The sequence below is a fragment of the Rhodococcus sp. WS3 genome (genome assembly GCF_003797085.1).
GTDB classification, from domain to species: domain Bacteria; phylum Actinomycetota; class Actinomycetes; order Mycobacteriales; family Mycobacteriaceae; genus Rhodococcus_F; species Rhodococcus_F globerula.
The window spans coordinates 974,208-1,030,706 of the sequence record NZ_RKMA01000003.1 but is presented as its reverse complement, the minus strand read 5'-3'; the positions used below and the strand labels follow the sequence as shown (position 1 = coordinate 1,030,706).

55 protein-coding genes and 1 pseudogene (2 of these 56 running past the window's edge) are annotated in these 56,499 nt (G+C 61.3%); 23 read left to right on the top strand and 33 right to left on the bottom strand.

The features are described 5' to 3' along the window. The 5 genes in view from EEB13_RS26005 to EEB13_RS25985 are tightly spaced (at most 9 nt apart) and all read left to right on the top strand, a layout consistent with a single transcriptional unit that may run on beyond the window. Positions 1-59: the 3' end of an FAD-binding protein gene (locus EEB13_RS26005; RefSeq protein WP_051730364.1), read on the top strand. 1,573 nt of this gene lie to the left of the window's left edge; the window shows 59 of its 1,632 coding nt (coding positions 1,574-1,632); its start codon lies off the left edge, out of view; its stop codon occupies positions 57-59. A 2-nt stretch (positions 60-61) separates the two neighbouring features. After that, on the top strand, positions 62-964 hold the full coding sequence (locus EEB13_RS26000; RefSeq protein WP_045068448.1) for an acetaldehyde dehydrogenase (acetylating): 903 nt from the start codon (positions 62-64) through the stop codon (positions 962-964). After that, on the top strand, positions 961-2,004 hold the full coding sequence (gene dmpG, locus EEB13_RS25995; protein WP_033232497.1) for a 4-hydroxy-2-oxovalerate aldolase: 1,044 nt from the start codon (positions 961-963) through the stop codon (positions 2,002-2,004). The genes EEB13_RS26000 and dmpG overlap by 4 nt, the downstream gene beginning before the upstream one ends. Before the next feature lie 9 nt (positions 2,005-2,013). Then, entirely contained in the window at positions 2,014-2,766 is a 753-nt protein-coding gene (locus EEB13_RS25990; RefSeq protein ID WP_033232495.1) for an SDR family NAD(P)-dependent oxidoreductase, read from the top strand. Further along, entirely contained in the window at positions 2,763-3,251 is a 489-nt protein-coding gene (locus EEB13_RS25985; protein ID WP_045068453.1) for a VOC family protein, read from the top strand. Before EEB13_RS25990 ends, EEB13_RS25985 begins: the two co-directional genes overlap by 4 nt. On the opposite strand, the gene EEB13_RS25980 is transcribed toward EEB13_RS25985, so the two are convergent. The 4 genes from EEB13_RS25980 to EEB13_RS25965 all read right to left on the bottom strand — a co-directional run bounded on the left by EEB13_RS25980 (position 3,241) and on the right by EEB13_RS25965 (position 7,057). After that, complete coding sequence (locus tag EEB13_RS25980; protein WP_033232491.1) at positions 3,241-4,842, bottom strand: FAD-dependent monooxygenase; 1,602 nt, start codon at positions 4,840-4,842, stop codon at positions 3,241-3,243. The two genes, EEB13_RS25985 and EEB13_RS25980, sit on opposite strands and share 11 nt — an antisense overlap. 119 nt (positions 4,843-4,961) lie before the next feature. Beyond that, on the bottom strand, positions 4,962-5,756 hold the full coding sequence (locus EEB13_RS25975; protein ID WP_116104098.1) for an SDR family NAD(P)-dependent oxidoreductase: 795 nt from the start codon (positions 5,754-5,756) through the stop codon (positions 4,962-4,964). A gap of 27 nt (positions 5,757-5,783) precedes the next feature. Further along, positions 5,784-6,614, bottom strand: coding sequence for a mycofactocin-coupled SDR family oxidoreductase (locus tag EEB13_RS25970; RefSeq protein WP_045068460.1), 831 nt, complete (start codon positions 6,612-6,614; stop codon positions 5,784-5,786). An 11-nt stretch (positions 6,615-6,625) separates the two neighbouring features. Then, on the bottom strand, positions 6,626-7,057 hold the full coding sequence (locus tag EEB13_RS25965) for a nuclear transport factor 2 family protein (protein WP_033232488.1): 432 nt from the start codon (positions 7,055-7,057) through the stop codon (positions 6,626-6,628). A 352-nt stretch (positions 7,058-7,409) separates the two neighbouring features. On the opposite strand from EEB13_RS25965, the gene EEB13_RS25960 reads away from it, so the two are divergent. Genes EEB13_RS25960 through EEB13_RS25950 form a run of 3 tightly spaced genes read left to right on the top strand, consistent with a single transcriptional unit; the run spans position 7,410 to position 9,316 of the window. Further along, on the top strand, positions 7,410-8,177 hold the full coding sequence (locus tag EEB13_RS25960; RefSeq protein WP_033232487.1) for an SDR family NAD(P)-dependent oxidoreductase: 768 nt from the start codon (positions 7,410-7,412) through the stop codon (positions 8,175-8,177). Positions 8,178-8,189: 12 nt separating this feature from the next. Beyond that, positions 8,190-8,951, top strand: a complete 762-nt coding sequence (locus EEB13_RS25955; protein WP_141486555.1) for an SDR family oxidoreductase — start codon at positions 8,190-8,192, stop codon at positions 8,949-8,951. A gap of 41 nt (positions 8,952-8,992) precedes the next feature. Further along, positions 8,993-9,316 (top strand): hypothetical protein, encoded by a 324-nt coding sequence (locus EEB13_RS25950; RefSeq protein WP_045068465.1) that lies wholly within the window; start codon positions 8,993-8,995, stop codon positions 9,314-9,316. 71 nt (positions 9,317-9,387) lie between these two features. Here EEB13_RS25950 and EEB13_RS25945 read toward each other — a convergent pair whose 3' ends face one another. The 11 genes and pseudogenes from EEB13_RS25945 to EEB13_RS25895 all read right to left on the bottom strand — a co-directional run. Next, on the bottom strand, positions 9,388-10,170 hold the full coding sequence (locus tag EEB13_RS25945) for an enoyl-CoA hydratase/isomerase family protein (protein ID WP_045069635.1): 783 nt from the start codon (positions 10,168-10,170) through the stop codon (positions 9,388-9,390). Positions 10,171-10,273: 103 nt separating this feature from the next. Next, positions 10,274-11,248, bottom strand: a complete 975-nt coding sequence (locus EEB13_RS25940) for an NADPH:quinone oxidoreductase family protein (protein ID WP_141486554.1) — start codon at positions 11,246-11,248, stop codon at positions 10,274-10,276. Positions 11,249-11,254: 6 nt separating this feature from the next. Further along, on the bottom strand, positions 11,255-12,025 hold the full coding sequence (locus EEB13_RS25935; protein WP_141486553.1) for an enoyl-CoA hydratase-related protein: 771 nt from the start codon (positions 12,023-12,025) through the stop codon (positions 11,255-11,257). Then, positions 12,022-13,038: a phosphotransferase family protein gene (locus tag EEB13_RS25930; RefSeq protein ID WP_233364006.1), complete on the bottom strand. Its 1,017-nt coding sequence runs from the start codon at positions 13,036-13,038 to the stop codon at positions 12,022-12,024. Before EEB13_RS25930 ends, EEB13_RS25935 begins: the two co-directional genes overlap by 4 nt. Beyond that, positions 13,035-14,336 carry an acyl-CoA dehydrogenase family protein gene (locus tag EEB13_RS25925; protein WP_045068471.1) on the bottom strand — a complete coding sequence of 434 codons (1,302 nt, stop codon included), beginning with the start codon at positions 14,334-14,336 and terminating at the stop codon, positions 13,035-13,037. The genes EEB13_RS25930 and EEB13_RS25925 overlap by 4 nt, the downstream gene beginning before the upstream one ends. Positions 14,337-14,552: 216 nt before the next feature. Next, positions 14,553-15,824 carry an amidohydrolase family protein gene (locus EEB13_RS25920; RefSeq protein WP_033232474.1) on the bottom strand — a complete coding sequence of 424 codons (1,272 nt, stop codon included), beginning with the start codon at positions 15,822-15,824 and terminating at the stop codon, positions 14,553-14,555. Between the two features lie 125 nt (positions 15,825-15,949). After that, positions 15,950-16,711: an SDR family NAD(P)-dependent oxidoreductase gene (locus EEB13_RS25915; RefSeq protein WP_141486552.1), complete on the bottom strand. Its 762-nt coding sequence runs from the start codon at positions 16,709-16,711 to the stop codon at positions 15,950-15,952. 20 nt (positions 16,712-16,731) lie between these two features. Beyond that, complete coding sequence (locus EEB13_RS25910; RefSeq protein WP_116104093.1) at positions 16,732-18,288, bottom strand: acyl-CoA synthetase; 1,557 nt, start codon at positions 18,286-18,288, stop codon at positions 16,732-16,734. Positions 18,289-18,301: 13 nt separating this feature from the next. After that, a complete protein-coding gene (locus EEB13_RS25905; protein ID WP_045068474.1) occupies positions 18,302-20,005 on the bottom strand; it encodes a thiolase C-terminal domain-containing protein in 1,704 nt (567 codons plus the stop codon). Positions 20,006-20,019: 14 nt separating this feature from the next. Further along, the gene (locus EEB13_RS25900) at positions 20,020-21,366 is read right to left on the bottom strand and encodes a cytochrome P450 (RefSeq protein WP_033232470.1); all 1,347 of its coding nucleotides are present in this window, start codon (positions 21,364-21,366) and stop codon (positions 20,020-20,022) included. A gap of 59 nt (positions 21,367-21,425) precedes the next feature. Beyond that, positions 21,426-21,611, bottom strand: a pseudogene (locus EEB13_RS25895) (ferredoxin); the annotation flags it as partial. Between the two features lie 444 nt (positions 21,612-22,055). Between EEB13_RS25895 and EEB13_RS25890 the strand changes: the two are divergent. Together EEB13_RS25890 and EEB13_RS25885 are read left to right on the top strand one after the other, a co-directional pair. Then, the gene (locus EEB13_RS25890; RefSeq protein WP_141486551.1) at positions 22,056-23,546 is read left to right on the top strand and encodes an aldehyde dehydrogenase family protein; all 1,491 of its coding nucleotides are present in this window, start codon (positions 22,056-22,058) and stop codon (positions 23,544-23,546) included. Continuing rightward, complete coding sequence (locus EEB13_RS25885) at positions 23,543-24,748, top strand: CaiB/BaiF CoA transferase family protein (protein ID WP_045068482.1); 1,206 nt, start codon at positions 23,543-23,545, stop codon at positions 24,746-24,748. Before EEB13_RS25890 ends, EEB13_RS25885 begins: the two co-directional genes overlap by 4 nt. 83 nt (positions 24,749-24,831) lie before the next feature. Here the strand turns inward: EEB13_RS25885 and EEB13_RS25880 are convergent, their stop codons facing one another. Further along, a complete protein-coding gene (locus EEB13_RS25880; protein ID WP_033232465.1) occupies positions 24,832-25,191 on the bottom strand; it encodes a hypothetical protein in 360 nt (119 codons plus the stop codon). Between the two features lie 2 nt (positions 25,192-25,193). Further along, entirely contained in the window at positions 25,194-26,345 is a 1,152-nt protein-coding gene (locus EEB13_RS25875) for a Rieske 2Fe-2S domain-containing protein (RefSeq protein WP_033232463.1), read from the bottom strand. A gap of 195 nt (positions 26,346-26,540) precedes the next feature. Here EEB13_RS25875 and hsaA point away from each other — a divergent pair, with 195 nt between their 5' ends. From hsaA to hsaB, 4 genes are read left to right on the top strand one after another with little or no spacing between them, the layout of a single operon-like run. Further along, on the top strand, positions 26,541-27,716 hold the full coding sequence (gene hsaA, locus EEB13_RS25870; RefSeq protein WP_045069644.1) for a 3-hydroxy-9,10-secoandrosta-1,3,5(10)-triene-9,17-dione monooxygenase oxygenase subunit: 1,176 nt from the start codon (positions 26,541-26,543) through the stop codon (positions 27,714-27,716). A gap of 11 nt (positions 27,717-27,727) precedes the next feature. Then, positions 27,728-28,606 (top strand): 4,5:9,10-diseco-3-hydroxy-5,9,17-trioxoandrosta-1(10),2-diene-4-oate hydrolase, encoded by an 879-nt coding sequence (hsaD, locus tag EEB13_RS25865; RefSeq protein WP_033232461.1) that lies wholly within the window; start codon positions 27,728-27,730, stop codon positions 28,604-28,606. After that, positions 28,606-29,508, top strand: coding sequence for an iron-dependent extradiol dioxygenase HsaC (hsaC, locus tag EEB13_RS25860; protein ID WP_045068484.1), 903 nt, complete (start codon positions 28,606-28,608; stop codon positions 29,506-29,508). The genes hsaD and hsaC overlap by 1 nt, the downstream gene beginning before the upstream one ends. Further along, positions 29,505-30,065 carry a 3-hydroxy-9,10-secoandrosta-1,3,5(10)-triene-9,17-dione monooxygenase reductase subunit gene (hsaB, locus tag EEB13_RS25855; RefSeq protein WP_033232457.1) on the top strand — a complete coding sequence of 187 codons (561 nt, stop codon included), beginning with the start codon at positions 29,505-29,507 and terminating at the stop codon, positions 30,063-30,065. Before hsaC ends, hsaB begins: the two co-directional genes overlap by 4 nt. A 69-nt stretch (positions 30,066-30,134) precedes the next feature. Here the strand turns inward: hsaB and EEB13_RS32120 are convergent, their stop codons facing one another. Together EEB13_RS32120 and EEB13_RS25845 are read right to left on the bottom strand one after the other, a co-directional pair. Then, the gene (locus tag EEB13_RS32120; protein WP_045068486.1) at positions 30,135-30,941 is read right to left on the bottom strand and encodes an Abi-alpha family protein; all 807 of its coding nucleotides are present in this window, start codon (positions 30,939-30,941) and stop codon (positions 30,135-30,137) included. Positions 30,942-30,943: 2 nt separating this feature from the next. Further along, positions 30,944-32,218, bottom strand: coding sequence for a hypothetical protein (locus EEB13_RS25845; RefSeq protein WP_033232453.1), 1,275 nt, complete (start codon positions 32,216-32,218; stop codon positions 30,944-30,946). 331 nt (positions 32,219-32,549) lie between these two features. On the opposite strand from EEB13_RS25845, the gene thrS reads away from it, so the two are divergent. Further along, complete coding sequence (thrS, locus tag EEB13_RS25840) at positions 32,550-33,785, top strand: threonine--tRNA ligase (RefSeq protein WP_141486550.1); 1,236 nt, start codon at positions 32,550-32,552, stop codon at positions 33,783-33,785. Here thrS and EEB13_RS25835 read toward each other — a convergent pair. Continuing rightward, complete coding sequence (locus EEB13_RS25835; RefSeq protein ID WP_003945852.1) at positions 33,782-34,228, bottom strand: MarR family winged helix-turn-helix transcriptional regulator; 447 nt, start codon at positions 34,226-34,228, stop codon at positions 33,782-33,784. The genes thrS and EEB13_RS25835 overlap by 4 nt on opposite strands. Before the next feature lie 143 nt (positions 34,229-34,371). On the opposite strand from EEB13_RS25835, the gene EEB13_RS25830 reads away from it, so the two are divergent. Beyond that, positions 34,372-35,553, top strand: coding sequence for an MFS transporter (locus EEB13_RS25830; RefSeq protein WP_141486549.1), 1,182 nt, complete (start codon positions 34,372-34,374; stop codon positions 35,551-35,553). Positions 35,554-35,676: 123 nt separating this feature from the next. Here the strand turns inward: EEB13_RS25830 and EEB13_RS32345 are convergent, their stop codons facing one another. From EEB13_RS32345 to EEB13_RS25815, 3 genes are all read right to left on the bottom strand, one after another. Then, the gene (locus EEB13_RS32345) at positions 35,677-36,723 is read right to left on the bottom strand and encodes a transglycosylase family protein (RefSeq protein WP_072782585.1); all 1,047 of its coding nucleotides are present in this window, start codon (positions 36,721-36,723) and stop codon (positions 35,677-35,679) included. 1,017 nt (positions 36,724-37,740) lie between these two features. Then, entirely contained in the window at positions 37,741-38,469 is a 729-nt protein-coding gene (locus tag EEB13_RS25820) for an acetoacetate decarboxylase family protein (RefSeq protein WP_141486548.1), read from the bottom strand. Then, positions 38,466-39,305: an SDR family oxidoreductase gene (locus EEB13_RS25815; RefSeq protein WP_084702952.1), complete on the bottom strand. Its 840-nt coding sequence runs from the start codon at positions 39,303-39,305 to the stop codon at positions 38,466-38,468. Before EEB13_RS25815 ends, EEB13_RS25820 begins: the two co-directional genes overlap by 4 nt. A 135-nt stretch (positions 39,306-39,440) precedes the next feature. On the opposite strand from EEB13_RS25815, the gene EEB13_RS25810 reads away from it, so the two are divergent. Beyond that, on the top strand, positions 39,441-40,646 hold the full coding sequence (locus EEB13_RS25810; protein ID WP_033232444.1) for a cytochrome P450: 1,206 nt from the start codon (positions 39,441-39,443) through the stop codon (positions 40,644-40,646). Here EEB13_RS25810 and EEB13_RS25805 read toward each other — a convergent pair. Both EEB13_RS25805 and EEB13_RS25800 read right to left on the bottom strand, forming a co-directional pair. Further along, positions 40,635-41,015, bottom strand: a complete 381-nt coding sequence (locus EEB13_RS25805; protein ID WP_261984648.1) for a cupin — start codon at positions 41,013-41,015, stop codon at positions 40,635-40,637. The two genes, EEB13_RS25810 and EEB13_RS25805, sit on opposite strands and share 12 nt — an antisense overlap. 240 nt (positions 41,016-41,255) lie before the next feature. Beyond that, positions 41,256-41,780: a hypothetical protein gene (locus EEB13_RS25800; RefSeq protein ID WP_033232439.1), complete on the bottom strand. Its 525-nt coding sequence runs from the start codon at positions 41,778-41,780 to the stop codon at positions 41,256-41,258. A 273-nt stretch (positions 41,781-42,053) separates the two neighbouring features. On the opposite strand from EEB13_RS25800, the gene EEB13_RS25795 reads away from it, so the two are divergent. From EEB13_RS25795 to EEB13_RS25780, 3 genes are all read left to right on the top strand, one after another. Continuing rightward, complete coding sequence (locus tag EEB13_RS25795) at positions 42,054-42,680, top strand: hypothetical protein (RefSeq protein WP_051730361.1); 627 nt, start codon at positions 42,054-42,056, stop codon at positions 42,678-42,680. A gap of 129 nt (positions 42,681-42,809) precedes the next feature. Next, entirely contained in the window at positions 42,810-43,079 is a 270-nt protein-coding gene (locus EEB13_RS25785) for a DUF4235 domain-containing protein (protein ID WP_033232437.1), read from the top strand. 45 nt (positions 43,080-43,124) lie between these two features. Next, positions 43,125-43,628, top strand: a complete 504-nt coding sequence (locus EEB13_RS25780; RefSeq protein WP_080711651.1) for a TspO/MBR family protein — start codon at positions 43,125-43,127, stop codon at positions 43,626-43,628. Between the two features lie 334 nt (positions 43,629-43,962). Here the strand turns inward: EEB13_RS25780 and EEB13_RS25775 are convergent, their stop codons facing one another. The 4 genes from EEB13_RS25775 to EEB13_RS25760 form a co-directional block, all read right to left on the bottom strand. Further along, positions 43,963-45,063 (bottom strand): PQQ-dependent sugar dehydrogenase, encoded by a 1,101-nt coding sequence (locus tag EEB13_RS25775; protein ID WP_141486547.1) that lies wholly within the window; start codon positions 45,061-45,063, stop codon positions 43,963-43,965. Positions 45,064-45,268: 205 nt separating this feature from the next. Next, the gene (locus tag EEB13_RS25770; protein ID WP_095888204.1) at positions 45,269-45,781 is read right to left on the bottom strand and encodes a cyclophilin-like fold protein; all 513 of its coding nucleotides are present in this window, start codon (positions 45,779-45,781) and stop codon (positions 45,269-45,271) included. A 109-nt stretch (positions 45,782-45,890) separates the two neighbouring features. After that, positions 45,891-46,934 (bottom strand): NAD(P)-dependent alcohol dehydrogenase, encoded by a 1,044-nt coding sequence (locus tag EEB13_RS25765; RefSeq protein ID WP_033232433.1) that lies wholly within the window; start codon positions 46,932-46,934, stop codon positions 45,891-45,893. Positions 46,935-46,980: 46 nt separating this feature from the next. Further along, positions 46,981-48,165, bottom strand: coding sequence for an MFS transporter (locus EEB13_RS25760; protein ID WP_051730371.1), 1,185 nt, complete (start codon positions 48,163-48,165; stop codon positions 46,981-46,983). A 250-nt stretch (positions 48,166-48,415) separates the two neighbouring features. Here EEB13_RS25760 and EEB13_RS25755 point away from each other — a divergent pair, with 250 nt between their 5' ends. Both EEB13_RS25755 and EEB13_RS25750 read left to right on the top strand, forming a co-directional pair. Next, complete coding sequence (locus EEB13_RS25755) at positions 48,416-49,312, top strand: helix-turn-helix transcriptional regulator (RefSeq protein ID WP_033232431.1); 897 nt, start codon at positions 48,416-48,418, stop codon at positions 49,310-49,312. A 138-nt stretch (positions 49,313-49,450) separates the two neighbouring features. Beyond that, positions 49,451-49,807 (top strand): hypothetical protein, encoded by a 357-nt coding sequence (locus EEB13_RS25750; protein ID WP_141486546.1) that lies wholly within the window; start codon positions 49,451-49,453, stop codon positions 49,805-49,807. Between the two features lie 2 nt (positions 49,808-49,809). Here EEB13_RS25750 and EEB13_RS25745 read toward each other — a convergent pair whose 3' ends face one another. The 4 genes from EEB13_RS25745 to EEB13_RS25730 form a co-directional block, all read right to left on the bottom strand. Further along, complete coding sequence (locus EEB13_RS25745; RefSeq protein ID WP_033232660.1) at positions 49,810-50,892, bottom strand: ABC transporter substrate-binding protein; 1,083 nt, start codon at positions 50,890-50,892, stop codon at positions 49,810-49,812. Positions 50,893-50,970: 78 nt separating this feature from the next. Continuing rightward, on the bottom strand, positions 50,971-51,768 hold the full coding sequence (locus EEB13_RS25740) for an ABC transporter permease (RefSeq protein WP_033232428.1): 798 nt from the start codon (positions 51,766-51,768) through the stop codon (positions 50,971-50,973). Next, positions 51,765-52,595: an ABC transporter permease gene (locus tag EEB13_RS25735; protein ID WP_045068522.1), complete on the bottom strand. Its 831-nt coding sequence runs from the start codon at positions 52,593-52,595 to the stop codon at positions 51,765-51,767. Before EEB13_RS25735 ends, EEB13_RS25740 begins: the two co-directional genes overlap by 4 nt. Further along, a complete protein-coding gene (locus tag EEB13_RS25730) occupies positions 52,592-53,425 on the bottom strand; it encodes an ABC transporter ATP-binding protein (protein WP_080711649.1) in 834 nt (277 codons plus the stop codon). The genes EEB13_RS25735 and EEB13_RS25730 overlap by 4 nt, the downstream gene beginning before the upstream one ends. Before the next feature lie 122 nt (positions 53,426-53,547). Between EEB13_RS25730 and recC the strand changes: the two genes are divergently transcribed. Beyond that, a protein-coding gene (gene recC / locus EEB13_RS25725; protein ID WP_141486545.1) for an exodeoxyribonuclease V subunit gamma crosses the window boundary here: on the top strand, positions 53,548-56,499 show its 5' portion. The gene runs 327 nt beyond the window's last position; the window shows 2,952 of its 3,279 coding nt (coding positions 1-2,952); the start codon lies at positions 53,548-53,550; the stop codon falls past the right edge of the window.

The following is a 56,499-nucleotide window of genomic DNA, read 5'->3' as shown; positions in this document are numbered from 1 at the left end:
CGGTCACCGCGATGGCCCGTTTCAGTTCACCCCCCAGCTTCAGCTCATCTAGGGAGTAGTCATGACCAAGGCAAGTGTGGCGATTGTCGGGTCGGGAAACATCAGTACCGATCTGCTGTACAAACTGCAACGTTCGCAGTGGCTGGAGCCGCGGTGGATGATCGGAATCGACCCGGAGAGCGAAGGATTGGCGCGCGCCGCCGCGATGGGGCTCGAGACCTCCGCCGAGGGGGTCGACTGGCTGTTGAATCAGGCGGAGAAACCGGACCTGGTATTCGAGGCGACGTCGGCCTACGTTCACCGTGACGCGGCTCCGCGTTACGAGGCCGCGGGAATCCGCGCTGTCGACCTCACCCCGGCTGCTGTCGGCCCGGCGGTAGTTCCTCCGGCCAACCTCCGCGAGCACCTCGACGCGCCGAACGTCAACATGATCACCTGCGGCGGGCAGGCAACTATCCCGATCGTGTACGCGGTATCTCGTGTGGTGGAGGTGGCTTACGCCGAGATCGTCGCCTCCGTTGCATCACTGTCCGCCGGACCGGGAACCCGCGCGAACATCGACGAGTTCACCAAGACCACCAGTCGCGGTATCGAGACGATCGGCGGCGCCCAGCGAGGCAAGGCGATCATCATTCTCAATCCCGCCGACCCGCCGATGATCATGCGAGACACCATCTTCTGCGCCATCCCCGAAGATGCAGACCACGCCGCGATCACCGACTCCATTCATCGCGTCGTCAAGGACATCCAGCAGTACGTGCCGGGCTATCGGTTGCTCAACGAGCCGCAGTTCGACAAGCCGAGCGTCGTGTCCGGTGGATATGCAACGGTCACAACGTTTGTCGAGGTCGAAGGTGCAGGCGACTTCCTGCCGCCGTACGCCGGAAACCTCGACATCATGACGGCGGCAGCCACCAAAGTGGGCGAGGAGATCGCCCAGAAGCTTCTGAGCGTGAAGGCATGAGCGACATGATTCACTTCGATTCGAGCTGGGACATCCGCGTCACCGACACCTCGCTGCGCGACGGTTCCCATCACAAGCGTCATCAGTTCACCCTCGAGGAAGTCCGGGCGATCGTCGGTGCCCTCGACGGAGCCGGTGTGCCGGTCATCGAGGTCACCCACGGTGACGGTCTCGGCGGGTCCTCCTTCAACTACGGCTTCTCGAAAACGCCCGAGCAAGAACTCATCAAAGCTGCTGTGGAGACGGCAAAAAACGCAAAGATCGCCTTCCTGATGCTGCCGGGGCTGGGTATCAAGGACGACATCGTCATCGCTCAGGACAACGGCGCGTCCATCTGCCGTATCGCTACTCACTGCACCGAGGCGGACGTCTCCATTCAGCACTTCGGCCTTGCTCGTGAGCGTGGACTCGAGACCGTCGGATTTCTCATGATGGCTCATTCGATTCCGCCGGAGACGCTCGCCAAGCAGGCGCGCATCATGGCCGACGCCGGTTGCCAGTGTGTATACGTGGTCGATTCTGCGGGTGCTCTTGTTCTCGAGCAGGTGTCCGAACGGGTCGAGGCGCTGGTCCAGGAACTCGGCAGCGACGCTCAGGTCGGCTTCCACGGACACGAGAACCTCGGTTTGGGTGTCGCGAATTCGATTGCCGCCGTGCGCGCTGGGGCCAAGCAGATCGACGGCAGCACCCGCCGTTTCGGTGCCGGTGCTGGTAACGCGCCGGTGGAGGCGTTTGTCGGAGTCTGCGACAAGATCGGCGTCAAGACCGGTATCGACTTCTTCGCGATAGCCGACGCCGCCGAAGATGTTGTGCGACCGGCCATGCCGCAGGAATGTCTACTCGACCGCCAGGCGCTGATGATGGGCTACGCCGGCGTGTACTCCAGCTTCCTCAAGCATGCTGAACGTCAAGCTGAGCGGTACGGCGTGTCCTCTGCCGAGCTACTCGTGCGCGCGGGGAAGCGCAAGTTGGTTGGCGGACAGGAAGATCAGCTGATAGATATCGCGTTGGAGCTTCAGCGGGAGGCCGCCGCGTCGTAGACTCGGTGTGTGGCTGACGTACTGGACGGAAAAATTGCACTGGTGACCGGCGCGTCCTCGGGGTTGGGGCGCGCCGTCGCCGAGATCCTGAACGGCAGAGGCGCCAAGGTTTTCGGAGTTGCCCGGAGCAAGGACACATTGCACCAGGCAATGACCGAACTGACGGGAAGTGACGGTGCGGGCCGTTATTCGGCTTCCGACGTTTCCGACTCCGCTCAGTGCGACGCCGCCGTGCAGGCGTGCGTCGACGCCTTCGGCGGAATCGACATCCTCGTCAATGTGGCTGGTTCACATACCATCCGCCATACCGCAGACATTGCCGATGACGACTGGGCACATGACCTCGCGGTCAACCTGAACGGGCCGTTCTTCCTGTCACGAGCGGCGCTGCCCCATCTTCTCGCGCGGGGCGGCAACATCGTCAACGTTTCCTCGATCGCTGGACTCGAAGGGCAGGCATACTCAGCAGGGTACTGCGCTGCCAAGCACGGGCTGATCGGGCTCACCCGAGCGATGGCTATGGAGTTCACCGGGAAATCTCTGCGCGTCAACGCAATCTGCCCTGGCGGCATGATGACTCCGCAGGTCACGGGATTCACCTTCCCGGACGGCGTCGATTTCGATCTGATCATGAAGGTCGCGTCACCGCGCGGACTGATGGAACCGGAGGACGTGGCGAAGATGGTGGCCTTTCTTGCTTCCGATGATGCCTCTGCGATTCACGGCGCGGTGTATTCGGTGGACAACGGAAAAATGGCATGACCCCGCTGGTTTCGGGACCGATCTTTCAGATCTGTTGGGTAGTAGCCGACATCACCGCAGCGGAAGAGGAGTTCTCCGAGAATTGGGGCGTTCAGCGATGGCTACGGATGCCCGACCTTCACTTCGGTCCGGAGACCACGACTTATCGGGGCCAGCCCGCCGATTACACAGCCCACATTTCCCTTGGTTATGCGGGAACTCAGCAAATTGAACTGATCCAACCGGTTTCGGGGCGCAGTCTTTATTCGGAGTTCCTCGACACCCATGGTGTTGGCGTTCATCACGTGGCATTTGTTCCGGACGATTACGACGAAACCTTGGCGGAGGTAGAGCGTCGGGGAATGTCGGTGTTGCAGCAGGGGCGCATCGAAGACGTGGGAATGGAATTTGCCTACGTCGACGCAGGCCCGACGGGCGGCTACGTGGAACTCATGAAGCTCTCGCCCGAGATCCGCTTGATGTTCGATTCGCTCATCACGTATTGAACGCAAAGACTTTCGACAAGTAGCCGGAGATACCGGCGCAGTCACCTCGGTATCCGAGGTACCCGTCCGGTCGGATTACCAACGCACAGTTCTCTTCCACGCCGTAGGCGGCACACAGCTGGGAATCGGTGTCGCGAATGATCGGCAGTGTCGAATAGACGGAATCAGACGACGGTGGTGCGATCACGTACACGTCGAGCTGTCCGTGTGCCGCGTGAACAGCAGCGGCAGAATGCTTTTCGCAGTCACCGATGCTGTCTTCGGATCCGTCCGAGCAGAGAAGAAGCGTGTGGTTGACACCGGCCAGCAATTCGAACAACCGGATGGGGAACTGCACGCAGTCGCGGGTTAGCCCACGTGCGTCCGGTGCCCGTTCGCCGGGGTGAACGTTCGAGACGTTCCCGGTTTCTCCGCCGTTGAGCGGACTGTCGGGATAGGCAACCAGTAGTTGTGCCTGCCGACGCATCGCGGTCTCGATCGAGGACTCTCCAGCGCCGATCCCTTCTCGAGCGTTTCGGACGGTCATTCCGACAACTTCTTCACCAACCGGCCGTCTTTCGGCGTCGTAGGTGTCGAGAAGGCCAGGGGAAGCGAAGTTCTGGGTTGCCAGTGCCAGTTTCCACGCGAGGTTGTGCGCATCCTGGATTCCGGTGTTCATACCTTGTGCGCCGGTGGGCGGATGAATATGCGCGGCGTCACCGGCGATGAAAACCCTTCCGCGACTGTAGGCATCGACAATGCGGTGGCTGATCCGAAAGACCGACGACCACCGCATCGCCGACGCTGTCGTAGGTTCGGGCGACAATCGGTCGAGCACAGCCTGAATGTGGTGGAGTTCGGGCGCCTTTCCGGACGAAAAGCCGTGTGCAATTCCGTCAAGTCCGGCAGGATCCGGGAGAAGCTCGTCGGGAACCAGCATCGACATCCGATATCGTTTGTGACCGGGGAGCGGGATGCACACCAGGAGATCGTCGGTAGTTCCAGCGTCGTCGACATGACTGGCGCGAATCGCGTATCCGCTGGGCATCGACCAGTCAACTTCGACGTCGCCGAGCATGTAGCTTTCGGCAAAAGCTCCACCCTCGAAGGTCAATCCCAAGCCCTTACGGACAACACTGTGCGCACCGTCGCATCCCACCAGATACTTGGCCCGCACGGTACTTCCATCGTTGAGTATGCAACTGACTCCGTCGTCGCTGTCCTCGAAACTGTCGAGTGAGAGCCCGCGTTCGATCGAGGTTCCGAGTTCTCGCAGCCTGGCCGTCAGGATTCTTTCGGTCTCGTACTGGGGGAGTCCGCAAAAGGTGTACGGCACGTCGCCGGGGAGTGTGAGATCCATCCGCCCCACTTCGGAACCGTTGGTGTAGCTGATCTGCCCGCGCAAGATGGTGGCGGCATCGAGAACCTGTCGCAGTACGCCCATGTTCTCGAATACTTCGAGGGTGCGGGGTTGGATGCCAACTGCTTTGGCGTACTGCGGAGGTTCGCCGAGCGGGTCGACGATCCGAACGTTCACCCCGCGACGGCGCAGTTCGATGGCGGCGGTCAGCCCGATCGGGCCGGCGCCTGCGACGAGTACATCGATATCCATGTGCACCTACTGGGTAGGGGGAAGCATCCATTCCAGTATGGCGAGCGAAATTTTGAGGCGTGGGAAATCTCGCAAATCCGGCATCATGCCATTCGAGTGAAAACGCGTCGAGGCAGAACTCAGGGAATCGGGGTCGACGCGTCCACACTGGCTCGAATGCTCTCCATTCGCTTCTCGACGTAGTCGAGATAATGCGGGTGCGTGACGATGTACGGGAGATTCTGCGCTATCCCTCGAACAACGTATGCGCCTGCGGTCGCGGGCTCCATGCCGATGTTTCCCGTTCCTTTGATGTGGCTGACATCCTCGACCTGACCACCCAATTCGGTGGTGTTCCGATCGAGATTCGACATGACCAATCCCGGGCACAGCACGGAAACGCCGACACCGTGTGGCGCCATCTCGCTGCGCAGTGCTTCGGACAGAGCAATGACTGCGCTCTTTGCGGCACTGTATGCGCCCCGCCCGGGAGCGCCTGCGGTCAATCCCATGACGGAAGCGGTGTTGACGATATGCCCGTATCCACGTGCTCGCATATCCCCGCCGAAGGCGGACACGCCGTTGAACACTCCGGTCAGATCGATCGCGACAAGATTGTCGAAGGTCTCCGGATCCATGTCGACCACATCGCGCCCGTTGAAACCGATGCCCGCGTTGTTGACGAGGATATCCACCGGGCCGAAAGTATCTTCGGACGTTGCCTTGGCCGCTGCCCAGGCCTCGCGATCACGGACGTCGAGTGAGACGGCACTAAACCCGACACCTCGGGAAGCGATCACCGAATCCAGCGACTGCCGATTGATATCGGCGACCGTGACGGATAACCCGCGCTCTGCCAGCGCGTCGGCGATGCCGAGGCCGATACCGCTCGCGCCGCCGGTAATGAATGCGTGCCGCGCCGAGGACAACTCCATGCTTTTCCTCCAGTGAATACTGTTCGATCAGAACTCGGTGACACCCGCGTCGGGTGCTAATTCGTGTGCGGTGATGTACTTCGATTCGTCGGATGCCAAGAACAACACCGTGTCTGACACATCTTCGGGTGCGATGATGTCGACGGGCAGCATGTTGATCATCATCGCGCCGATACGACTGTTGCCGGCAATCGCCTTGTCGAGCTGCCCGCCGAGGCCACCGTCGTTGACCATGGGCGTGTTCACTCCGGTGGGATGGACGCTGTTCACCCGAATGCTGTGTTGAGCGAGTTCCGCGGCGAACGCTTTTGCCATTCCGCGTACTGCCCACTTGCTCGTGGTGTACGGCATGGTGAACGGCTGAGCCTTCAATCCCGCTGCGGAACTGATCAAGATGATCGATCCGCTACCGCGCTCGACGAGATGTGGGGCCGAGACCATGACGGTGTTCCAGACACCGGTCACGTTGGTACCTATTGTGTCCTCGAAGGATTCGGGGGTTACCTCATGCCAGGGAGCGGCAGAGCAGATCGCCGCGTTCGCGACGACGACATCCAGACGGCCGAGACGAATGACGGCATCGTCGACGATCCCACGAAGCTTCTCGAGGTCCCGCACGTCGACGATCGCTGAAATTGCCTGCTGTCCAGTCTTTTCCACCAGTCGAACGGTCTCCTGTAGATCCTCGGGGGTGGCCGGTGCATACGGGACACCTCGGATGGGTGCGCACAGATCGACGACAATGACGTCTGCGCCCTCTGCCGCCAAGCGAACGGCGTGCGCTCGTCCTTGTCCGCGGGCGGCACCGGTGATCAGGGCGACTTTGCCGGATACACGCCCGTTTACGCGCTCGGTCATAGGTTTACCTTTCAGGCCGGCGACTTGGCGGGGTGGTTCGAGAACCACAGGTTCTCCTCGGTCACCCGAGCGCTCTTCCAGCCGTCGGCGGTGCGAACGACCTCATGGTGGTAGTTGCCGCCGCAGTAGGTCATCTCCGCAGCGCCCGGGAGTTGCATCGGGTTGTAGAACATCGCCCGTACGTTGGCGGTGTCACCGTCGAGTTCGACCTCGACGTTGGTGACAAAATGCTGAGTCATCGGAACCTGGCCGAGTGCTTGTGTGAGCAGCGTCAGCACTTGGTCCCGGGATCCGGCCGGGTAGCCGACGGCGCTGTAGTCGAGATGCGCATCCTCGGTGAACACGGTAGTCAGCAATTCCCAATTCTTGGTGTCCACGGCGCGGGCGTATCGGTAGATCAGTTCGGCGATCTCGATCTTGTCCTGAACAGTCTGCAGATCCACGAAGTTCCTTTGCTGACGGTGGGTTCCTGGCCCTCGTTTGCTCGATGAACTCTCGGCGAGGCGTCACGTTCATGAGAACGCAATTCTCATAAAGTAGAACATGAAGTGTGAAAAATCCATCGCCGCCGGATCTGGTGACGGGTTGCGGCTTCTGTCGACCTATGTGACCTCGTGCGAATTGCGATTGGATGTACCGATTCGACTGTCGAACAGCGTTGTGTTCCAGTACTCTACGCTGCTCATTTCGACGTAGCCGCACTTGGTGAATGTGTTCGGTGTTGCAACCAGAAGGATATTCTTGAGATAGAGAATTGCCTTTTCAAACTGTGGTCGAATCAGGCATGATTCACCTATGAGTACCTTGGAACATCTCCACGACCTGACCGGCAAAGTTGCGATAGTCACGGGTGGATCCCGCGGGATCGGCCGAGCGATTGTCCAGATTCTTGCCGAAGCGGGAGCTGACGTTGTCATCGCGTCCCGCAAACTCGACTCGTGTGAACGCGCCGCCGACGAGGTCATGGCGTCGACCGGGCGAAAGGTTCTGCCGGTTGCGTGTCATGTCGGACGTTGGGACGATTGTGAGCAGTTGATCGACCGGACGCTCGAACACTTCGGCCGACTCGACGTGCTGGTGAACAACGCGGGTATGTCACCCCCGTACAAGAACCTCGACGATATTACCGAGGACCTGTACGACAAGACTCTCGGCGTTAATCTCAAGGGGCCCTTTCGTCTTGCCGTGCGCGCCGGAACGTACATGGCCGAGAACGACGGCGGTTCGATCATCAACGTCGGTACCGCGGGCTCCCTCGTCGCCAGCGTTCGAGAGTTGCCATACGCGTGCGCCAAGGCGGGCCTCAATGCCCTCACTGTCGGACTGGCTGAGGCCTTTGCGCCGACGGTGCGCGTCAACGCAATTCTTCCCGGGCCCTTCCTGACGGATATCTCCAAGTCCTGGGCTCCGGCCGAGGGCGAAGATGCGCCATTCGTGCCGCTCCGTCGGATGGGCCGTCCCGAGGAGATCGGCCCACTTGCACTCCATCTCGCAAGTGCGGCTTCCAGTTACACCACCGGGGCGATCATCCGCGTCGACGGTGGAGTTACCCGCAAGGTCTGACGAAAGGGAAACATGACCGACAACCTCCTACTCGAGGGCAAGGTGGCCATCGTTACCGGTGCCGGCGGCGGGATCGGCCGCACCTACTCTCAGGGACTCGCCGAGGCCGGCACCGCCGTGGTGCTCGCTGACGTCAACCTCGAGGCCGCCACTGCAGCAGCAGGCGAACTGACGGCGGCCGGTCACCGCGCCCTTGCGGTGCATGTCGATGTCCGGGACGAATCGAGTACGACCGAGATGGCGGCTACCGCGGCCCGGCACTTCGGGTCCGTCGACATTCTCGTGAACAACGCCGGATTGATGGCCGAAGTGGTGGGCGAGGGATCCCTGACCACTATGGATCTCGAACTCTGGAACCGCACGCTGGCAGTCAATCTCACCGGTCCGCTCTTGTGCGCCCGTGCGGTAGTGCCCTATATGAAGGAACGCGGATACGGCAAGATCGTGAATCAGTCGTCGAGCGGTGCATTCATGGCTGCGCAGGCGTACGGCATCACGAAACTCGGCCTGGTGAGCATGACTGTGTCGTTGGCGCGAGAGTTGGCGCCGTTCGGTATTCGTGTCAATGCGATCGCTCCGGGAATGGTCAACACCGAAGCGGGTTCGATCGCGTCACCGCCGGAACTCAAGGAAATGGTCAAGCACGCCATTCCGTTTCCGTTCGGCGAGCCGGAAGAGCTGATTCCCGGTCTGTTGTACCTCGTCTCGTCGGGTAGTGACTGGGTGACCGGCCACACGCTCAACATCGATGGCGGTTGGGTTGTTCGAGTCTGAATCTGCACTGCCACCAGTACTTCTCACAGTGAGGATCCACATTGAAGCATTATCTGGTTGTCGAATCGCATCCCTCTCATCCGGATCGGCTGGACGAGTTCAATCGGTGGTACGACGAGATCCACATACCTGAAGTAGTGGCTCTTGACGGATTTGTCGGCGGCACCAGACTGGCAGCTGCCGACGCAGATGGCGGTCCTTCCGTGACGCTCTACGAGCTCGAGGGTGATCCCCATGAGGCAAAGCGAAACGTTCATATCGCCGCTGCGGCAAAGAAGTTGAATATGTCGGACTCGCTGAGCTACGGCCCGATTCCGAAAATGCGGATCATGGCCGTGCAATCGGAGTATTCCAAGCCGCGTTGATCGTGGAAGGCACAGAAAAGGATCCGAGGCCGCCGTCGCACTGCGACGGCGGCCTCGGATGGTGCGGGCGGTCAGCTCGGCAGATTTGCCGGGATCCAGTTGGGGTCGCGCTTTTCCATGAAAGCGCGCATTCCCTCACGGGGCTCCGGTGACGTTTCGAGCGCGCCGAACATGGTTTCGTAGTCGAACAGTCCGTAACGCTCGTTGAGCATTCGCTTGACCTGGGCACGGGCCAGTGGCGCGCTCTGCAATACCTCGCGTGCGGCCTGGAGCGCGGCAGTTCGGAGATCCTCGTGCGGCACGACGCGGGAGATCACTCCGAGCCGAAGTGCCTCTGCGGCATCGAATTTACGTGCGGAGAGCATCAGATCGCGCGCAGCTGCAATGCCGACGTGAGCGGGCAGTACGGCGGCATAGGTCGCGTCAGGGATTCCTCGCAGAAGTTCGGGAACGCGGAATGTGGCCCGATCGCTGGCGACGGCGATGTCGGACATCATCGCAACAAGGAGGCCGCCGGCCTGACAGATTCCGTTGACCGCGGAAATCACAGGCGCGCGACTGTCACGGATGGTCATGAACGGGACGACGTCGTTGCCCGAAAGCCCCTCCGGCATATTGTCTCCCGGATCGGAGCGTCCACCGAGATCGCCGCCGGGCGCAAATACGTCGTCGACGCCGGTGATGATCAGTGCTCCCAGATCAGGATCTGAGTTCACGAGGCGAACTGCTCGTTTCAGTCCGTAATACATTGCGGGGGTGAATGCGTTTCTCGCCGTTGGTCGGTCGATGGTGCACCACCCGATCGCGCCTTCGCGCTCGAACCGTAAACCGTCTGCTCCCAAGTCGTCTCCCATACGAAGAGCATACGTCATTCTCTGATGTAAGAATCACAATCTCGTCAAAAAGTAGGGCCCAGGAACACTGCTGTTCCCGGACCCCACTGATGACTTCTGCCTGTCAGGACGTCAGGTCGATGAGGACCTTCCCGACCGCCTGGCCGTCGGCGACCATCCGAAGAGCATCAGATGCCTTGTCCAGCGGGAACTCGGCACCGATGTGGGGAACTGTGCGGCCGGCGACCAGTAGATCGGTGAGTTCGGCTTCATTCCGACGGTATTCTTCCGGCGGTATGTCCTTGAACTGGAATCCGTTGACCTGCACACCCTTTACCAAGATCAGATTGAGCGGAATCTTGGGGATGACACCGGACGCGTACCCGATGGTGACAAAGCGGCCGCCCGGACGCAAAGCACGAAGCGCAGGTTCGGAGAGGTCGCCGCCGACTGGATCGGCAACAACGTCTGCTCCATGCGGGAGAGCCTTTTTCAGTGCCGTGCGCAGGTCCTCGGTGCGATGGTTGACGAGGTGCCCGGCGCCGTACGACGCCGCGACGTCAAGCTTGTTCGTGCTCGACGCGACCGCAGTGACCGACGCCCCGAGCACAACACCGAGCTGAACGGCGGCAAGGCCGACACCGCCGCCGGCGCCGAGAACGATCAACTCGTCCCCGGGTTTGATATGAGCTACGGATCGGAGCGTGTGGTACGCCGTGCGGTGAGCCACACCGAAAGCGGCGGCAATGCGTGTCTCGACACCGTCCGGGATGCGGCCCAGCGTGAGTTTGTCGGAAGCTATGACAATTTCTTCCGCAAACGCACCGACAAAACCGGTTCCGGTGACGCGGTCACCCACGGAGACAGCTGTGACGCCTTCGGCAGTCTCGGACACGACTCCGGCGAACTCACTGCCGGGCGTGAATGGCGGTGGGACACTGACCTGATACTTGTTGGCAATCAACAACACATCGGAGAAGTTGACGGCTGCGGATTCGATACGGATCCGAATCTGCCCGGCCTCGAGCGGAGCCGAGGGGAGTGTTTCGACGGTGACGACCTCGGGAGGTCCGTACGCCCCGCACACAGCAGCGCGCATCGCAGGTTACCTACCCTGCCAGATCGGGGTGCGCTTCTCGATGAAAGCAGCAGCGCCCTCCTTGGCGTCACCACTGCTGAACACCGTTGACTGCCATTGCCCGAGTTTCTGTGCAGCGCTGGTTGAATCGGTTACCGCGAGGCGGACGAGTTCCTTGCATGCAGCCAAGCCGAGTGGAGCGTTTGCGGCGACGCGTTCGGCATATCCCACTGCGGCCTCCAGAACCTGGTCCGGATCTACGACGGCGTTGATCAGTCCGAGTTGGTAGCCCCGGTCAGCCGTGATGAGATCGCCGGTGAGGGTCAACTCCAGGGCGACGTGCATCGGGATTCGGGTTCCGATGTCGGTGCCGCCGCCGCCGGGGAACAATCCCCGTTTCACTTCGGGGAAGCCGAATTTCGCGGCCGACGACGCGATGATGATGTCGGAACCGAGGAGGAGTTCAAGCCCGCCGCCGATGGCGGTGCCGTTGGCGGCACCGATCACCGGGGTCGAGAGTTTGCCCGCTGCGAGTCGAGCGAAACCTTCGGAGGTGAAGGCTCCTTCGCCTTCCGTGGCAAACGCCTTCAGGTCCATGCCTGAGCAGAATGCGCGGTCACCGGTGGCGGTGATGACGATTGCGCGGATGTCCGGGTCGGTGTCAGCGGCCAGTACTGTATCGCCGAGTTCGCGATACAGGCTGCCGGTGAGCGCATTTCGTGCGTCCGGACGGTTGAGACGCAGGATCAGGATCTGTCCGCGTCGTTCCTGGATCAGTTCGGGGGTTGTGTCGGTCATGACTTGTACTCCGTTGTCTCGGCGAGTTCGGCAGCAGCGATCATCGATTGGGCGACAATGGGACCGAACGCGAGGAGCTTCTCGTTGTCACCGGCGCGCTGGAACCCCTGTTCGAGGATGATCGCGAGCTTCCACTTGGCGAGGATGCGGTAGTAGTCGAGGTCGTCGACCTGACGGCCCGAGATCTCGGAGTAGTGCCCGGCCAACTGTTCCATCGACGGCATGCCCTGCAGGTTGACGTAACTGCTGGTTGCTGCCTCTGGAGCGCTGGTGTCCTTGGGCCAGCCCTCTAGCATCCAGGCGAGGTCCAGTTTGGGGTCGCCGACCGTTCCCATCTCCCAATCGACGATGGCGGAAAGCCGGGCAGGTGCGCCGTTTTCGAACATCACGTTCGCGAACTGGTAGTCGCCGTGCATGATTCCGGGGATGAAGTCGAGCGGCTTGTGGTTCCGCAGCCACTCGGTGGCGACTTCGATTCCTTCGAGTTCGCGGCCCTTGATCTTCTCGAACAAGCTGGTCCAGCGATCGACCTGACGCTCGTGGAAACCGTCGGGTCGACCAAGATCCTGGAGGCCCTTGGCTTTCCAATCGACCTTCGACAGAAGTGCGATGCCTTCGGCCAGTTGGTAGCCCAGTCCGTTCCGTGCTTCGAGGTCGCTCTTGAAGGGCTCCGGCCAATTCCGGTCGTCCATGGGGGACCAACCGTCGACAAATCCCATGAGATAAAACGGTCGGCCGAGTACGGATGCGTCCTCGCACACGGCGATTGCCTCGGTGTGGGGCACATCGGTGCCGTCGAGTGCCGAGATGATCTGCCACTCGCGGAGGATTCCCTTGTCGCGGTTTGCGGGAGCCTCCGGCGGTGGTATCCGGATCACGCAGCGAAAGTCGTCACGGGTGAGTTCGTAGATTTCGTTCTGGGTACCGCCGGAGAGGTATCGGTGCTCGAGCGGCGCACCCTTGCCGAGGCCCTCGCCGTCCATCCAGTCCGAAAGCCGTTGAAAATCGATCACAGGTTCCCCACTTCCAGTTCGATGTAGTCGGCGTACTTTGCCTTAGCGGCTTCTTGCTTGCGTGGGATCCATTCCGTAGGCCAGAGGTCGTCACTGGGGCTGTAATCCCGCAGTACCTGCTTGGCGACGGTGGTCTTGTGTACCTCGGTCGGGCCGTCGGCGAGGCCCATCACTGCGGCACCGTGAATCATCTGGAAGAGCGGAAGCTCGTTGGTGACACCGAGCGCACCGTGTATTTGCATTGCTCGCCAAGCGATGTCGTGCAGCACAGTCGGCATGATGACCTTGGCGGCGGCGATGTCCTTGCGGACCTTCTTGTAGTCGTTGTACTTGTCGATCTTCCATGCCGTGTGCAATACGAAGAGCCTGAACTGAGCCAGTTGGGCGTAGGAGTCCGCGATGTAGCCCTGCACGAACTGCTTGTCGGCGAGCCGGCTGCCCGCGGTTTCGCGGCTCAGTGCGCGCTCGCACATCATGTCGATTGCCTTCTGTGCAAGGCCGATCGTCCTCATGGCGTGGTGGATTCGTCCGCCGCCGAGGCGCGTCTGTGCCACGGCAAATGCCTGACCTTCGCCGCCGAGGAGTGCATCCTCGTGTACCCGGACACCCTCGTAGTGGATGAGGGCGTGGGTGCCGTCGTTGAGGGGCTCACCGTACAGACCCACGTTGCGGACGATGTTGATTCCCGGTGTGTCCGACGGTACGAGGAACATCGACATGCCCTTGTACACACTGACATCGGAGTTCGTGACGGCCATGACGATCAGGAACGACGCGGTTCTCGCGTTGGAGGAGAAGTACTTCATTCCGTCGATGACCCAGTGGTCGCCATCCTTGACTGCGCGCGTGGTGAACTGCGCGGGGTCGGCACCGGCCTGTGGTTCGGTCATGGAGTAGGTCGAGAACATCTCGCCGTCGAGTAGTGGCTGCAGGTAACGCCGCTTCTGCTCTTCGGTGCCGTAGTGGGCAATGATCTCGGCATTGCCGGTATCCGGTGCCTGGCATCCGAATACGATTGGTGCCCAGGATGATCGACCTAGAATCTCGTTCAACAGAGCCAGCTTGAGTGCGCCGTATCCCTGGCCGCCCATGTCGGGTCCGAGATGCGTGGCCCACAGTCCTTGCTTCCGAACCTGCTCCTTGAGCGGGTCGATCGCTTTACGCCTGGCTCCGTCCAACGGCACGAACTGCTCGTGCGGCCAGACCAGGTCGAGCGGCTCGACCTCTTCACGTACGAACTTGTCCGCCCAGTCCAGTTTCGCTTGGTACTCGGGGTCGGTCTCGAAATCCCACGCCATGTGCGCCTCCTTGGTTACTTGGAGAATAGCGTTCTTATTGATAAAAATGCAATTCTTTTCGGGCAAAATTCTAATTCTTGATCGCCTCGACGGTCGGTGTGTGATCCAGTCGAACCTGTTGGGCTGGTGAGGTTCTCCAGCAGGCGCACCGCCCGCGTGTGGGTACGACAAATGCCGCCGACACGGGTGTCGGCGGCATTTGTCCAAGCATGGAGGCTACGAGTTGGCGAGCTCGTAGCGTCGACGGTATTCGGCCTTGGATGTCTCGCTGATGTCGACATCGGTTGCCCGTGCACGCAGGGCGCCCACGGTGGCGTCCTCGCGCTTGATGTGCTTGAAGGGATCCCAGTCGAAGAACCGGGCAACGTTTCCGAAGGTGATCTTGTCGATCTCCTCGTCGGTGAGCTTGGCGTCGACGAGTTCTTCCATCAGCATCTCCGGCGAAATAGGCCAAGTGGAGTCGGAATGGGGGTAGTCGCATTCCCAGGCGATGGTGTCGATGCCGAGGCGGTCACGGTTGTTCAGTCCGCTCGGCTCGGTGATGTAGCACGCCAGGAAGTTCTTGCGCCACACGTCGGTTGCCGTCATTCCCTTGGGTAGGAAGCTGGTTCCGGTCCAGGACTGGTTGACGACGTGGCGTTCGACGCGGTCGAGCCACGGTGCAACCCAGCCGACGCCACCCTCGCTCATGGCGACCTTGAGATCCGGGAACTTCTGGAAGGCTCCGCTGAGCATCATGTCGTTTGCCGCGATAGTCGAAATGAGCGGTGTCAGAACCATCATGTCGTCGATGTTGAAGCCCTCGGGGCGCTTGACCAAGCTGAAGCCGCCACCGATGTGCAGGCTCAGGACGATGTTGGTCTCGACGCATGCCTTGAAGATCGGATCCCAGTAGCCGGACTTGAAGTCGGGGTAGCCCTCACCCACGCCGTACGGAGTCTCAGGGATGCTGATGGATCGGCAACCCATCGCGGCGAGACGGTGGATCTCCTTGACGGATTCCTCCACGTCGAAGAACGGGATGATGCCGAGGGGGATGAAGCGCCCGGGGTGAGCATTCGGTACCTCACCGACGACCCAGTCATTGAAGGCCCGAGATGCCGCTAGGGACAACTTCTTGTCCGGCAGGCTCGCAAGGTGGGTTCCGGCGAATCCGGGGAAGGTAGCAAAAAGTGTTGCGGCCAAGGTGCCGTTGGCATCCATGTCGCGTACACGCAGGTCCATGTCGTAGACGCCGGGACGCATCTCGGCGTAGCCCGTGGGATCCATGCCCCATTCTTCCTTGGGCCAGGAGACGACGGCGTTCAGGCCGGAACTGCCGACCACCGTGTCCTGGAAAAGCCAGGCCTGCACGTTGGGGTTGCGGGGGTGGGCCGTCAGCTTGGGGGCCTGGTCCATGAGGCTTTTCGGGAAGTGCTTTTCGAAGATGTCAGCCGGTTCGACCACGTGGTCGTCGATGCTGACCATCACCATGTCGTCAATGTTCATTGAGAATCCTCTCCTGCGCTGCGCAGAGATGCCCGGCAGCGGCGCCTACTGCAATGAGAATATTGTTTTCGCTATTGAGAATCAATAGCTGGACGAGCGGAGAATCACATATTCGCTGTGTCCGGTCACCGCAACACCGTGCCGCCGTCGACGTTGACGACCTGCCCGTTGATCCACTCGCCGTCATCCGACATCAGGTAGGCGACCATGCTCGAGATGTCGCTGGGTCTGCCTCCCCGTGTACTGCGAGAACGCGCGATCAACGACTGCAGCAGTTCGGGCGACGCGCCCTCCTCGATCTCTTTGGTGAGGATCAGGCCGGGAGTGATGGCGTTGGCGCGGATGCCGTCGCGGCCCCAGCGCGACGCGACGTGCCGGGCCAGGGAGTTGATAGCGGCTTTGGTTGCCGAATAGGCAGGACGCTGCGGATCACCCGTGAACGAAGCGATCGACGATGTATAGACGATCGTGCCGCCACCGCGTGCGAGGAGTTCGGGAATGGCGTGCCGGGTCACGAGCATGTGGCCGCGGAGGTTGACGGCGATGGTGCGGTCCCAGACCTCGAGGTCGATGTCGACGATATCGGTGTCCTTGGACACCGAACCCATATCTCCGGCATTGATATGGACGGCGTCAAGGCCGCCGTAGGTCCGGACGCTGAATGCCACCAATTTCTCGACTGACGTGTCGTCGGAAATGTCGAATTGTGCTGCAACGGAACGCCCACCGGCTTCGTTTATTGCCGCAGCGGTCTTTTCGGCACCTTCGAGGTTGAGATCACCGATCACGATCTGTGCGCCCTCGTTTGCCAGTCGCTGCGCGGAGGCGGCGCCGAGGCCGGTGGCGCCGCCGGCAATCAGAATGACCTTGTCTGTCAAACCCTGCACGAGGGTCTCCTGTTCTGTCGTCAAGCGATAGGGGTGACGTTGCTCGCCCGATAACGGTCACGCAACAGGCGCTTGTACAACTTGCCGTTGGGATCTCGGGGGAGGGCGTCGACAAAATCGATACTTCGGGGGCATTTGTACGACGCGAGCGCTTTGTGGCAGTACTCGATGAGTTCGGCGGCGAGGGTAGCGTGGGCTGCCGCTGGATCGACCAGTTGCACAACAGCCTTCACCGACTCGCCCATCTCGTCGTCGGGTACGCCGATGACTGCGACATCGGCGACGGCAGGATGCCCGGCGAGTTCGTTCTCCGCTTCTTGCGGATAGATGTTCACTCCGCCCGAGATGATCGTGTGCGCCTCGCGGTCGGTCAGATAGAGGTATCCGTCCTCGTCCAGACGTCCGATGTCGCCGAGTGTGCGCCACCCGCGGTCGTTGGTGACGGACGCGGTTTTCTCAGGATCGTTGTGATATTCGAACGGACGGCCGCCGGAGAAGTACACCGAGCCGACCTGTCCGACGGGGAGTTCCGCCCCGTCCTCGCCGACGATGTGGCATTGCTGCATCGGTCGCCCGACGGATCCGGGGTGCGTCAGCCACTCCTCGGGTGTGATGGTCGAAGCGCCGACATCCTCGGTGCCCGAATAGTATTCGTGGATTATCGGCCCCCACCAGTCGAGCATCTGCTGCTTCACGAGGATCGGGCACGGCGCCGCTCCGTGTATTGCGTTGCGCAGGCTCGACAGGTCGTATCGCGCTCGCTCCTGCGGTGACAACCGAAGCATGCGCACGAACATGGTCGGCACGAACTGCGCGCTTGTCACTCGGTGACGCTCGATCAGTTCAAGGCATTGGAGTGGGTCGAAGTTCTCCATCACCACGACCGTGGCGCCGAGACGGTGCCATGACATCGAAAAGACCAGGGGCGAAGCGTGATACAGCGGTGCGGGCGACAGGTACACCGCATCGGTGACGGTGTTGCCGGCCATCAGGCCCCTGGCGATCAAGACGGGTGCGGCACTCGGATCTCCGAACGCCGTTCCTGGCAACGGTTTACGCACACCTTTGGGACGTCCGGTGGTCCCGGACGAATACAGCATTTCGCGGCCCTCGCACTCGTCGTCGAGTGGTGTGGCCGTCTCGCCGGCCAGCACGTCGTCGTACCGATCGAATCCGGAGATGTCACCGAGCGCCGATATCCGGATGGAAATACGCGAGACGTCGAGGCCGGCCACGACGTCGGCAAGTGCTTCGCTCGAGATCAACGCGCGGGCACCACAATCGTCGAGAACGTACTGCACCTCGAGCGGGCGTAAGTGGCGGTTGATCACGGTGTAGTGAATGCCGGATCGCTGCGCTGCCCAGGCAATTTCGAGAAAGGGGCGGTTGTTCTCCATCAGGATCGCGATGTGGTCGCCGACGCCCAACCCGCGTGCCCGCAATGCCCGCGCAAATCGCGTCGAGCGTTCGTCGAGTTGGGCGTATGTCGTGACCTCACCGCTCGAAGCCATCACGATGGCCGGGGTGTCCGGGCTCCGGCGAGCGTGGTAGCTGGGTGTCATCGTCGCGGTCGTCATTGACGCGCCTCCACTATCGATCCGTTCGAAGGAGCATTGCGCCGCCGGGGGACAGGCCACCCGTGGCCGCGACGGCGACCTTGGCGCCGACGACCTGACGTTCACCGGCCTCGCCGCGCAACTGTGTGACCGCTTCGTGAATCAGCCCCATGCCGTGGGTGCGGCCGTGTGAGAGTTGTCCACCGTGCGTGTTGAGTGGGATCACGCCGTCGCGGGCAATGTTGTGGCCGCCGTCGAGGAAGTCCTTTGCTTCGCCGATGCCGCAGAAGCCCAGCGCTTCGATCCAGGACAGGCAGTTGAACGAGAATCCGTCGTAGAGTTGCGCGACGTCGACATCACTGGGGCGCATCGTGGTTCGTGTCCACAGGTGAGCAGCTGGGCCGAGAACCTGAGGCTCGTGTGTCAGTGTGCTCTGATCCCATTCGATACGTTCGACAATCTGCGTTCCGACAGCTTCGACGAGTACCGGCGGCTTGGCAAGATCGTGTGCTGCATCGATGGCGGACACGATTACTGCGACCGAAGCGTCGCACGGTACGTCGCAGTCGTAGAGACCGAATGGCGTGGTGATGGTGCGGGCCGAGAGGTAGTCGTCCATCGTCATCGGGTCGCGATAGATCGCGCTCGGATTGAGTGCGGCATTGGCTCGTTGGTTCAGCGCAATCCAGCCCAAGCTTTCGCGAGTTGTGCCGTACTTGTGGAAGTGGCGCTGCGCATTCTGCGCGAGAGTGTGTGCTGCGGAGGTCGCCCCGAACGGGAACATCCAGCTCGGGGTGCGACTCGGCGCAGGTGGGCTGATTTCGCCCAGACGCATCAATTCGTTGTGGGTGGCTTCCCAGACGGTTCGGTAGCACAGCACGTGGCGGGCAAGGCCGCTGGCGACGGCGATCATCGCCGCGATCACGGAGCCGCTGGGGCCGAAGGTTTCAATGCCGCCGTTATGCCAGGTCGGCCGGATGCCGAGAGCCGCCTCGACGCCGGTCACCCCGCCGCCCTCGCCGAACCCCCCTACCGGTCCGGCGCCGGGATAGCTTGCGAGGCCGTCGATGTCGTCCATCGTGAGGCCGGCATCGGCGACGGCACGCTCGCACGCCTGCACCGTCAGCTCCATGGGGGAGAGCATCAAGCGTCGGCCGATCTCGGACATGCCGATGCCGGTGAGCGCCGCCTTGTCCTCGAACTTCACGGTGGTGGACATCGGTCGCACGCGTCGCCGGATCTCTTCCGGATCACCCTCGGCCTGTGGCAGCGGCGCAGGTTCTGGTTGCTCGGCCGTCGGCCGGAACAACGGGAGCCACACATCCCCGTCCTGGTGGAAGACAACTTCCATGCGCATGCCCAAGTGCAGCTGCGCAGGATCGCACTCGATGACGTTGGTAGTCAGCCGAACCCGAGGATCGTCTTCGATCGCGACCTGAGCCACCACGTAGGGTGCCGGAAGCCCAGGCATGCTGAAGCGTTCGTTGACCGTGAATCCGATGAGGGTGGCGTAGCCGGAAACCACGCGCACGCCCATCTGATGTGAACGGCAGTACCTGCAGACCGGCTGCGGCGGATGGATGAGAGCCGTACAGGACTCGCACTCCTGTACGCGCAGCCGGCCATCCGCGCCGGACGTCCAGTAGAACCGGTTTTGCCGGGTCACAAGGGGAAGAGGACGCCCCGACTCGGCTACCTTGTTCTCGTTTACCGGATCGACTACCGCGGAATCAGTCACTTACTTCAGTTTCCTTACTTCTGCGCAGTGATCGGTGCGGCGAGTCCCTGCTCGTCGACGATCAGTTGGATTTTCTCGAGGGTCTCGTCGAGGCCGGCACCGAGACGCGGGCCGGGGGTGAAGGTCGCCGGGAGGTGACGCATGCCCTGGATGACGCCGATGGAGTCGTAGTGCACGGTGCCTTCGGGGTCGCACGTGAAGTCGGGCATCCGGTCGAACACTGCGACGAGCATGCGCTTGAAGACCGTTCGGGCCAGGTTCGAGCCGATGCATCGGTGTACTCCCAGACCGAAACTGAAGTGTCGGTTGGCCGTTCGTTCGAGGTCGACGGTATTCGGGTCCTCGAAGAGTTCGGGGTCGCGGTTGGCCATTGCCCAGGAGAGCCAGAGTCGATCGCCCTCTTTGAACTGCACGCCGCCCAATTCGCCGTCGGCGGAGAAGGTGCGGCCGTCGCCCGGTGTCGGGCAGAAGAAGCGGAGAAATTCTTCCGTTGCCGAGTCCAGCATGGTGTCGCGTTCCCGGCTGAGGATCTCGCGCTGATCCGGGTTCTGTGACAGCCACTCGAGTGCGTGTGACGTGAGCGCCGTTGTCGTGTCGAACCCGCCGCCGATGAGCAGGCTGAGGACCCCGAGAAGTTCGAGATCGTCCGGCTTTTCGCCGTTGACGGTGGCTCGGGCGATCGCGTCGACCATGCCGGGCCTGGGGTTCTCGCGGATCTGGTGGAGATTGGTGAGGAGGTCCAATCCCATGGCGCGGTGGAGTTCACCGATCCGGGCGATGTCAGGTGAATCCGGCGGGGTGTACATAGCCGCGTGTACCGGCTCGCAGTAGACGGACCATTTGACGACGGGGATACCGAGCATTGCCAGCGTGATGACGGCCGGGACGATGTTTGCCAGATCGTCGATGAAGTCGATCTTGCCGGACTCGATCTTCTCGTCGAGGCTGGCGCGGATCACCTCGTCGATCAGCGGAACCCACTTCTTGATGGCAGCAGGAGACAGGTAGGGGTTGAGAACCGCACGGAACTCGCGATGCTCGGGGTCGTCCATTTCCAGGATGCCGCCACGGACACCGGACGCGCGTTCCGCGGTCGGAATCATGATTCCCTTGTAACCACGACGAACTCCCTTGAGGTCGTGATCATTCGAGATGTCAGCGGACCGAGCGAGAGCGAAGACCTCGTCGCCGCCCGACGCAACCCAGTGCCCGCCGTGGGTATCGGACCAGGCCATCGGACACTTCGAGTGCATCTCCTGGGTGATGTCCAGGAAGTTGTCGCGATAGTCCGCTGCGTGCCGGTCGAACTGGAATACGGGCTTCTCGTGGTTGTCTTGCGCTGGCGCATTGTCGATGCTCATGGAGCTGTCCTCTCTGGCGTCTTGGCGTCGGCGTTCTCGGAGGCGGAGTTGCTCGCAAAGATGGTGATGGCCTGCTCCGGGCAGGAATGGGCAGCTTCCCGCACCTTGTCCTCGAGATCGGCAGGAACATCGCCTTCGATGGCCGTAGCGTGGCCGTCGATGTCGCTCAGTTCGAACACATCCGGTGCAGCCATGGCGCACAGTGTGTGCCCTTGGCACAGTTCTGGGTCGACCTTCACCTTCACAATATTCCTCCTGTTTGCACGTGAATCTTTTTGTTATTCAGGCTGTTTCGACTAGCTGATAGGGGATGGCCGGCAACGACGATGTTGATCGAACTTGCGTCGTAGGCGGACGGAAGGCGGCGGGACAGGTCCGTGCCGGGAAATGGGCTGGGCTGGGAAATGGCTCGGGCCTGAGTGCGTGACTCACCGGCGACGGGGCTGCCGTCGTTACAGGTGAGCGTTCGAGTGGCGCATTCTGGTTCACAAGAATCTCCAATTCAATTTTGGAGAATCCTACTCTCGCTCTGACGTGGCCGCAAGATCCCGAGTAGAGACTGCTCAGGTGCAATGCAACCTTTCGGTGGGGGGTATGCGTACGACTTCACAGTTGCTACATTCACACCACCAGGATGCAATATTCTCGAATATGAGAACTCTATTTTCATACTTTAGTGAGGAGAACGGATGTCATCTCAGGAAACGGTGTCGGCCAACGAGGGCACCGCCGTGCTGGATGTCGATCGGCGTTTGCTCATCGACGGAAAGCTCGTGACAACGGAGCAGACGTTTGCATCGATCAACCCCGCTACCGGTGAGATCCTCGGTTACGCACCGAATGCGGGTGTCGCGGAGGCAGAAGCCGCTATCGCAGCTGCGCGCAAGGCCTTCGACACCACCAGCTGGGCAACCGATGTGGAATTCCGCATCAAGTGCCTCGACCAGCTGCACCAGGCAATGCTCGACAATCTCGAAGAGTTTCGTGCGCTGACGATCGCCGAGGTCGGAGCTACCTACCTCAATACGCAAGGCAACCAGCTCGAGGCGCCCATCGGCATCATTCGCTACTACGCTGATCTCCTGCGCACCTACCCGCTGACCGAACAACTCGGCGAGGTAGACATCAAGGGGCAGAAGCACAATCGCTGGATCGAGAAGGAAGCCGCCGGAGTTGTCTCCGCGATCATTGCGTACAACTACCCGAATCAGCTGGCGTTTGCCAAGCTGATTCCGTCGCTCGCCGCGGGTTGCACGATCGTCCTCAAGGGCGCTCCGGACACACCACTCATCACGTTGGCGCTGGGTGAACTGATCGCCAATCACACCGACATTCCGGCCGGTGTGGTCAACGTACTGTCCTCGTCCGACGTGGAGACCGGCAAGATCATGACCACCCACCCCGACGTGGACGTGGTCACCTTTACCGGATCCACACCCGTCGGCGCGTCGATCATGGCTGCGGCAAGCGCGAGCCTGAAGAAGGTCTTCCTCGAGCTCGGCGGGAAGTCGGCATTGATTGTGCTCGAGGACGCGGACTTCGGCACGGTTGCACAGTTCGCGGCATTCTCCATCTGCTCCAACACAGGTCAGGGTTGTGCGCTCACCACCCGGTTGCTCGTGCCACGGGCACATCACGACGAGATCGTCGCGAAGGTGGCCGGAATGATGGCGCACGTGCCGGTCGGAGACCCGACCAACCCGAAGATCTACATGGGTCCGCTCATCAGTGAGAAGCAGCGAGACAAGGTCGACGGTTTGGTTCAGCGGGCCGTCGAGGCGGGCGCGACGCTCGTGACCGGTGGCACGCGGATCGATCCCGGCTACTTCTACACGCCGACCCTGCTGGCAAATGTCCACCCGGACAGCGAAATTGCGCAGGAAGAGGTCTTCGGGCCCGTGCTCGCAGTCATCCCGTTCGATGACGACGATCATGCCGTGGAGATCGCCAACAACTCGAAGTACGGACTCTCCGGTGGCGTGCTTGGTGCCGACGACGATCGCGCGATCGCCATCGGCCGCCGTATCCGCACCGGAACCTTCAGCGTCAACGGTGGCAACTACTTCACCCCCGATGTTCCGTTCGGTGGCTACAAGCAGTCGGGCATCGGCCGTGAGATGGGTACCGCCGGACTGGAGGAGTTCCTGCAGACCAAGGCTTTTGCGACGGTGGTCAAGTGAAGCCACTCGAGGGGATCCGCGTTCTCGAGGTCGCGATGTACGGCTTCGTTCCGTCGGCGGGCGCAGTGCTCGCCGACTGGGGCGCCGAGGTCGTCAAGGTGGAACACGCCGTCACCGGTGACCCACAGCGCGGCCTTCGTCAGGTCGGTGCGTTGAAGGTCGAGGGGGATCCCAACCCCAACGTCGAGCACGCCAACCGAGGCAAGCGCAGTATCGGCATCGACATGGGAACCGCCGAGGGTAAAGAGGTGTTGGATGCACTGATCCGCACAGCGGACGTGTTCCTCACAAGCTTCCTGCCCCAGGCTCGGACCAAGTTCGGAATCGACGTGGACGACGTCCGCGCCGTGAACCCGAAGATCGTCTACGCCCGCGGCAGTGCACTCGGGCCGCGCGGTGTCGAGTCCGACAAGGGTGGGTACGACATGACGGCCTTCTGGGCCAGGGCCGGAATTGCCGCTACCCTCACTCCTCCTGGAGTGGACGGCATGATCACCCCGCCGGGGCCGGCGTTCGGTGACACTATCTCCGGCACGAACCTTGCCGGCGGTGTTGCGGCAGCGCTGCTCAAGAGAGAACGTACGGGCGAGACCTCGGTAGTCGACGTCTCCCTCCTGGGCAGCGGCGTGTGGGCCATGGGACACGGGATTGCGTTGTCGGCGCATCTCGACCAGGCCATGGTGGCGCCGGTGCCGGGTGGTCATGGTGCACTGACCAATCCGTTGTCCGGGTTGTACCGCACATCGGACGGGCGCTTCCTTTCGTTCGTGATGCTCCAGGCCGGCAAGTACTGGGCCGATGTGTGTCGCCACATCGATCGCCTCGACCTCATCGACGACCCTCGTTTTGCCGATTCCAAGCAGATTGCCGCCAATACCGAAGCCGCAGTGGCTATTCTGCGTGAGGTACTGGGCAGCCGCACACTCGCGGAATGGTCGGAGAAGTTTGCCACTCTTGCCGGTCCGTGGGCACCTGTGCAGGATTCGTTGCAAGTGTCGAGCGACGCGCAGGTTCTGGCCAACGAATATCTGCTCAAGGCAGGGGAACTCGAACTGGCCGCAAACCCGGTGCAGTTCGACGTCACTGCACCCGAGCTGCGTGCAGGACCGGAATTCGCCGCTCACACAGACGAAATTCTGACAGAGTTGGGATTTGACTGGGAACGTGTCATCGCTTTCAAGATCGCGGGAGCAGTTACCTAGGAACTGTGACCACACCTGACAAATGAGGGCCGACCCGTTGGGGTCGGCCCTCATTTCAGTTCTCGTGCAACTGTTCGCGGTGCTCAGCTGTTTTCGGCGTCGCGAACCGTAATTGTGCCGTCCCTGACGGCGTCGGCGATGCTCTCATGGAGCATCGGGCAGCCGTCCTTGAGTGCAGATTTCTGCCCCGACGCGATGGCGTCCTTGAACGTGTGACACCGACGTGCCGGGTCGGAGGTCCACTGAATGCTGGTGTGCTTGTACGTGTTCTTGCGAACCAGTACGCACGCGCCACATGTCTTGCAATCGACTTCCTGCATCCCCGAGTCGAGGTATTCCTGCTTGTCCTCGACGGTCTGGGCTTCGATTGCGCCCCGCCGTTCCGGTTGCCCGGCAAAGTCCGGAGCCTTGGCCCAACGGAGGTCACGGATCGAGGCGCTCACGATTAAACCTCTGCTTCCTTCTTTGCAGCGGCTTCCTTCTCGGCCTTCTGACGGGCGAGGTTTTCCTCGACCTCAGCGTGCCAGGCTTCGTTGGCCTTGGTGGTGTCCACTTCGAACTCGAAGCGCTGCGTCATCTTCTCGGTGACGTCGGCCTTGTCGACGTAGAACTGCTCGTACCAGCGTCGTAGCTGGTAGACGGGGCCGTCCTCCTCGCAGAGGAGTGGATTTTCGATCTTGGTCTTGTTCTTCCAGATCGCGACGTCCTGAAGGAATCCTTCGCTGATGCCCTCGGTGAACTTGCCGGCCAACTTGTCGGCCATTTCGTCGGAGACGCCCGTCGGCTTCTTGACCGTCACGCCCCACTGCAGCACGAATGAATCCGGGCTGATCGGGTAGTGGCAGTTGATCAGGACGCTTTCGACCTCGTATCCGCTGTAGCTGTTCCACAGAGGATTGACCATGTACGACGGTCCGTAATACGCAGCCTCTGAGCGAAGTAGCGTATCGCCGCCGTACTGGGACGCCATTCCGATGTCGGGACGGCCCGTGGTGTTGAGGTACTGAGTGGCGATCTCACCTTCGAAGACGTTCTTGAAGTACGTCGGGAAGGCGTAGTGGATGTAGTAGAAGTGCGCCATGTCCACGACGTTGTCGATTATCTCGCGGCAGTTGGAACCCTCGATGACCATGGAGTTCCAGGTCCAGTCTGTCCACTCGTCGCTGTACGCGCCCTCGATGCGAGGGATCACGATTTCCTCGGGCGGAGGATTGCCCTCTGGGTCGTTCCAGACGAAGAGCTGAGCGTTCTGTTCGAGTGTGTGCCACGCCCGGGTGCGGGCGAGCGGGGGCACGCGGCGGGCGTAGGGAATGCCGGTGCACTTTCCGTTTCCACCCCAGCGCCAGTCATGGAACGGGCACGCGATGGAATCGCCTTTGACCTCGCCTTGGGTGAGGTCACCGCCCATATGTCGGCAGTACCCGTCGAGGACTTTGATATCGCCCTTGCTGTCGGCGAACACCACGAGCTTGGTACCGAAAGCCTCGATCGCGTGCGGTTTGCCGTCCTTGAAGGTCTTCAGAAGACCCAGGCAATGCCATCCACGCGCGAACCGCGTCTGCACCGTTCCCACGTCGATCTCGCGAATCTGCGCCATAGTGACCTCACATCCCTTCTAGCTGTTAATAGAACACGTTATAGAATGAACTCTGATTTCGCTAGATTTCGGATGCACTTGTTACAGCATTGCGGCCCTCAATGACGCGATTTGCGACATCTCGACAGAAAAGAGAACGTGTTCTAGTCTCAAAGGTAAGTGAACTATCCGAGCGAGACAGACGGGAGCGTCGAAGTGGGTAACCATGACAGCCACGAGGTGATGCAGAAGCTCGACGCATTGTTGCCGGCACTACGTGAGCGGGCGCAGGAGACCGAGGATCTTCGTCGTATCCCTGACGAGTCCGTCAAGGCATTGCAGGAGACGGGTTTCTTCCGTCTACTGCAGCCGAAGCAGTGGGGCGGATACGAAGCCGATCCGGTCCTGTTCTACTCGGCGGTCAAAAAGATCGCGAGCGCCTGCGGATCGACGGGGTGGGTCTCCTCGATCATCGGCGTTCACAACTGGCACCTGGCTCTGTTCTCGCAGCAGGCCCAGGAAGACGTGTGGGGCAAGGACTCTGACGTTCGCATCTCGTCCTCTTACGCGCCCATGGGTATGGGTGAGGTAGTCGAGGGCGGATACAAGGTCAACGGCGCGTGGGCGTGGTCATCGGGTTGCGACCATGCAACGTGGGCAGTTCTCGGCGGGCCGGTCTTCAAGGACGGTCGCGCCGTCGATTTTGTCAGCTACCTGATTCCCCGCGAGGACTACCAGATCGACGACGTCTGGAATGTGGTCGGACTGCGCGGAACCGGCTCCAATACCGTTGTGGTCAAGGATGTATTTGTTCCGACCCATCGCGTGCTGAGCTTCCGGGCGATGAGCGAACTGACTGCTCCCGGACTCGAGAACAACACCGCTCCCGTCTACCGGATGCCGTGGGGCACCATTCATCCCACTACGATTTCGGCCCCGATCGTCGGAATGGCTTACGGCGCTTACGAAGCGCACGTCGAGCATCAGGGCAAGCGGGTTCGCGCAGCCTTTGCCGGCGAGAAGTCCAAGGACGATCCGTTTGCGAAGGTACGTATCGCCGAGGCATCCAGCGACATCGATGCAGCCTGGCGTCAACTGTCCGGCAATGTCGCCGACGAGTACGCGTTGATCCTTGCGGGCGAAGAGGTTCCGATGGAACTGCGTCTGCGAGCGCGACGCGATCAGGTCCGGGCCACCGGTCGCGCGATCGCGTCCATCGACAAGCTCTTCGAGAACTCCGGAGCAACAGCACTGCAGAACGGCACGCCGATTCAGCGATTCTGGCGCGACGCTCACGCCGGACGCGTCCACGCGGCCAACGATCCAGAACGCGCATACGTCATGTTCGGAACAGGCGAGTTCGGTCTGCCGATCACCGACACGATGGTCTAGGGGAGACGTCCGTGACAACCACCGAAGAAGTGTTCACCTACGAATCCACGTCGCGTTTTGCGCAGGTGCGCCCCGACCTGAAACTGCATTTCCACGAAGCCGGGGTCGGGAACGATCGCACCATCGTGCTGCTGCACGGAGGCGGTCCGGGAGCGTCGTCGTGGTCGAACTTTGCCCGCAACATTCCGGTGTTGGCGAAGAACTTTCACGTCATCGCGGTCGATCAGCCCGGCTACGGACAGTCGGACAAGCCGACCGAGCATCCGCAGTACTTCGTGCACAGTGCGTCGGCGCTCAACGACCTCCTGGACACGCTCGAGATCACCGGTCGCGTTGATCTTCTGGGCAATTCGCTCGGTGGTGGCGCTGCTGTTCGCTTTGCGCTCGACTACCCGGACCGTGCCGGCCGGCTGGTCCTCATGGGGCCAGGCGGTCTGAGTGTCAATCTCTTTGCACCCGACCCCACCGAAGGCGTCAAGAACCTCGGGAAGTTCAGCTACCAGCCCACACGTGAGAACCTCGAAGCATTCCTGCGGATCATGGTCTTCGATCAGAAGCTGATCACGCCGGAACTCGTCGACGAACGTTTTGCCGCAGCCAGTACTCCCGAGTCCCTGGCTGCGGCCAAGGCGATGGGTAAGTCCTTCTCCAGCGGAGACTTCGAGCTCGGCATGCTCTGGCGCGAGGCGTACAAACTGCGCCAACGGGTGCTGTTGATCTGGGGCCGTGAAGACCGCGTCAACCCGCTCGACGGCGCACTGGTGGCGCTCAAGATGATTCCGCGCGCGCAACTGCATGTCTTCGGTGGTTGTGGGCACTGGGCGCAACTCGAGAAGTTCGACGAATTCAACCGGCTCGCAACCGACTTCTTGCTCGACGGAGGTAAGTGATGGGTATTCGATCTCTGGCATACATGCGTATCGGGGCCACCGATATGGGCGCATGGCGCGAGTACGGGCTCAAGGTTCTCGGCATGAGCGAGGGCAAGGGCGTCGACCCCGATTCGCTGTACCTTCGCATGGACGATTTCCCGGCACGTCTGGTCATCGTTCCGAACGAGTCGGATCGTCTGCTCGTCTCCGGGTGGGAGACAGCGAATGCGGCTGAGCTGCAGGATATCCGTGACAGGTTGTCGGCAGCCGGGGTTCCCTTCAAGGAGGGCACGTCGGAGCAGTTGAAGGACCGTCGCGTGGTCGAGCTGATTGCGTTCGAGGACACCTCGGGGAACTTGCTCGAGGTGTTTCACGGTGTAGCGCTCGAACATCGACGCGTCGTGAGCCCGTATGGACACAAGTTCGTCACGGGGGAGCAGGGGCTCGGACACGTCGTGCTCACCACCGATGACGACGACGCGTCGTTGCGCTTCTACCGCGACGTCCTCGGATTCAAACTGCGGGACTCGATGCGTCTGCCACCGCAAATGGTCGGCCGACCCGCTGACGGCGATCCGGCGTGGCTGAGGTTCCTCGGCTGCAACCCACGTCACCACAGCCTGGCGTTCCTGCCGTTCCCCAATCCGACGGGCATCGTGCACCTGATGCTCGAGGTGGAGAACTCAGACGACGTCGGACTGTGCCTTGACCGTGCGCTGCGCAAGAAGGTCAAGATGTCGGCGACCCTCGGGCGCCACGTCAACGACGAAATGCTCTCGTTCTACATGAAGACTCCCGGCGGCTTCGACATCGAATTCGGTTGTGAGGGACGCGAGGTCGAAGACGAGAGTTGGATCGCGCGGGAAAGTACGGCAGTGAGTCTGTGGGGTCACGACTTCACGGTCGGACTGAAGCCGTGAGTGCCCCTGCACTCGACCCGCGGCAGTTCCGTACCGTCCTGGGCCAGTTCTGTACCGGTGTCACCATCATCACGACCGTCGACGACGGCGTGCCGGTGGGTTTTGCGTGTCAGTCGTTTGCCGCGCTCTCCCTCGACCCGCCCCTGGTGTTGTTCTGCCCCACCAAGGGTTCTCGGTCGTGGGCGGCAATCGAGAAGACCGGAAAGTTTGCCGTCAACGTGTTGGCGGAGGAACAACAGTCGGTATGCGCGCGCTTCGGTTCGCGTGAGCCGGACAAGTTCGCCGGTATCGACTGGACACCGTCGCCGTTGGGTTCACCGATCATCGACAAATCGCTCGCGCACATCGACTGCACCGTCGAAACCGTCCATGACGGCGGCGATCACTTCGTGGTCTTCGGTCGGGTCTCGTCGATGAGTGAGGTCAAGACCGAGCGTCCACTGCTGTTCTATCGCGGGCAGTACACCGGGATCGAACCGGACAAGACCGTCCCCGCGCATTGGCGGGACGATCTCGAGGCGTTCCTGACAACAACGACGGAAGATACCTGGCTGTAGGGGCCTGCGGCCCCTGTGCGCCTTTTTGGTAGTGGGGACTGCCGGAAAGGCGCACAGGGGGCGGAGCCCCTACAATGAAAAACACGTCTGGCAGAAGTCCTCACCGAACGGCGTGAGCAGGATGCTACGACGCACTATCTTGTTGGACCGGCCCGCGCGGCGAACGGCGTCGATCACCGCGGGCTGGACTTCGACGACCTGATATCGATCCGCTTCGACAGGTTCTCGAGAGAATGACACCAGCCCGAGTCGGTGCAGGTTGTTGAGGTAGGCATTCGTGCGATCCAGGTGCCGGCACCCGGCGAGATCGCCGATCATCGACAGGCCTTCGTCGATCATTTCCGACCCGACGCCGAAGGGCCGGGCTGTCCGGACGTCGACGCTCGGTTGTGCGCCCGACAATGCGAGCAGGCGCAGGATGCGTGCTTCGTCCGGTGCAATCTCGTCGAGGATTCGGTCGTAGGCGGGGTGAAGATCGTCGCGGTCGGTGACGTCGGCGGAACGGTCGAGCAGGTTGTCGCCGCGCTGGCGAAGGGCCGCGAGCATGGCCTCGGTGCTCTGTTTACCGGTGGGGCGAGCGCGCATGGCCGATCGCAGGTTTTCGGATCGGGAGGGCCCGGCACTTGCCGTTCGCTTTGTCGAAGGTTGAACGTTGGCGGCTTCGGCGGCCTCTGCTGCCGCGTCGGCGGCGGCTGCAACGATCTGCCGCGTCGCCTCGCGCGCTGTGCCCAACGCCCACCCCGTTATTTTCAGGGAAGTGAGTGTGGTGGTGGCGGTCAAGCCGACCAGGCTACGGATCAACCGCTTTTCGACGGATTCTTCGGTGCCCGTGTCGATATCCCAGTCATACGTGGGTTCTTCGCGCTGCTCACTCATTCTCATACTCCGAATATCGCGAGGTGCAGGAAACCGGCCAACGAGCCGAGTACCGCTCCGTGGACGAACAACAACCATTCATCTTGTTTGACGGCAGATCTCAGCAGTTCGCTGAAGTCTTCCGGTGACAGTTTGTTCATTTGCGCCGTGACGAATATCCGGATTTTCTCGGACTGGCTTTCGGCAAAAGCCGCGTCCTCGAATACTCGTGGAACGAGGTCGAGCACTTCGGTTGTCGCGAGGCTCGGCAGACGCTTGTAGCTTTGCGAGCCGACCGTCATTTTCACGACGGATCGTGCCCATCCGACGGCGTCGTCGACGGATTCACGAAGTACCTGATCGAGCATTCGGCGGGTTCGGTCCGAGCGTGGTCCTTCGAGAAGTTCTGTGCCGATGTTCTCGAGTGTGATGACGTGATCGGCGAGCGTTTTTGCGTACCCCTCGATGATCTCGGTGCGTCGTTTGAGGAAAAGACCTTGCCGCCACGGCACCCATCGGCTGGGCGCGATGGGCTCGAAGATCATTGTGATTCCGAGGTAGTTGACGATGTAGCCGATGATGACGCCGCCGATGGGCAGGATCCACCAGTACGGCAGGAAGTGCAGTACGGCCACCAGGACAAACCCCATCGGAAACCCGAAGTAGAAACCGAAGTTCTGCATGAATCGCAGTTCTTTGTTTCCCATGGTCCGGAAAATGTCGTTGAGTAGTTTCGGGTGCGACGACAGGTACCGGATCACCATGAGTTTGGCGTCGATGAATTCGTCGATGTTCTCTTCGATGCGGTCCGTGATGGTGCGGACACTGGCCGGCAGATCTTCCTCGACCTTCCGGAAAACGGCTTCTTTCACCGGGTTCGGAAGGTTGTGCCAGAGCTGAGGATTCTCGGCGGTCATGATTCTGGTGACCACGCCGCGGACTTCGCTTCGCGAGATGGTGACCAGATGTTCGGCGATGCTGTCCGGATCGAGTTCACGGTAGAAGTCGGCGATGCTGCCCACTTTTGCCAACGATTTGTCCACTGCGATCGACGCCATTTTCTCGGCCCGGGAGGGCACAATTCCTTGCCAACCGAAGCGGCCGTCGCTGGTGATCGCCGGGATTACCTGGACCCGGCGCGGGAGCAGTGGGAACAGGATCTTGAGGCCCGGAATTCTGACTCCGTGGAATTCGAGTGGGGCGAAGAGCATCAGAACGCCGGACCAATTGGTGATGTACCCGATGATTCCCGTGAACAAAGGAATGGTGATCAACTGTTCGAGCAAGTGGTCCGGCACCGTCGCCCATCCTCCTCATATCCGAGAACCTCACGTTCGGACATGATTGCCGAAACTTCGCTCTTCGTGGGTGTTTCCTTCGCTACTACTGCGCCTTCCCAGTTGCGTCAGCATAGATCCCCGGCAATCCGGGCCGTCGATGGGTCGGAAGTTAATGTAACCTGACGTACATGGTCAGCTTTGCGCACAACACGACGACGCCGGTTTCCTTCCGGCGCATCGTTTAGCACCTGCTGACCGAACCCTTTCCGCCCCGGGAGTTATCGCCCCGGGGTTGTTCTGTTTCTTCGCTCCGATGCGCGACTCCCCTTGAACTAACTGGAGAGCTCTCATGAGCGTTGACCATCGCGAACTCGGACGCGAGCTGGAATTTTTCACCACCACCCCCATCGTCGGAGCGGGCCTTCCGCTCTGGTTGCCGGACGGCGCGATCATCAGGAGCGAACTCGAGAAGTTCGCGGCCGAGCAAGCTGCTCGGTCCGGATGCCGCGGTGTCTACACCCCGGTGATGGCGAAGAAGGAGTTGTACGAGAGATCTGGGCATTGGTCCAAGTTCTCGGAAGACATGTTCCCCGAAATGCAGATAGGTGGGGAATCATTTCTTCTTCGTCCTGCTAACTGTCCTCATCACGCACAGGTATTCGCCGCGCGCGGCCGTAGTTATCGCGAACTCCCTTTCCGCCTTCGCGAACTCGGCTCGATGTTCCGTAGCGAACTCTCCGGTGTTCTCAGCGGACTGAGCCGCGTCAGGCAGATCAATCTCGACGACGCACACGTCTTCTGCACTCGTGACCAAGTTCGAGCCGAAGTGATCGTTGCGATCGACGCGATCGAGCACTGCTACTCGACTCTCGGGATTGCCGAACGGGAATATCGGCTTTCGATCAGAGGGGCAGTGAGCGGAGGGGCAGCGGGGCAGTACCTCGGCACCGACGAACAGTGGGCCACCGCCGAGGATCAACTTCGCAGCGCACTGAATGCGCGCTCGATCGACTACGTGGAAGCCAAGGGAGAGGCTGCGTTCTACGGGCCCAAGATCGACGTCCAAGTGCGAGATGCGAACGGCCGCGAAGAAACACTCTCGACCGTCCAACTCGACTTCAACCAACCGGAGCGGTTCGGGCTCGAGTACACAGCGGAGGACGGAACCAAGGATCGTCCGGTGATGATCCATCGAGGCCTGCTGGGTTCGATGGAACGTATGACCGCGCTCTTGATCGAAAGGTTCGAAGGTCGGATGCCGCCGTGGCTGGCGCCCAACCAGGTCTCGATCCTGCCCGTCGGCGACCGGCATCAGGATGCGGCCGAGCGTCTACGGGCAGATCTCGAGGCTCGCGATGTCCGCGTGGCCGTTGCGTCCGAAGGGTCGTTGGGACGCCGCATCCGTGAGGCTCGTACTCACCGGGATTCTTACGTCGCCGTGATCGGGGACAACGAAGTGCGGGGCGGCACCGTCGACACTCTGATCCCGGCGCGGGATGAGCGGGCCGTCGTCGACGCGGGAGTGTTTGTCGATCAGGTGGTCGCGGACATCAACGAGCGTGCCCTGCTTCCGGCAGGGTTCTAGCCGACGGGAAGTTCGTGGAGCGCCCGCACCAACGGCGCGAGTTCGGGTGTCTTGCATGCCTCGTCGAGTGCGGCTTCGAGGGTGGCGTCGTGTGTCGGCCGTGCGCTTTCGAGAAGCTCGCGGCCGGCCGGCGTCAACTCGGTGTAGATGCCTCGACGGTCGTCGGCGCACAGGATTCGGGTCAGTAGTCCACGATCTTCGAGACGGTTGACCAATCGCGTCGTGGCACTGCTGCTCAGCGCGGCAGCGCGAGCCAACTGGGCCATGCGCATGTGCCAGCCGTCTTGGCGGCTCAACGCGTCGAGGACTGTGTATTCGACGACGGACAGTTTGTGCTCACGCTGGAGAGCGCGTTCCAATTCGGTGTCGAGGGCGCCGTGCAGCGCTGCGAGCGTGCGCCACCCTTGCGAACGGATTTCGACGGCGTCGTCGGCGATCCCCATGTGATTCTCCTTGTCCGATTCCTGCCGCTCCAGGTTACCAGCTTGCGCATGTAGCGCGCGCGTGCAACTATTTATAGCGCGCGTGCAACTACTGCACACGCCCGCTAACGGCTTACGCGTAAATCTGTGAAAGGAACATCGAGATGCCATTGGGTCTCATTGCCCTCGCTATGGGCGGGTTCGGGATCGGCCTCACCGAATTTGTCATCATGGGCCTGCTGCCCGAGGTCTCCGCCGATTTCGAGGTCACCGAAGCCGTAGCGGGCTACCTGATCTCCGGCTACGCACTGTCCGTCGCGATCGGTGCAATTCTGGTGACCGCGGCCGTCATCCGGTTCGAGCGCAAGAAGGTCCTACTCTCGCTGATGGTGCTCTTCATCATCGGCAACCTGATGTCCGCGCTGGCCCCCTCGTACGAGGTGATGATGGGTGGGCGCATCGTTGCGGCCCTGTGCCACGGCGCGTTCTTCGGCATCGGATCGGTGGTCGCCGCCGGAATGGTCGCACCGGACAAGCGTGCAGGTGCCATCGCAATGATGTTCTCCGGGTTGACCATTGCCAATGTTCTCGGCGTTCCGTTCGGCACGATGCTCGGCCAACAGTTCGGATGGCGCTCGACCTTCTGGGCGATCACCGTCATCGGCATTGTCGCGCTGATCGGGATCGCGGCTCTGGTGCCTACGACGCCGGCACCAACGGCGGGCGGCGGCCTGCGCGGCGAACTCGGAGCCTTCCGCAACAAACAGGTGTGGCTCTCGATCGCGATCACGATTCTCGGCTACGGCGGAATGTTCGGCGCGTTCACGTACATCGCGTTCACTCTCACCGAGGTGAGTGGCTTTGCAGCGTCCAGTGTTCCGTGGTTGCTGATCCTTTTCGGTTCCGGTCTGTTTGTCGGCAACGTCCTCGGTGGGAAGGCTGCCGACCGTTCGCTGACGAAGGCGCTGGTCTGGATTCTCGCGATCTTGACCGTCGTTCTGATCGTGTTCGCGGCGTCTGCAGAGAGCAAGGTCATGACCGTGATCTCACTGTTCTTCATGGGCGCCTTCGGTTTTGCGACGGTACCAGGGTTGCAGATGCGGATCATGAATTACGCGTCGGAGGCGCCGACTATGGCATCGGGCGCCAATATCGCCGCTTTCAATGTCGGAAATGCATTGGGCGCGTGGCTCGGTGGTCTCACCATTGCCGCCGGGCTCGGCTTCAACTCCCCGATCTGGATGGGAGCCGCCGTCACCGTAGTCGGTTTGATGGTGCTGCTCCTCGCGTCGTCGATGGACAGGTCGGAGAAGGCTCCCGAGCGGGACGGCGTACTGGTCGGGTAGTGCCGGGTTGTCCAGGTCCGTACCCCCACTTCACCTGAGCGAACGTACCTTTCGGCGCATCCAAGGCGGCGAAAGGTACGTTCGCTCAGTCGGGCATGAGCCCGCAGCAACTGACTTCCAGCATCAGAACTTGATCAGATCGCCCACGAAGATCTGGTCGGGATCGGTGATCCACGCATTCATGGCCCACACCTCTTGCCAATTCTTCCCTCTTACCGAAGCGAGGTCGAACAGCGTATCGCCTTCGGACACGGTCACCGTGTCGTCGACTGCCGACGTGGCCGGCTCTGGTGCCGGAGCATTCAACGCGGGTGCGAACGTCGGTCCGGGAGTGACGCTAGCCCCGGTATCGCACGCGCCTGTCGACTTCAGGAAGGCGACGGGATCGACGGCGCCGCCGCTGTGAATGCGCAGATGCAGATGCGGGCCGGTCGAGCTGCCGGTATTGCCCGTGGCACCGATTTGGTCGCCGGCCTCGACGTGAGCGCCTTCACCGACCCACGTTTCGGAGAGGTGGCCCATCTGGATCTGCTCGCCGGTATCGGCTTCGAGCTGGATGTAGGTTCCGTATCCGCCGGGGTCATATGGTCCGGCAACCGAGATCGTGCCCGAGGTCGGGGCATGGAGGACCGTTCCGACGTTGACCGCGAAGTCCGCTCCATCGTGTCCGGCGTGGAACCCCTGCGAGAGCACCCCATCGACGGGCCATTCCCAGCTGCAGCTGTTACCAGCATGAAGAGGGGCTACGTGGATGGCTTCTTCGGCAGAAGGCAGTGTCGATGAGATCACGTTGGCTGAACCAGGGGTGACTCCACCCCAGCCGAGGTGTGTGCCACATACCGGCCACGCACCGATGCCCTGAGCGTCGAGTGTTGCCTCTGCTGCTGCGACTTGATCCGCGACCGACGCCATGTCAGCACGGGCCGGTGCACCGGCTGGCTTGTGGGCATCCCACGTCGACTGCGTGAACTGCAGTCCGCCGTAGAACCCGTTGCCCGTGTTGATGCTCCAGTTTCCGGAACTCTCGCACATGGCCACTTGCGACCAGTCGTGTGCGCTGGCTACGCCCGTGTTTGCGAAGGTGCCGATGGCTGTCAGAGCCCCTGCTCCGGCAGCGAGTGTGATGAATCGTGTGGCGTGAGAACGATGGTGTTTCCTGTGTTTTCCCATGATCTTTTCCTTGATCGGTGTCGGCAATCTCGCGGCACGCAGCGGTGATCAACTGCTGAGCAGCGTGGTGTACGAGATCGCCCATGCTGGAAGGCGATTGAAGATGAGTTGACAACAAGTGCGCCAACAGTTCTCGCTATCCGAGGACAATTATTTGCATTGACCGAATTGGTCAGGCCAATTTCTTTGTTACAGAGCGCCTCTCGAGTGAAGAGAGAGCGTGCCGATAGTTCCTTCCGGTTTCATGGTCACGATTTGTGAGTCACGCCTAGGTTGTTGCCTCGCCCACATGCGTACAACGGCCCAATTACCCGGTGGCATACCTATTTCGCGGATTACGCCAATTTTTGACAAGTCGAACCAAGCCGACCGGTACCACGTTTTTCAGGGCAACTGGTCGATGAACTCCACGTTGGCCGATTGGGTGGCCTTGCTGGTATTGCCGGGTATTCAACTGTGCCAGAAGGATTCTGGGTGGACCATCATGTCCTGGGAAAGTCAGCAGCGGGTCTGGCGCGATCGGGCTGAGGAAACGGACTGACCGAGTTGCCACTGGTTCATGGCGCAGAAACTATTGATCTCTCACGCGGGATTATTGTCTTCGGCCAGTTCAGGGGCGGGTGAGAAATCATTTTCGTAGTGCGAGCGGCGTCGCTTGGCGGGGTAGGTCTACGGCAAAGCTACACGTCAAACAGGTTGGACCCTCGGCATTGATTGCGAAGGTAGTGACGCGCGACGACCCGAAAACAGGTACCCGAATGGGTCATTCGACCCGTGTGAGGAGAAACGCCGGATGCCAGAGTGGAGCACACGGATTCACCCGAAGCTGTTCCACAATAGAAAACTTGCGACACGCCTTGCGCTCCCAGTGATCGATTGGCGCAACCCTTGTGAGGGATCTGTGTCGCACCCTGAGGGTCGCAGTCTGCGCCCGGGGATGAGCCCTCCTGCGGAGCCCGACAAAGGTGGCACCGCAGGAGGGCATTCAAACGCGTTCGCGCAATGAGGCAGACGCCGTCAGATGGTTGTCGCCTCACCGAATGTCATGGCGAGGTTGGTGATCGTGGTTGTCATCAAAGCTCGTTTCGGCAGGCCGAGGCGTCGTAGTTCGGCGGCCATCGGGTGGGTGCCAAGCTGGAGCTCCGCACCACCCGGGCGAGATTTGACGCCGGTGGGAGCCATGTCCCACGACGTACAGCGGGTGATGCCGTCGAGATGTGAATATGCGGCAAGTGACATGTTTGCTCCCGAACCGGGAACGCTCACTCCGGGCTTCACGCTCAACTGCGCGATGAGTTTGCCGTCGTGAGATACCGAACCGCGTTTGACGGATCCGACATGCTCGGTATCGAACTCCGCCATCACCTTCGGGAATCCCCAGATCTCACGGCCGGCGGCCTTGGTGAACTCGCCGTCGACGGGCAGTTCATGGATGAGGGCGCCCGCTGTGCCGGACGTGAGCGCACGAAGGTCGCCCAGCACCGAAATTTCCGGTGGGGCGGTATGGCTTCGCACCATGTATGTCACGCCGAATTCGTTGTACGGTCCCAGATCTCCGTCCACGTAGTCGACAAATACCAATCCGCACAGTGCGCGCCCCGGGCGGAATTGCAGAACGGTCAGTCCGGTGTGGTTGATGATCGACTGGGCAGTAACACTCGAAACGGAGAACATCGCCATGAACGCGGAGGCGGTACGGACTTCTACGGGCATCTCGACGGTCTTGCCCAGGATGGTATAGCTCATGCCACCACCCCGCGGAGTCCGTCGGCGCCGTACACGGATTCGAGCATCGAGCGGAAATCCGGTCCGCGACGCAGCATTTGACCGCCGTCGACGTTGATGATCTGTCCGGTGATCCACGTGGAGTCCGGTCCGAGGAGGAATGTCGCGAGTGCTGCGATGTCCTCCACTTCGCCGACACGTGCGAGGGGAGTGTTGGCCATGTAGTCGTCGAGAATCGGTCCACCGTCGGTGATGAGCGCGACCAGATCGGTCCGGGTGAGGCCGGGACGAATCGCATTGACTCGAATATTGCTGGCACCCAGTTCATCTGCCGCCAACTGTACGAGATGGTCGACGCCGGATTTCGACACGCCGTACGCTCCGAACCATCGATGTGTGTTGCTGCTCGCGATCGACGAGATCGCCACGATGGAACCACCGCCTCCGGAGACGAGGGCACGTGCGCCGTGCTTGATCGTCAGCATCGTGCCGGTCACGTTGAGGTCTACCGTGCGGCGCCACGCATCGACGTCGAGTTGGGTCACCGGGGCGATGGTTTCGTTGCCACCGGCGCAGGCAACAACGCCGTCGAGTGTTCCCGTTGCCTCGACCGCGGATGCGACTGCAGCGATGACCTCGGCTTCGACGGTTATGTCGGTGGGTACAGCAGTGACGGAGCCGGACCCGTTGCGGGCACGAATCGAGTTGGCCGCAACATCGAGTTTGTCCTTGTTTCGTCCGCAGATCGTGACGTGGGCACCGGCTCCGGCGAGCGCACCGGCAATGCCGAATCCGATGCCGCTTCCGCCGCCGGTCACAAGTACCGATCTGCCTGCAAAGGCGGTGTTGTCGCCCATGTCCATCTCCCGGTTGTCGTCTGCGCGGTGTACACGGATCGAGGTGGGCCGAAGAACTTCGGCAATAACGCCCCGAGCTCTATAGGAACAGGTTCTACTTGTTGAGGCAAGGGTTTCTCGAGAGAGGACGGCGAGATGGCGAATCGGCCGAACTTCGACCTGATCGACGGGCGCTTCTATTCCGGTGATCTCGGCGATGTGCGCGACGCATACGCGTGGATGCGTGAGCACGAACCCGTGTACCGAGACAGCGCGAACGGCATCACCGCCGCTGCAAGCTACGCCGCCGTCATCGCGGCCGAGCGAGACCCTGCGTTGTTCTCCAATGCCGGCGGCATCAGACCCGAAACCGGTCCGCTTCCGCAGATGATCGACATGGACGATCCAGAGCACCTCACGCGTCGACGCCTCGTCAATGCCGGATTCACCAAAAGGAAGGTCGAAGCAAAACGCGATCGGATTCGACAGATCTGTGACCAGTTGATCGATGCTGTCTGTGAGAGCGGGGAAGCGGACTTCGTGGCCGATCTTGCCGCGCCGTTGCCGATGGCGGTCATCGGCGACATGCTCGGTGTGCGTCCGCAAGAACGTGCGGTGTTCCTGCGGTGGTCGGACGATTTGGTGAAAGCGCTGGGTAGTAACGCTTCCCCAGAGCAACTTCAGGCGATGATGGCGGCGTACGTCGATTTCACCGAGTACATGACCCGGACGATCAGGGAGCGTCGGTCAGCCCCAGCAGACGACTTGATCAGCACGTTGATTCACAGCGAGATCGACGGAGAGGCGCTGTCGGACCAGGAAATTGTCAACGAGTCGTTGTTGATTCTGATCGGCGGCGACGAAACAACGCGCCACGTGCTCAGCGGAGGGATGGAACAACTACTGCGCCACCCAAATCAGTACCGAACGCTGGCCGCCGACCCGGAGATGATTCCGTTGGCGATGGAAGAGATGCTGCGATGGTCGTCGCCGATCAAGAACATGGCCCGCACACTTACCCGCGACACGGATTTTTTCGGTGCGCGTCTGAAAGCGGGAGAGAAGATGCTGCTGCTCTTCGAGTCGGCGAACTTCGACGACGCTGTGTTCGTGGATGCGCCGCAGTTCGATATCGGTCGGACACCGAACCCACACGTCGCGTTCGGGTTCGGCACGCATTTCTGCTTGGGTAATCAGCTGGCGAGGCTGGAAGGAACGATCATGTTCGAGCAGCTTTTCCAGCGTTTACCGGGGATGGAACTGGCGACGGACGCACCACTACCGCGTCGCGCCGCCAACTTCGTGTCCGGCATCGAATCGATGCCGATACGATTCCCGCTCGCCAATCTGCTACCCGGGTAGTTGGCAGTTGGGCGCTGCCGCGTCCTCGGACAAGGGACTGCCCGTGGGGTTGACGTAAACGACAAGGAGAACCAGGGGAGTGGTCTGCGAATTGTTGCCGATGTGAACGTGATCCGATCCGCTCGGTTCGATGAGGGTGTTACCGGTCTGATAGAAGCCGTCGACCGAGCAATCGGATCGGTAGTGGCTCAAGGTGCCGCCGGCAACGGCGGCGTACAGAACACCGTCGTGGAAGTGCCAGCCGGTGGATCCACCCGGGTCGACAGTGATTTTGCGCAGCACATAGTCCTTGTCGCCGAACGTCACCTGCCCGAGGATTTCGCCGTGCACTCCGGTGCTCGGTGTCGCCGACGCGACGGTGGGAGTCACCGCAAGACCGCAAGCTGCAGTCAGAGCAAGTAGAACTCGATGTCGTATACGCATGAGCAGGCCTCTCGAATGGGTGTGCTCATGAGTGTCCCCCGGCAATGCTTGAATTGTCGGATATTAGGGACTGTGGTTGTAAACAGTCAGGAGTATTACGCGGACAACGCAGTTGGTACGTGAAGTTCTGTTTCGGCAAACCCGTTCCTCGTCCGGAACGTTGCCTCCGAGGTGATGTCCGTGGTGTTACCCGTGCTCGGTGTGGGACTTTTCCGAGTCGGGACGATTGAACGCATCAGTTGCGGCACGGTGGTGCAGATCCGTCACCGTGGAAATCTGCTTTGATACCAGTGCATTGAGTTCGCGATGCTGGTCCTCGGTCTCGCCGGCCGGGATATCGCGCAGAACTTCCCACATCGCACTTTTTCCGCAGAGCGCGGTTCGCATGACTTCCAGGGCAGCTAGTTTCACGAGACGACGCTGCCACAGTGCATCGATGTGAACCAGTTTTCTCAGCCGATTCAATCCCGCATCGATCACCGGATAGCGAGGTAGCGAAATTTCCTGAGTGTCTTCGATCAGTTGCAATAACTGTCCGATTTCGTACTCCAATTCGTTCGGCAGCGAATCCAGCCGTCCCTCCGCCCACGATCCGTAGGAGTCGACGAGCGATCTCGCGAGCTGTAGACCCAACATTGCACCACAGAGGTGTGTGACCAGGTAGGCCGTGGCGATGTGTTCCTCGGATGATCGAGATTGATTTCCGAACATGTTCGCCCTTCCTTGATGCTGTGTGCAGTGTTTTCCTTCGCGAGATGCTCGCGATCAGCTGAACGCGGTGGCGCCGATTTATGCGTGGAGCACGGCATATGTGGGATTGTGCTTGCTGATTCTTCGTTTGCCGACAGTGGCTTCAGGGTATTCCGAGAGTGGTGATCGCGGTAGAGCAACTAGCCGTGTGTATCCGTCGATACTACAGTCGCGCGCGACTTGTCGGGACTTGATCGAGCGGCCCCTGGTTCGCGCACGACAAGGAGTGGAATCATGTTTCGTCAGAATGCATCTCGGCACGAGAGGCATGAATCGTCTGCAGGCGATGCAGCCCCGGCAAATGACTACGCAGCCTCTGATCGCGCGGCGGTGCCGGTTCGAGAAACAACGCCTGGTCGGATGTGGGTGCCTCGCACCCGTGGTGCTGTCAGTGGCCTGGCCCTGATTCTGCTTGGACTCTGGGGAGCGTTGATACCGTTTGTGGGTCCGTACTTCTCGTTTTCTTTCACGCCGGATGAGGCGTGGACCTGGACTTCCGCTCGGGGTTGGCTCGAAGTGTTGCCGGGTGCAGTGACCGTGGTTGGCGGGATCCTGCTCTTGTTCAGCGCCAACCGCGCCGTCGCCGGCTTCGGCGCGTGGCTCGGTGTTGTCGGCGGCGCATGGTTCATCGTCGGACCGGTGCTGGCGCCCGTGCTGCACATCGGAGACCCTGGAAGCCCGACAGCAACCCGGCCCGGATTTCAGGCATTGCAACAGTTGGCGTTCTTCGAAGGCCTCGGTGCGGTGATCCTGTTTTTCGGCGCGGTCGCTGTCGGGCGTCTTTCCCTGCGAAGTCATCGAGACGTGCGACGCGCGCAGCGACTCGCAGATACGCACGTTGCAGATACACCAGCCCCATGACGGCGAACTTCGACGGCATCATGAAGGCATGATGCCGTCCACCCATTTCTTGCCGTTTGCCTGTCCCAGGCGAAGCTGAATCTGCTTGTCGAACATAGTCATCAGTGGAAGTGGATCGATCATCCCGCCATGGAGCACGCTCAGCGAATTGCTGCCACTCCACTTTCGCTCGCAACGAGTGTTCTCGGCGGAATCGCCGCCGGTGCTGTGTTTCAACAAGTTTGGAAGCGTGTCGCGCACGAGGGCGAAGCGCCTGACCCGCACGATCTGACCAGGTCAAGCAAGGAGGTTCTCATTTCCGCAGCACTGCAGGGAGCAATTTTTGCAGTGGTCAAAGCGGCAGTGGATCGCATCGGTGCAAAAGGCTACCGCGCACTCGCACATGAGAATCCGGTCTGACTTCGGCTTCACCGCGACCACACCGACGACGGTAGGGATAGATTGATGAGCGAACAGCTACTGAACCGGCTTCCGAAGAATTTGGCGAGGACCGGAGCGTTTACCACCCTCACGGCTCTCGTCGGGTCTGCGGCCGGCCGTAGCCCCGAAAAAACATCGTGGTTCAGGAACTTGCGCAAGCCGGCATTTCAACCGCCGGCCGTTGTTTTTCCGGTCGTATGGACCGCCTTGTATGCCGATATTGCTGTCAGTTCCGCCATTGCACTTGATCGACTCCAAGAGGAGGGAGACCGTGCCGATGAACGAAGGTTGGCACTGGCACTACTGGCTAACCTCGCCGTCAATGCAGGCTGGAGTTGGGTCTTCTTTCGCTCACATCGACTCGCTGCTGCACCCGTCATCGCGGCAGCCCTAGCTGTCAGTAGTTCTGATCTGGCGATGCGAGTTGGGCGCGTCGACCGCTCTGCGGGCCTTGCACTGGTTCCGTATCCGCTGTGGTGCTCGTTCGCCACAGTCCTCTCTGCTGCAATCTGGAGAAACAATCGCTAAAAGTAGGATTGCGAGATGCACAAAGTTGCTAGTCGACGCCGGAGTGGAGCGAAATCGACTGCAACAGTTGTGGAATCGTAATGTGTCTCAGAAACCCGTCTCACCTTCTTCGGTGCCACCAGAGCGCCAGGATCACGTTTTCTACGTTGATCGGGACGGTGACGGCGCAGATGGTTGGGGATGCTTCTGATTCGCGGCGACAAGTCGTATGAAACACGAAGCGATTGCGCCGTACGACAGTGCTGATGCTCAAGATTTCAATCCAGATCCGTTGCTACGGAATCATTCTCGAACCGGTTGCGGGTGGGGTCAGGTTGCCGGCTGACGATGCCTCTTACCGCATGCTTGGATGCACACGGAGGATGCGGTCGTCCTCGGGACCCGGTTCGCCGCGGCCATCGGTGTTGTTGGTGATGAGCCACAGGTCCCCGTCCGGGGACTCGGCGACATCGCGGATGCGGCCGTACTCGCCGCTGAAATAGTCGGTCGAAGTGGCAGGGTGGGCGCTCGGGACAGCTCGCAGGACCTGACCGCGGAGATTGGCGATGAACAGTGTCCCTTCAATGTTGACCATGCCACTGGGGCTGGCCTCGCTGGGCTCCCACTGCTGTACGGGGTCGGTGAAACCGTCGGTGTCGGCGATGCCTTCGACAGTAGGCCACCCGTAGTTGCTGCCGGGGGTGATGATGTTCAGTTCGTCCCAGGTGTCTTGTCCGAATTCGGTGGCGAACATCGTTCCGTCGTCAGACCAGGCCAGACCCTGAGGGTTGCGGTGCCCGTAGCTGTAGGTGAGTGAGTCCGGGAACGGGTTGTCTTCGGGGACATCACCGTCGGGGGTCATCCGTAAAATCTTCCCGGCAAGGGAGGCTGGGTCCTGTGCGGTGCCGCGCTGTCCGGCATCACCTGTTGCGGCGTACAGCATTCCGTCGGGGCCGAACGCGATCCGTCCGCCGTCGTGCCATCCGGCGGCCGGGATCTGATCGATGATGGTCTGTGGTTCGCCGAGCGAGAGTGATCCGGCTGTTCCGGTCACGGAATACCGCTGGATGCGGTTTCCACTCGATGCTGTGGAATACACGTACAGCCGACTCTGATCGTCGACCGCCATACCCAGGAGACCACCTTCGCCGCTGCCGGTGACGCCTGTGACCGTTCCGATTTCGCGTGCGGTGCCGTCCTCTGCGAGTTCGAGGATTCGCGCGCTGTCGCGTTCGCTGACCAGGGGTGTGCCGTCGAGGAACACCACCGACCACGGGGCTTGCAGGTTTGTCGTGACGTGGGAGGGCACGGATGTCCCGAGAGACGGGTGCGCCGTTGAGTGAGAGGAAGTAGAGGTCGTCGCGGAGGGTATGGGCTGCGCGGTGCACGAGGCCAGGAGAGCGCCCACAGTGAGTCCTGCGGCGATAAATGTGTACCGGGATGATGTGCGGGTCATAGCTCTCCATGTTTGCCGCGGATTCGCGGTCGGTGTGGATGGTCAGGATGGGTGTCGCCGTCACGTTGTCGCCGCGAGGCGGGGGTCGATGTGTGCGGCAGAGTTGTTCGGATTCGTTTTCGAAATCAATAGTGGCGAAGTATCTCTCGGGGTTCAGCACATCTGGCAGCCTGTGCCCGTGGGCAGAAGTTTGTTGGCTCGGTATCTACTGCTGGTGGACCACTTCGGCGGTGACGTCTCCGCCCTCGAGGCGGCTCAGCTGCTCGACGGATCCGTCGTAGGTGCCCAGGTGAATGGTCTGATCCGAGTAGCCGATGCCGTCGGTGTCGTAGTAGAAGCCGATATTCCCCCACGGTGCGTAATAGATGAGATCACCGTCCTCGGGGTCGGATCCAGGCGAGCGGTCTGTCTCCAGTTTTCGGGGCAGTTGGCTGATCTTTTCCCTTCCCGCGAATTCTTCGACTGACAATGTGAGTGGAAGCATCGAGAGGAAATCACGGGTTGTGGGATTGTCCGATTCGATCGTGACGTCGACTGCAGTTTCACCCGAGGTGAAGCGCACTACGGTTCCTTCGGCAGAACTGCTAGCAGAAGCGATGCCAGGTGGGAAGGTGGCGGAAATTGCCGACGTCGAGGAGGCGGGCCCCGCAGGGGTCGTGCATCCGGCGGCGGCGAACACGATTGCCGCTGATCCTGTGATGAGGAGCTTTCGTCGCATCGTTTTCCTTCTTCTCGGTTGCAGTTCACAGGTTCGGCCCGCAGTGAACGGGACCATCGCCTAGGTGTGGCCGAAGTTCTGCCCTCCGGCCACACCGGAAACGTGGGGTCTAGACGAGGGTCGCAGTATCGATGACGAACCGGTACCGAACATCGGAGGCAAGGACGCGTTCGTAGGCATCGTTGATCTGATCGGCGGCGATGAGTTCGGTTTCGGGAGCGATGCCGTGCTCGGCGCAGAAGTCGAGCATTTCCTGGGTCTCGCGGATGCCGCCGATCGCAGACCCGGCGAAGGAGCGTCGCCCCAGGATCAGCGAAAATACGTTCACCGGAAGCGGTTCCGGCGGTGCGCCGACGTTGACAAGGGAACCGTCGAGCGTCAGCAACTTCAGGTAGGAGCTGATATCGATTTGTGCGCTGACGGTGTTCACGATCAGATCGAAGGTGTCTGCGAGATCGAGGAACGTTGCCGGGTCACTGGTGGCGTAGTAGTGATCTGCACCTAGACGCAAGCCGTCGTCCTTCTTGCTCAGCGTCTGGGACAGGACGGTGACATCGGCCCCCAGCGCGTGTGCGATCTGGACGGCCATGTGGCCGAGTCCACCCATCCCCACGATGGCAACTTTCTTGCCGGGGCCGGCGCCCCAATGTTCGAGTGGTGAGTAGGTGGTGATGCCGGCGCACAGCAGTGGGGCGGCCGCTGCGAGGTCGATGCTCACCGGAACGCGAAGGACGAAGTCTTCGTCGACGACGACGTGGGTGGAGTACCCGCCCTGGGTGATCGTGCCGTCGCGGTCCACGCTGCCGTAGGTCGCGATGTTGCCTTCGCGGCAGTACTGCTCATCGCCGCCACGGCAGTTGACGCATTCGCGGCACGAGTTGACCATGCAGCCGACACCCACACGATCACCGACGGCGTGCTTGGTGACGGCGCAGCCCACTTCGGTGACGATGCCGGCGATTTCGTGGCCGGGGGCGAGGGGGTAGTTCTGGGGGCCCCAATCTCCGCGGACGGTGTGGATGTCCGAGTGGCAGATTCCGGCGTACTTGATTTCGATGAGCACGTCACTCGGGCCGACGTCGCGGCGTTCGATGTGTGTGCGGCGTAAGGGTTCGGTTGCAGACGGGGCGGCGTAGGCGGTGACGGTGTGCATGTTCTATCTCCTGGTGTGTGGTCAGTCGGATGAGTGTGACGGTGGGCTATCGGGCGGGGAATGCTGTGCGGCGGGCAGTGAATGCGATGGAGACGGCGATTGCGGTGAGCCCGATCATGAGGAAAGGCAGGGCCATTCCGTCGAAGGTGCTCACGAGTACGGCACCCAGGACTCCGGCCGCGAAGATGGCGACATTGAACGCGACCCCGAGCATGGAGTTGGCGATGTCTGCGTTCTCGCCGCTTGCTGCGCTGATGGCTGTTTGCAGCTGTGGCGCCGCGCCGCCGAAGGCGACTCCCCAGAGAACAACGGCGACGAGCACCGCAGCGGGCGAGTGGCTTCCGGCAACAAAAACTACACCTGCGGTGAGGAAGAGGAAGAGGCTGCCTAAAATCAGTGGCCGAGGGACACGGTCGATGAGGGCGCCGGTGATCGCGATGCCGATCAGTGCGGAAACCCCGAACACCATCAGAGCCACGTCTACGGAGATCGGCACATTCGCGGTCCGTAGATAGGTCGCGATGTAGGTGTAGAGCGTGTTGTGCGCGAGCATCCATGCAAAAATGACGACGAGTATGACGGTGACGCCGGGAATGGCAAACACCCGCACGAGGGGGACGCGTGATTCCGCAGGTTGCCCTGGGGCGTCGGGAACGATCGTCAGGGCGAGGACGGCGGTGACAATAGTCAATACGGAGATGACTCCGAAAGACCAGCGCCAGTCGAATGTTGTGCCCAGCCACGATCCGAAAGGCGTTCCTATGGCCAAGCCGAGGGGTGTGCCGATCGAGGCAATGGTGAGGGCTCGCCCGGCAAGTTCCGGGGCGGTGATGCGGCGTGCATATCCTGCGAGCATTCCCCACACCAGACCGGAGAAAGCGCCGGCTGCGAACCTCGCCGTCAACGTCGCCGCGATATCCGGGGAGAACACGGCGATGGTGTTGGCGATCAGGAATCCCAGGATGCCGACGAGGAACACAGGTTTGCGTCGCATGCCGCGGGTGAATGCTATGGCCGGGATGGTGAGGACCACGGTACCCAGAGCGTAGGCGCTGACCAGCTGTCCCGCGGTCCCTTCGGCGATGTTGAGGCCGCCCGCGATTTGCGGCAGGAGCCCGGCGGGCATCGTTTCGGTGGTGATGAGGATGAACCCCATGAGCGCCATGACGAGCAGTGCATGCAACGGTAGGCGGCCGTGTGGATACGACGAGTCCACGAGTCTGGCCGGCATCGATGTGGTTGGCTCGACGATACCGTCGTTGGAAGTGGATTGCGTTAGTACGCTTACGGTTTCGATCGACTCGGTGTCTGAATTCAAGGTGGGTTCGTTTCTTCCTTGTGGACGGCCGCTGAAAGTCGCAGGCGAGACCTTCGTCTCTCGATCACCAGCACACCACTCATTGCGCACAGGTGGGAGTCCCGGTTGGTGGGGGTACTACAAGGGACTCCCTCGACACCGGGACCTCGACTAGCGTCGAGACATGGACAATCGAGCGGAAGTCCGGGAATTCCTGACCTCACGTCGCGCCCTGGTCACTCCGGAACAGGTCGGACTCCCAGCGGGAACCAACCGGCGGGTCGAGGGGCTTCGCCGCAGTGAGGTCGCGACCCTGGCCGGGGTGAGCATCGAGTACTACACACGGATAGAACGCGGCGCAATCAGCGGCGCCTCACCCGAGGTGCTCGACAGTCTCGCCAAGGCACTGTGCCTTGATGATGCCGAGCGTGCGCATTTGTTCGATCTCGCCCATGCAGCAAGTCCCGTGGCCAGGCCCCCGCGGCGCCGCAATTCGAAGACGTGGCTGCCGCACCAGAGTCTGCAGTGGGCCCTCGATGCGATCACCGCCGGCCCGGCATTTGTCCGCAACGGACGCATGGACATCCTTGCCGGCAACATGCTTGCCCGCGCGTTCTACGGGGACGTCTACGACATGCCGGGCCAGCCGCCGAACATCGCCCGGTACACCTTCCTCGACGAGCGGGCACGAGACTTCTACCCCGACTGGGACCTCTTTGCCGAGGTGACGGTTGCCATCTTGCGCACCGAAGCCGCCCGCGACCCACACAACAAGGAACTTCACGACCTCATCGGCGAGCTCAGCACCCGTTGTGAAGACTTTCGTCGTCGGTGGAGTGCACACAATGTCCGACACCACGGCACCGGGTCAAAGACCTTCCACCACCCAGTTGTCGGTGAACTCACCCTGGCGTACGAGGGCCTCGAGATGGCGGCCGAACCCGGCCTGACACTGACCATCTACTCCGCAGAGCCGGGCTCCGGATCCGAACAAGCGCTGCGACTGCTCGCCTCATGGGCTGCCAGCGAATACGGTGCTCCGGTTCCCGCTTCGCCGGCAAAGGAATCCACCGGCCACTGACTCCGGGATGCACTTTGCTACATACCGGATCGCACACCGATAGTCGGTCAAGTCTGGGACAGAGCCGGCGACCTCGGTTCGCGCTGATCCCTGATTGACACGCCTCACGTCGGCTCCGGGCGTCAGTAGGATTGCGTGATGCACAAAGTTGCGAGTCGACGCCGGAGTCAGCCGCCGCCCGCGCGGTTCTTGTTCGAAGCTCTGATCGATCCGCATCGGGAGCCGGTTCGGCACTGGCTCGATTTGCGGGACAACGAGATTGAGCCGAGGATTATCGAGGCGGTTGAACCGGAGTTGGTGGTCTGGTCTTCGATCTGGCCCGACCGCCCCGATGCGATAATCCGTTTCGACATCGAGGCGGTCGGCAACAGTACGACACTGTGTTGGACGTTGTTCGTGGAGGATCGGGTCCCGACAGAGTCCGAGGTTGTCCGCTTGCGCAAACGGATCAACACACTGATCAACGCGAACTTGCGGTTCACCTTCGGTCAGTAGCGTCAGATGAGATCCGGGTTCTCGGCGTACACCTCCTCGAGGATCGACAGGTCGAACAGTTGATCTGCTGAGATCTCCAGTCCGGCTTTGGCCAATGCCGCGATGTTCTGTTCGATCAATGCCGGGGTCATCGTGAATAATCCGTTTGCCTTGGTGTCGGCCGAGACCACAAGATCGTTCTGTGCGGTCGCTTCCTTGGTCTGTTCCTCGAGTTCGAGGTTCTGGTCCTTGCCGTACACCTCGACTGCGAGGCGGGCGGATTCTGCGGGATCGGCGACAGCGTCGCGCCAGCCCTGAATTTCGGCCTTCAGGAAGGCTTTGAGCTTGTCTCGCTCGTTGTCGATGGTCGATTGCAGGACGGTGAACGATTCGGCTACGAGTGGCAGATTGTAGTCCGCGAACAAGAAGTGGGCGTTGGGAAAACCTTTTGCCGCCAGGGTGATCGGCTCGTTGGTGACGTAGGAGACCCAACCGTCTACCTCGCCGTTTGCCAGTGGGCTGGGGTCGAATTGAGCGGGCACTATGGTCATCTGACTTTCGGTGAGCCCGTTCGCGGCCAGGAGAGCGCCGAAGACCAGCTGGTTGGAATCCTGGACACCGATCTTCTTGCCGATCATATCCTGCGGCGAATTAATCGGTGCTGCAGCGGAACTGACTATCGCAAACGGATTCTTCTGGAAGGTTGCGCCGACGATCTTCGCCTCGAGTCCGTCGAGAACAGCGGGAGCGGTGAGCTGCGGAGCTGACATGCCGATCCACACCTTGCCGGTGTCCAATCCGGCTTCGACACCGGTGCCGGCGGCGCCGCCCGCAACAAGTTCGACGTTCCCGAATCCGGCGTCCTTGTAGTAGCCCTTGTCGAGGGCGAAGTATTCACCGGCAAATTCGATGTTCTTGATCCAGGACAATTGCACTGCAACAGTTCCGAATTCGGATCCGTCGTCGGAGGTGCCACCGCTCGAGGCTGTGGAATCACTACTGCAGGCGAGCAATGACGCGCTGCCTGCCACAGCGATGCCGGTCAGTGCGGAGTAACGGAAGAAAGCTCGGCGGTCCACCTGGCGGACGGGCTTGAAAGGCGTCATGAACCGGAACACTAGGGGCAGTCGATTTCGTCGAGTTTGCTTGGCGGACACTATTTGTTGAGGTTGTGTTAACAGTTCTCACGCTTTGCCTGCCGAAGGACCGAAATGGGACAGAGCGAGGTTCTCGAAGATTCCGACAATGGCGTAAAGGATGATCGACACGACCGTGATCACCACGATGGACGCCCACAACTCGTTGTACTGGTAGCGCGGAATCGCCTTGATCATGCTCGATCCCAGGCCTTGACCGCTACCGAGCCACTCGCCGATCAGCGCTCCGATCAGTGCTCCGGGCACGGAGACGCGCGCGGCGGCGAACACTGCGGGAAGTGCCGAGGGAACCGACACCATTCGCAGTGCAGTCCAACGACTCCCGCCGTATGCGGCAATGAGGTCCTGAGCTTGCGTTGGCGCTGCCCGCAATCCGACCATGATCATGACCAGTGCGGGGAAGAATACGACGATGGCGACCATTACTGTGACGCCGACGATTCCGCGTCCGAAGATCAACACGATGATCGGGGTCATCGCGACGAGCGGCACGGACCGCAGCAGCATCGCTACCGGCATGAATGTCTGTTCTACGGTGCGGGATACGACAAAGATTGAGGCTACGACAATCGCGGCCGTCATTCCGACGGCAAATCCGACACCCGCATCGCGCAGGGTGATGAGCAGATTGTCGAGGATTCCGGCCCTCGCGTCAGCGGATTTCGGTCCGGAGAACAGGTATTCCCACACATCGGCCGGTGTTTTTCCCACGCGCGGTCCGACTTGGGGAAAGGCGTTGAGAAAGACGACCCAGATGACGAGCAGCAGTGCGGACGCAATGGCGATCGGAGCGAGGAATCTGAATGTTCCTCGTACCGCGGTCATTTCTGTGCTCCCGGAGCCGACGTCCACGGTGTCACGATCTTTGCGACCGCGGCAACGAGGGCGTATCCCAGGCCGGCGAGCAGAGCTGCGGCGATAGCCATTCCCCACGTCCGAGGGACGTTGTACGACGATTGCGCGGCCGTCAAGGCAACTCCGATTCCGCTGTCGACACCGCCGAGGTACTCACCGAGGATGGCGCCGAGGACAGCCGACGGCGCGGCAATCTTGAGAGCGGCAAATGTGCTCGGAAGTGCGCTCACCAGTTGTACTTTGGTGAACTTCTGCCAGCGCCCACCGCCGTACGCGGCGACCAGGTCGAGGCTCGCTTTGTCGGCGGATCGTAGGCCGGCGAGAGTTCCGACCATGGTTGTGAAGAAGCAGTACATCGCCGCCAGGAAGATCGTCGGGGTCCGTCCACCGAAGACCACCAGGATGATCGGGCCGAGGGCGAGCAGTGGTGTGCAGTAGCTGAGGATCGCAAGTTGAGTGGCGAGACTCTCGATCGGTGGGATGAGTACAACCAAGACTGCCAGGGTGATCGCCAGCAGGTTTCCCCACAGGAAGCCTTGTAAGGCGCCGTAAGCGGTGACAGTGAAATTGGGGCCGTAGAGCGCCCAACCGTCGTCGAACATCGTCGAGATCACAACCCACGGTGTGGGGATCGTGCCGCCCGCAACGCCGGCAGCCGCGAGAATCCACCAGATTGCTATCAGCCCACAGATTCCGATGGCGCCGCCGAGCCAGGTGGGACGCGTGAAGCCCCGCCGCCTCGTCGGAATGGGTTCTGCAGCTGCGGTGGCAACATTTTCGATGTCGGTAATTGTCATGCAACGCCTGCTTTTCCGAACAGGAGACCCGACAGGTAGTCGTGGATCGCGTGGAATTCGGGCGTACGCATCATCTCGGGGGTGCGCGGACGAGGGAGATCGATGGGAACAACTTCGAGGACACGTCCGGGCCGAGGACTCATGACGGCAACAACATCCGAGAGGAACACCGCCTCCGAGATGCCGTGAGTCACCATCAACGTTGTCGCCGGTTTCTCGGTCCAGATTCGAAGTAGTTCCATGTTGAGACGTTGGCGGGTCATGTCGTCGAGCGCACCGAATGGTTCGTCGAGGAGGAGGACACTCGGCTTGACGACAAGCGAGCGAGCGATCGAGACGCGTTGACGCATACCGCCCGAGAGTTGAGCGGGTTTTGCCTTCTCGAATCCTTCGAGGCCGACAAGAGCGATCAGATCGGCTATCAACTCCGGGTCCGGATCGATTCCGGCGACCTGGAGTGGCAGCTTGATGTTGGAAGTCACGGTCCGCCACGGGAGGAGAGCAGAATCCTGAAAGGCGATTCCGAGTTCCCGGCGTTTTGTCAGTTCGGCGGGCGTTTGCCCGTTGACCAGCGCAGTTCCCGCGCTCGGAGTGTCGAGTCCGGCGAGGATGCGCAGGACAGTGGACTTACCGCAGCCGGACGGCCCGAGCAGGGACAGGAAAGTTCCCTCGCTCGTCTGCAATGAGACGTCGGTCAATGCGGTCACCGACCGCCGTCCCATCGTGAAGGTCTTACCGAGGCCCGATATGTCGAGACCTGTTCCGAGAGGACGAGGTGTGGTGATGGGACTGGTCATTTCCGCACAGTACGAAGGTTCGATTGCAGGCATGTTGCCTGCTCGTCACTGCTGTGTGAGGGGCTTGCGGCCGCGGGTGCGAGTTCGTGTCGCACTCGCGTGGTGAGATGGACGCATCCGAGTTCAGGACATCGCGGGATCGAAAGGGGCGAGGGTTGCTGAAGTTGTATCGTGCCGAGCGGGCCGACACATTGGTCTGCGCTCTGTCCACTCTTCTCCGCTCGCCGTTGTCGGATCCGTTTGCCCGGGAGATAGTCGCTGTGCCGGCAAAAGGGGTGGAACGCTGGCTCAATCAGCAGCTTTCCTCACGATTGGGCACTGCGACGGAATCCTCGCAGGACGGCATCTCCGCGAACATCAGTTTTCCCTCTCCGGTTCGACTGGCCGACGACGTCCTCGCTACGGTGAGTGGTGTCGGCGCGGACAATGATCCGTGGGCGCCGACGCGCTTGGTGTGGACAGTTCTGGGTGCCATCGATGATTCCATTTCCGAACCATGGTGCGGCGTGCTTGCCAAGCATCTCCGTGGGCTCGGGGTGGGGCGACGCTTTGCGTCGGCGTCGCATGTCACCGATCTGTTCTCCAGCTACGCGGCGCAGCGTCCCCAGATGCTGATCGAGTGGGCGGCCGGTCGGTTCACCGACGGCCACGGGTTACCGCTTGCCGAGGACTTCGAATGGCAAGCCAAGTTGTGGACGGTTGTCGCGGATCGAATCGACGTGGCAGGTCCGGCCGAGCGACTCATGTCGGTGTGCAGCAGGCTGAGTGATGACGCTACTGTTATTTCTCTACCGGAACGTATTTCGGTGTTCGGTCCCACCCGACTTCCAGTTGATCAACGAATGATTCTCGAGGCCTTGGCGACCCATCGTGACGTGCACATCTGGCTGCCGCATCCAAGCCCCGCGCTGTGGGACGAGATGAGCTCCCAGTTGTCGTCGGGGGCGGTCGCCACTCGCCGTTCGGACGACAACTCTGCGTTGATCTCGCCGAACCCACTGTTGTCCAGTCTTGCCCGTGATGTTCGTGAAATGCAATCAAGTCTGGCAAGCATCGATCTCACTTCGGAATATCTGCCTGCCACATCAGGCGCACCGACCCTTCTGGCGGCAATACAGGCGGACATCGTGGCCGACCGTGCCCCTTCGGGTGGAGTGAAACCCGATGGGAGCGTACAGGTTCACGCGTGCCATGGCGCGGCTCGTCAGGTCGAGGTCCTGCGAGAGTGCCTGTTGCGGTTGTTCGAAGACGATCCGACGCTCGAACCCCGTGATGTCCTGGTGATGTGCCCGGATGTCGAAACATATGCGCCGCTGGTGCGTGGCGCGTTCGGGCAGGGTGTTCACGGGCACCCCGGTCACCGCCTTCGCGTCCGCCTTGCTGATCGTGGTCTGCGTCAGACAAATCCGATGCTGGCTGTGCTGGGCACTCTGCTCGAACTGGCAGACGGCCGCGCCACGGCCAGCCAGGTTCTCGATCTTGCCACCAGTGTGCCGGTACGTACCCGATTCGCGTTCTCCGACGACGAGTTGGAGCGCCTGCGCGAGTGGACCGGGGCGGCCGGGGCGCGATGGGGCATCGACATCAGGCAGCGGGCAACGTTCGGTCTGGCCGGTTTCAAGCAGAACACTTTCAACACTGCCGTCGACCGTATTCTGTTGGGTGCCAGTGCAGACGAGTCCGAAAACGCGTGGCTGGACCTTGCATTGCCCCTTGACGACGTCGAAAGCACAGACATCGACCTCAGTGGCCGCTTTGCCGAGTACATCGACAGACTGGCGGTCTCGTTGCGTGATCTCGCGGGCCCCCATTCGCCGTCGGATTGGCTTCGGGTGTTGCTCAGAGCGTTGGACCTTCTCACCGATGCGGCACCGGACGACGCCTGGCAGAGTGCGTCGGCCCAGCGCATTCTTGCGAGTGCGGTCGAGTTCGGTTCGGACACCACACTTCAACTCTCCGACATCCGTGCACTTCTTTCGAAGAGTCTGGCGGGGCGGCCGACTCGGGCCAATTTCCGTACCGGCGAATTAACCGTGTGCACCATGGTGCCGATGCGGTCGGTACCGCACCGGGTTGTTGTACTGCTCGGACTTGACGACGAGGTGTTTCCGCGCTCCGGCGGCGTCGACGGAGACGACATCCTGGCTCGCGATCCTGTTGTCGGGGAGCGGGATCTGCGTAGCGAAGACAGACAACTGCTGCTCGACGCGGTGATGTCGGCCGGTGAACATCTACTGCTGCTGTACACCGGTGCAGATCCCGTGACCGGCGCAACCCGCCCACCGGCTATTCCGCTCAGCGGGTTGCTCGATGTCCTGAAGTTGGCGGTGAGGCCGAACGGCCTGGACCAGGTTGTGACCCGGCACCCGTTGCAGTCATTCGACAAACGGAATTTCGAGGTGGAAAAACCGTTCAGCTTCGACGCCGCAGCGTTGGCAGGCGCCCGTGCCATCACCCAGGCGCCGGTCCCGCCGCCGTCGATCCGCTCGGCGTCGCTGCCGTCGATACCGCCACGCGACGTCAACCTCGCGGACCTGGCATCGTTCCTCACTCACCCGGCCCGCGGATTCCTGCGCCAGCGACTCGGTGTGCGGGTACCGGAACTCGGCGACGACATCGCCGATTCACTCGACGCGGAACTCGACGGGCTTGCGACCTGGGAGTTGGGAGATCGAATGCTCCTCTCTCGCTTGACCGGACGCAGTTCGGCGGACTTCCGGGCTGCCGAATGGCGGCGAGGCACGTTGCCGCCGTACAAACTGGGCAGCACTGTGCTGGGCAACATCGAGTGGGTAGTGGATCAGTTGGCGTCACTCGCACTGCCACACATGGCCGGAGATGCCGCTTCCGTCGACGTTGCAGTCGATCTTGGTGGGGGTAGGCGCCTTAGCGGAACCGTGACGGGACTGTACGGAAATTCGATTGTGCGGGCGCAGTACTCGTCGTTGGCGCCCAAGCATCGGGTGAGCGCGTGGGTCAATTTGCTGGCGCTTGCCGCTGCCGGCGATCGCGGGCAGGTCAACGCGATCACGGTGGGGCGCGGTGGAAACCAGCGCGCGGCAACACGTTCCGTTCTGTCCGCTCCCGAGAACCCGCTCGACATCCTT

Excerpts from the sequence above, each read along its gene's own strand:
- EEB13_RS26000 (WP_045068448.1), top strand. The coding sequence starts at position 62 with ATGACCAAGGCAAGTGTGGCGATTGTCGGGTCGGGAAACATCAGTACC.
- dmpG (WP_033232497.1), top strand. The coding sequence starts at position 961 with ATGAGCGACATGATTCACTTCGATTCGAGCTGGGACATCCGCGTCACC.
- EEB13_RS25985 (WP_045068453.1), top strand. The coding sequence starts at position 2,763 with ATGACCCCGCTGGTTTCGGGACCGATCTTTCAGATCTGTTGGGTAGTA.
- EEB13_RS25980 (WP_033232491.1), bottom strand. The coding sequence starts at position 4,842 with ATGGATATCGATGTACTCGTCGCAGGCGCCGGCCCGATCGGGCTGACC.
- EEB13_RS25975 (WP_116104098.1), bottom strand. The coding sequence starts at position 5,756 with ATGGAGTTGTCCTCGGCGCGGCACGCATTCATTACCGGCGGCGCGAGC.
- EEB13_RS25970 (WP_045068460.1), bottom strand. The coding sequence starts at position 6,614 with ATGACCGAGCGCGTAAACGGGCGTGTATCCGGCAAAGTCGCCCTGATC.
- EEB13_RS25960 (WP_033232487.1), top strand. The coding sequence starts at position 7,410 with ATGAGTACCTTGGAACATCTCCACGACCTGACCGGCAAAGTTGCGATA.
- EEB13_RS25955 (WP_141486555.1), top strand. The coding sequence starts at position 8,190 with ATGACCGACAACCTCCTACTCGAGGGCAAGGTGGCCATCGTTACCGGT.
- EEB13_RS25945 (WP_045069635.1), bottom strand. The coding sequence starts at position 10,170 with ATGGGAGACGACTTGGGAGCAGACGGTTTACGGTTCGAGCGCGAAGGC.
- EEB13_RS25940 (WP_141486554.1), bottom strand. The coding sequence starts at position 11,248 with ATGCGCGCTGCTGTGTGCGGGGCGTACGGACCTCCCGAGGTCGTCACC.
- EEB13_RS25935 (WP_141486553.1), bottom strand. The coding sequence starts at position 12,025 with ATGACCGACACAACCCCCGAACTGATCCAGGAACGACGCGGACAGATC.
- EEB13_RS25925 (WP_045068471.1), bottom strand. The coding sequence starts at position 14,336 with ATGGCGTGGGATTTCGAGACCGACCCCGAGTACCAAGCGAAACTGGAC.
- EEB13_RS25920 (WP_033232474.1), bottom strand. The coding sequence starts at position 15,824 with ATGAACATTGACGACATGGTGATGGTCAGCATCGACGACCACGTGGTC.
- EEB13_RS25910 (WP_116104093.1), bottom strand. The coding sequence starts at position 18,288 with ATGACGACCGCGACGATGACACCCAGCTACCACGCTCGCCGGAGCCCG.
- EEB13_RS25900 (WP_033232470.1), bottom strand. The coding sequence starts at position 21,366 with ATGAGCATCGACAATGCGCCAGCGCAAGACAACCACGAGAAGCCCGTA.
- EEB13_RS25890 (WP_141486551.1), top strand. The coding sequence starts at position 22,056 with ATGTCATCTCAGGAAACGGTGTCGGCCAACGAGGGCACCGCCGTGCTG.
- EEB13_RS25875 (WP_033232463.1), bottom strand. The coding sequence starts at position 26,345 with ATGGCGCAGATTCGCGAGATCGACGTGGGAACGGTGCAGACGCGGTTC.
- hsaC (WP_045068484.1), top strand. The coding sequence starts at position 28,606 with ATGGGTATTCGATCTCTGGCATACATGCGTATCGGGGCCACCGATATG.
- EEB13_RS32120 (WP_045068486.1), bottom strand. The coding sequence starts at position 30,941 with ATGAGTGAGCAGCGCGAAGAACCCACGTATGACTGGGATATCGACACG.
- thrS (WP_141486550.1), top strand. The coding sequence starts at position 32,550 with ATGAGCGTTGACCATCGCGAACTCGGACGCGAGCTGGAATTTTTCACC.
- EEB13_RS25835 (WP_003945852.1), bottom strand. The coding sequence starts at position 34,228 with ATGGGGATCGCCGACGACGCCGTCGAAATCCGTTCGCAAGGGTGGCGC.
- EEB13_RS25830 (WP_141486549.1), top strand. The coding sequence starts at position 34,372 with ATGCCATTGGGTCTCATTGCCCTCGCTATGGGCGGGTTCGGGATCGGC.
- EEB13_RS32345 (WP_072782585.1), bottom strand. The coding sequence starts at position 36,723 with ATGGGAAAACACAGGAAACACCATCGTTCTCACGCCACACGATTCATC.
- EEB13_RS25820 (WP_141486548.1), bottom strand. The coding sequence starts at position 38,469 with ATGAGCTATACCATCCTGGGCAAGACCGTCGAGATGCCCGTAGAAGTC.
- EEB13_RS25815 (WP_084702952.1), bottom strand. The coding sequence starts at position 39,305 with ATGGGCGACAACACCGCCTTTGCAGGCAGATCGGTACTTGTGACCGGC.
- EEB13_RS25810 (WP_033232444.1), top strand. The coding sequence starts at position 39,441 with ATGGCGAATCGGCCGAACTTCGACCTGATCGACGGGCGCTTCTATTCC.
- EEB13_RS25800 (WP_033232439.1), bottom strand. The coding sequence starts at position 41,780 with ATGTTCGGAAATCAATCTCGATCATCCGAGGAACACATCGCCACGGCC.
- EEB13_RS25795 (WP_051730361.1), top strand. The coding sequence starts at position 42,054 with ATGTTTCGTCAGAATGCATCTCGGCACGAGAGGCATGAATCGTCTGCA.
- EEB13_RS25785 (WP_033232437.1), top strand. The coding sequence starts at position 42,810 with ATGGAGCACGCTCAGCGAATTGCTGCCACTCCACTTTCGCTCGCAACG.
- EEB13_RS25780 (WP_080711651.1), top strand. The coding sequence starts at position 43,125 with ATGAGCGAACAGCTACTGAACCGGCTTCCGAAGAATTTGGCGAGGACC.
- EEB13_RS25775 (WP_141486547.1), bottom strand. The coding sequence starts at position 45,063 with ATGACCCGCACATCATCCCGGTACACATTTATCGCCGCAGGACTCACT.
- EEB13_RS25770 (WP_095888204.1), bottom strand. The coding sequence starts at position 45,781 with ATGCGACGAAAGCTCCTCATCACAGGATCAGCGGCAATCGTGTTCGCC.
- EEB13_RS25765 (WP_033232433.1), bottom strand. The coding sequence starts at position 46,934 with ATGCACACCGTCACCGCCTACGCCGCCCCGTCTGCAACCGAACCCTTA.
- EEB13_RS25760 (WP_051730371.1), bottom strand. The coding sequence starts at position 48,165 with ATGCCGGCCAGACTCGTGGACTCGTCGTATCCACACGGCCGCCTACCG.
- EEB13_RS25755 (WP_033232431.1), top strand. The coding sequence starts at position 48,416 with ATGGACAATCGAGCGGAAGTCCGGGAATTCCTGACCTCACGTCGCGCC.
- EEB13_RS25750 (WP_141486546.1), top strand. The coding sequence starts at position 49,451 with ATGCACAAAGTTGCGAGTCGACGCCGGAGTCAGCCGCCGCCCGCGCGG.
- EEB13_RS25745 (WP_033232660.1), bottom strand. The coding sequence starts at position 50,892 with ATGACGCCTTTCAAGCCCGTCCGCCAGGTGGACCGCCGAGCTTTCTTC.
- EEB13_RS25740 (WP_033232428.1), bottom strand. The coding sequence starts at position 51,768 with ATGACCGCGGTACGAGGAACATTCAGATTCCTCGCTCCGATCGCCATT.
- EEB13_RS25735 (WP_045068522.1), bottom strand. The coding sequence starts at position 52,595 with ATGACAATTACCGACATCGAAAATGTTGCCACCGCAGCTGCAGAACCC.
- EEB13_RS25730 (WP_080711649.1), bottom strand. The coding sequence starts at position 53,425 with ATGCCTGCAATCGAACCTTCGTACTGTGCGGAAATGACCAGTCCCATC.